Annotated in this window: 45 protein-coding genes and 1 pseudogene (2 of these 46 only partly in view); 23 read left to right on the forward strand and 23 right to left on the reverse strand. The window is 41.1% G+C overall.

Annotated features, from left to right (window positions below; translation table 11 throughout):
- From B9Y81_RS13930 to B9Y81_RS13940, 3 genes are all read left to right on the forward strand, one after another.
- Window positions 1-103, forward strand: the end of a protein-coding gene (locus B9Y81_RS13930; protein ID WP_085537511.1) for a helix-turn-helix domain-containing protein. 1829 nt of this gene lie to the left of the window's left edge; only the last 103 of its 1932 coding nucleotides appear in the window; its start codon lies beyond the left edge, outside the window; it ends in the stop codon at window positions 101-103.
- Window positions 104-251: 148 nt separating this feature from the next.
- Window positions 252-1859: a PL29 family lyase N-terminal domain-containing protein gene (locus B9Y81_RS13935; RefSeq protein WP_085537512.1), complete on the forward strand. Its 1608-nt coding sequence runs from the start codon at window positions 252-254 to the stop codon at window positions 1857-1859.
- Between the two features lie 70 nt (window positions 1860-1929).
- The gene (locus B9Y81_RS13940) at window positions 1930-2994 is read left to right on the forward strand and encodes a hypothetical protein (protein ID WP_139822931.1); all 1065 of its coding nucleotides are present in this window, start codon (window positions 1930-1932) and stop codon (window positions 2992-2994) included.
- A gap of 119 nt (window positions 2995-3113) precedes the next feature.
- Here the strand turns inward: B9Y81_RS13940 and B9Y81_RS13945 are convergent, their stop codons facing one another.
- The 6 genes from B9Y81_RS13945 to B9Y81_RS13970 form a co-directional block, all read right to left on the reverse strand.
- A complete protein-coding gene (locus tag B9Y81_RS13945) occupies window positions 3114-5930 on the reverse strand; it encodes a M16 family metallopeptidase (RefSeq protein ID WP_085537514.1) in 2817 nt (938 codons plus the stop codon).
- A gap of 91 nt (window positions 5931-6021) precedes the next feature.
- Entirely contained in the window at window positions 6022-7215 is a 1194-nt protein-coding gene (locus B9Y81_RS13950) for an esterase (protein ID WP_085537515.1), read from the reverse strand.
- Between the two features lie 184 nt (window positions 7216-7399).
- Window positions 7400-8659 (reverse strand): aminotransferase class I/II-fold pyridoxal phosphate-dependent enzyme, encoded by a 1260-nt coding sequence (locus B9Y81_RS13955; protein ID WP_085537516.1) that lies wholly within the window; start codon window positions 8657-8659, stop codon window positions 7400-7402.
- 144 nt (window positions 8660-8803) lie between these two features.
- Window positions 8804-10597, reverse strand: a complete 1794-nt coding sequence (rpsA, locus tag B9Y81_RS13960; protein WP_085537517.1) for a 30S ribosomal protein S1 — start codon at window positions 10595-10597, stop codon at window positions 8804-8806.
- Between the two features lie 130 nt (window positions 10598-10727).
- On the reverse strand, window positions 10728-11060 hold the full coding sequence (locus tag B9Y81_RS13965) for a hypothetical protein (RefSeq protein ID WP_085537518.1): 333 nt from the start codon (window positions 11058-11060) through the stop codon (window positions 10728-10730).
- The gene (locus B9Y81_RS13970; RefSeq protein WP_085537519.1) at window positions 11060-11620 is read right to left on the reverse strand and encodes an RNA polymerase sigma factor; all 561 of its coding nucleotides are present in this window, start codon (window positions 11618-11620) and stop codon (window positions 11060-11062) included. The genes B9Y81_RS13965 and B9Y81_RS13970 overlap by 1 nt, the downstream gene beginning before the upstream one ends.
- A 684-nt stretch (window positions 11621-12304) precedes the next feature.
- Between B9Y81_RS13970 and B9Y81_RS13975 the strand changes: the two genes are divergently transcribed.
- Both B9Y81_RS13975 and cls read left to right on the forward strand, forming a co-directional pair.
- Window positions 12305-15103, forward strand: a complete 2799-nt coding sequence (locus tag B9Y81_RS13975) for a TonB-dependent receptor (protein WP_085537520.1) — start codon at window positions 12305-12307, stop codon at window positions 15101-15103.
- A gap of 75 nt (window positions 15104-15178) precedes the next feature.
- The gene (gene cls / locus B9Y81_RS13980) at window positions 15179-16615 is read left to right on the forward strand and encodes a cardiolipin synthase (protein ID WP_085537795.1); all 1437 of its coding nucleotides are present in this window, start codon (window positions 15179-15181) and stop codon (window positions 16613-16615) included.
- Here the strand turns inward: cls and B9Y81_RS13985 are convergent.
- From B9Y81_RS13985 to B9Y81_RS13995, 3 genes are read right to left on the reverse strand one after another with little or no spacing between them, the layout of a single operon-like run.
- Window positions 16587-17147, reverse strand: coding sequence for an RsmD family RNA methyltransferase (locus B9Y81_RS13985; protein WP_085537521.1), 561 nt, complete (start codon window positions 17145-17147; stop codon window positions 16587-16589). The two genes, cls and B9Y81_RS13985, sit on opposite strands and share 29 nt — an antisense overlap.
- A complete protein-coding gene (locus tag B9Y81_RS13990; protein WP_085537522.1) occupies window positions 17138-17959 on the reverse strand; it encodes a DUF3822 family protein in 822 nt (273 codons plus the stop codon). The genes B9Y81_RS13985 and B9Y81_RS13990 overlap by 10 nt, the downstream gene beginning before the upstream one ends.
- Window positions 17960-17977: 18 nt before the next feature.
- Window positions 17978-18604, reverse strand: a complete 627-nt coding sequence (locus B9Y81_RS13995) for a hypothetical protein (RefSeq protein ID WP_085537523.1) — start codon at window positions 18602-18604, stop codon at window positions 17978-17980.
- Between the two features lie 92 nt (window positions 18605-18696).
- Here B9Y81_RS13995 and B9Y81_RS14000 point away from each other — a divergent pair, with 92 nt between their 5' ends.
- Together B9Y81_RS14000 and rnr are read left to right on the forward strand one after the other, a co-directional pair.
- Window positions 18697-20124 carry an ATP-dependent DNA helicase gene (locus B9Y81_RS14000; protein ID WP_085537524.1) on the forward strand — a complete coding sequence of 476 codons (1428 nt, stop codon included), beginning with the start codon at window positions 18697-18699 and terminating at the stop codon, window positions 20122-20124.
- 81 nt (window positions 20125-20205) lie between these two features.
- Window positions 20206-22392: a ribonuclease R gene (gene rnr, locus B9Y81_RS14005; protein WP_085537525.1), complete on the forward strand. Its 2187-nt coding sequence runs from the start codon at window positions 20206-20208 to the stop codon at window positions 22390-22392.
- 530 nt (window positions 22393-22922) lie between these two features.
- On the opposite strand, the gene dusB is transcribed toward rnr, so the two are convergent.
- The 3 genes from dusB to B9Y81_RS14020 all read right to left on the reverse strand — a co-directional run bounded on the left by dusB (window position 22923) and on the right by B9Y81_RS14020 (window position 25725).
- Entirely contained in the window at window positions 22923-23912 is a 990-nt protein-coding gene (gene dusB / locus B9Y81_RS14010) for a tRNA dihydrouridine synthase DusB (RefSeq protein ID WP_085537526.1), read from the reverse strand.
- A 78-nt stretch (window positions 23913-23990) separates the two neighbouring features.
- A complete protein-coding gene (locus B9Y81_RS14015; protein ID WP_085537527.1) occupies window positions 23991-25061 on the reverse strand; it encodes an inorganic phosphate transporter in 1071 nt (356 codons plus the stop codon).
- A gap of 13 nt (window positions 25062-25074) precedes the next feature.
- Window positions 25075-25725, reverse strand: a complete 651-nt coding sequence (locus tag B9Y81_RS14020; protein ID WP_085537528.1) for a DUF47 domain-containing protein — start codon at window positions 25723-25725, stop codon at window positions 25075-25077.
- Between the two features lie 205 nt (window positions 25726-25930).
- Between B9Y81_RS14020 and B9Y81_RS14025 the strand changes: the two genes are divergently transcribed.
- Window positions 25931-27142: an MFS transporter gene (locus tag B9Y81_RS14025; protein WP_085537529.1), complete on the forward strand. Its 1212-nt coding sequence runs from the start codon at window positions 25931-25933 to the stop codon at window positions 27140-27142.
- An 85-nt stretch (window positions 27143-27227) separates the two neighbouring features.
- On the opposite strand, the gene B9Y81_RS14030 is transcribed toward B9Y81_RS14025, so the two are convergent.
- Complete coding sequence (locus B9Y81_RS14030) at window positions 27228-28127, reverse strand: PfkB family carbohydrate kinase (protein WP_085537530.1); 900 nt, start codon at window positions 28125-28127, stop codon at window positions 27228-27230.
- A 129-nt stretch (window positions 28128-28256) separates the two neighbouring features.
- On the opposite strand from B9Y81_RS14030, the gene B9Y81_RS14035 reads away from it, so the two are divergent.
- The 5 genes from B9Y81_RS14035 to B9Y81_RS14055 all read left to right on the forward strand — a co-directional run bounded on the left by B9Y81_RS14035 (window position 28257) and on the right by B9Y81_RS14055 (window position 33632).
- A complete protein-coding gene (locus B9Y81_RS14035; RefSeq protein ID WP_085537531.1) occupies window positions 28257-29669 on the forward strand; it encodes an amino acid permease in 1413 nt (470 codons plus the stop codon).
- Window positions 29670-29691: 22 nt separating this feature from the next.
- Window positions 29692-30732, forward strand: coding sequence for an iron ABC transporter permease (locus B9Y81_RS14040; protein ID WP_085537532.1), 1041 nt, complete (start codon window positions 29692-29694; stop codon window positions 30730-30732).
- Window positions 30732-31748: an ABC transporter ATP-binding protein gene (locus B9Y81_RS14045; protein WP_085537533.1), complete on the forward strand. Its 1017-nt coding sequence runs from the start codon at window positions 30732-30734 to the stop codon at window positions 31746-31748. The genes B9Y81_RS14040 and B9Y81_RS14045 overlap by 1 nt, the downstream gene beginning before the upstream one ends.
- A 1-nt stretch (window position 31749) precedes the next feature.
- Window positions 31750-33084 carry an MATE family efflux transporter gene (locus tag B9Y81_RS14050; protein ID WP_085537534.1) on the forward strand — a complete coding sequence of 445 codons (1335 nt, stop codon included), beginning with the start codon at window positions 31750-31752 and terminating at the stop codon, window positions 33082-33084.
- A 131-nt stretch (window positions 33085-33215) separates the two neighbouring features.
- Window positions 33216-33632 (forward strand): DUF6249 domain-containing protein, encoded by a 417-nt coding sequence (locus B9Y81_RS14055; RefSeq protein WP_085537535.1) that lies wholly within the window; start codon window positions 33216-33218, stop codon window positions 33630-33632.
- An 81-nt stretch (window positions 33633-33713) separates the two neighbouring features.
- On the opposite strand, the gene B9Y81_RS14060 is transcribed toward B9Y81_RS14055, so the two are convergent.
- The 5 genes from B9Y81_RS14060 to aroQ are packed head-to-tail and all read right to left on the reverse strand — an operon-like array spanning window position 33714 to window position 37855.
- Entirely contained in the window at window positions 33714-34937 is a 1224-nt protein-coding gene (locus B9Y81_RS14060) for an FtsX-like permease family protein (RefSeq protein WP_085537536.1), read from the reverse strand.
- A gap of 13 nt (window positions 34938-34950) precedes the next feature.
- The gene (gene rbfA, locus B9Y81_RS14065) at window positions 34951-35283 is read right to left on the reverse strand and encodes a 30S ribosome-binding factor RbfA (protein ID WP_085537537.1); all 333 of its coding nucleotides are present in this window, start codon (window positions 35281-35283) and stop codon (window positions 34951-34953) included.
- Window positions 35284-35291: 8 nt separating this feature from the next.
- On the reverse strand, window positions 35292-35927 hold the full coding sequence (locus tag B9Y81_RS14070) for an O-methyltransferase (protein WP_085537538.1): 636 nt from the start codon (window positions 35925-35927) through the stop codon (window positions 35292-35294).
- On the reverse strand, window positions 35927-37387 hold the full coding sequence (pyk, locus tag B9Y81_RS14075; RefSeq protein ID WP_085537539.1) for a pyruvate kinase: 1461 nt from the start codon (window positions 37385-37387) through the stop codon (window positions 35927-35929). The genes B9Y81_RS14070 and pyk overlap by 1 nt, the downstream gene beginning before the upstream one ends.
- Before the next feature lie 51 nt (window positions 37388-37438).
- On the reverse strand, window positions 37439-37855 hold the full coding sequence (gene aroQ, locus B9Y81_RS14080; RefSeq protein WP_085537796.1) for a type II 3-dehydroquinate dehydratase: 417 nt from the start codon (window positions 37853-37855) through the stop codon (window positions 37439-37441).
- A gap of 114 nt (window positions 37856-37969) precedes the next feature.
- Here aroQ and xerD point away from each other — a divergent pair, with 114 nt between their 5' ends.
- On the forward strand, window positions 37970-38869 hold the full coding sequence (gene xerD / locus B9Y81_RS14085) for a site-specific tyrosine recombinase XerD (RefSeq protein WP_085537540.1): 900 nt from the start codon (window positions 37970-37972) through the stop codon (window positions 38867-38869).
- A 1041-nt stretch (window positions 38870-39910) separates the two neighbouring features.
- On the opposite strand, the gene B9Y81_RS14090 is transcribed toward xerD, so the two are convergent.
- The 3 genes and pseudogenes from B9Y81_RS14090 to B9Y81_RS14100 form a co-directional block, all read right to left on the reverse strand.
- Entirely contained in the window at window positions 39911-41425 is a 1515-nt protein-coding gene (locus tag B9Y81_RS14090) for a MutS-related protein (RefSeq protein ID WP_085537541.1), read from the reverse strand.
- 396 nt (window positions 41426-41821) lie between these two features.
- Window positions 41822-42358 carry a DUF3267 domain-containing protein gene (locus B9Y81_RS14095; RefSeq protein ID WP_085537542.1) on the reverse strand — a complete coding sequence of 179 codons (537 nt, stop codon included), beginning with the start codon at window positions 42356-42358 and terminating at the stop codon, window positions 41822-41824.
- A 100-nt stretch (window positions 42359-42458) separates the two neighbouring features.
- Window positions 42459-42983: pseudogene (locus tag B9Y81_RS14100) on the reverse strand (cysteine peptidase family C39 domain-containing protein); the annotation flags it as partial.
- A gap of 1020 nt (window positions 42984-44003) precedes the next feature.
- Here B9Y81_RS14100 and B9Y81_RS14105 point away from each other — a divergent pair.
- The 8 genes from B9Y81_RS14105 (at window position 44004) to B9Y81_RS14140 (ending at window position 54357) form a co-directional block, all read left to right on the forward strand.
- Entirely contained in the window at window positions 44004-44282 is a 279-nt protein-coding gene (locus B9Y81_RS14105; protein ID WP_085537544.1) for a winged helix-turn-helix domain-containing protein, read from the forward strand.
- A 325-nt stretch (window positions 44283-44607) separates the two neighbouring features.
- Entirely contained in the window at window positions 44608-46197 is a 1590-nt protein-coding gene (gene pckA / locus B9Y81_RS14110; RefSeq protein ID WP_085537545.1) for a phosphoenolpyruvate carboxykinase (ATP), read from the forward strand.
- Between the two features lie 148 nt (window positions 46198-46345).
- Window positions 46346-47449: a TlpA disulfide reductase family protein gene (locus B9Y81_RS14115; protein ID WP_085537546.1), complete on the forward strand. Its 1104-nt coding sequence runs from the start codon at window positions 46346-46348 to the stop codon at window positions 47447-47449.
- Between the two features lie 28 nt (window positions 47450-47477).
- Window positions 47478-49016: a YifB family Mg chelatase-like AAA ATPase gene (locus tag B9Y81_RS14120; RefSeq protein ID WP_085537547.1), complete on the forward strand. Its 1539-nt coding sequence runs from the start codon at window positions 47478-47480 to the stop codon at window positions 49014-49016.
- Between the two features lie 71 nt (window positions 49017-49087).
- Entirely contained in the window at window positions 49088-51127 is a 2040-nt protein-coding gene (gene metG / locus B9Y81_RS14125; protein WP_085537548.1) for a methionine--tRNA ligase, read from the forward strand.
- A 19-nt stretch (window positions 51128-51146) separates the two neighbouring features.
- Window positions 51147-52289 (forward strand): DegT/DnrJ/EryC1/StrS family aminotransferase, encoded by a 1143-nt coding sequence (locus B9Y81_RS14130; RefSeq protein ID WP_085537549.1) that lies wholly within the window; start codon window positions 51147-51149, stop codon window positions 52287-52289.
- 14 nt (window positions 52290-52303) lie between these two features.
- Window positions 52304-53326 (forward strand): Gfo/Idh/MocA family protein, encoded by a 1023-nt coding sequence (locus B9Y81_RS14135; RefSeq protein ID WP_085537550.1) that lies wholly within the window; start codon window positions 52304-52306, stop codon window positions 53324-53326.
- Between the two features lie 362 nt (window positions 53327-53688).
- Window positions 53689-54357: a hydrolase gene (locus B9Y81_RS14140; RefSeq protein WP_085537551.1), complete on the forward strand. Its 669-nt coding sequence runs from the start codon at window positions 53689-53691 to the stop codon at window positions 54355-54357.
- 46 nt (window positions 54358-54403) lie between these two features.
- Here B9Y81_RS14140 and rbr read toward each other — a convergent pair whose 3' ends face one another.
- Window positions 54404-54985, reverse strand: a complete 582-nt coding sequence (gene rbr, locus B9Y81_RS14145; RefSeq protein WP_085537552.1) for a rubrerythrin — start codon at window positions 54983-54985, stop codon at window positions 54404-54406.
- Window positions 54986-55131: 146 nt separating this feature from the next.
- Window positions 55132-55776, reverse strand: coding sequence for a SagB/ThcOx family dehydrogenase (locus B9Y81_RS14150; protein WP_085537553.1), 645 nt, complete (start codon window positions 55774-55776; stop codon window positions 55132-55134).
- A 177-nt stretch (window positions 55777-55953) separates the two neighbouring features.
- Here B9Y81_RS14150 and B9Y81_RS14155 point away from each other — a divergent pair, with 177 nt between their 5' ends.
- Window positions 55954-57671, forward strand: the 5' portion of a protein-coding gene (locus tag B9Y81_RS14155) for an outer membrane beta-barrel family protein (RefSeq protein WP_085537554.1). 763 nt of this gene lie beyond the right edge of the window; the window shows 1718 of its 2481 coding nt (coding positions 1-1718); its start codon is at window positions 55954-55956; the stop codon falls past the right edge of the window.

The following is a 57671-nucleotide window of genomic DNA, read 5'->3' on the forward strand; positions in this document are numbered from 1 at the left end:
TTTCAAACAATTTACCGGACTTTCTCCCATCGAATTCCAAAAAAAGAAAGATAAATCGCTCAGTGCTGATTTTTTAACAAAAAGGGAAGGTGTTGACAATTAGTAAAATACCCTCTCTTGATATACAATAATGATACAATTTGCAAAATGGGACTACTTTTCGAGTCCCATTTTTTATTTTAGCTCTCGTCTTTTAAGCGTAATAAATGATTAAACCACGAATCATATAATAACATTAATAAACTTTTTAGATGAAAACAGTAAATTCTATTTTAGGGATAATACTATCTCTTACCTTTCTCCTTTCGGGTTGCATGAAGGATGATATTGATGAATTGCGTCGTCAGCAAGCTGAAAGCGATGAGCGTTTAACGGCATTGGAAGATTGGCAGAAAAGCACGAACAGTCAGATTGCTTCACTTCAGGGACTTGTCAATGCACTTGAAAATAACGACTATGTTACCGGTGTGTCGCCAGTGAAAGAAGACGGAGTAGAGATAGCTTACACCATCTCCTTTTCCAAAAGTTCGCCTATTACCATATACCATGGGAAAAAAGGAGAAAAGGGGGATGCCGGTAAGGATGCTCAGGCTCCCTCGATTGGGATTGCAAAACATACTGATAGTAAATATTATTGGACATTAGACGGGCAATGGCTTTTGGACGAAAGTGGTAAAAAAATTCCCGTTACCGGAGATAAAGGGGATAAAGGTGATCAGGGCAACCAGGGTGCAACAGGCAGTACAGGTGCTCAAGGACAAAACGGTGTTCCTCCAAAAGTCGCTATCGGAAGTGATAACTATTGGTATATCTCGACCAACGGAACAGCAACCGGAATTCCTCCTGCAATCGGTTGGACAAGTACAGGGGTAAAAGCTACCGGAGCTAAAGGAGACATAGGTCCCGTTGGACCAACCGGTCCACAGGGTGACCAAGGTGACGCTATTTTTGCAGCCGATGGCATTGATCTCACGAATGAAGATTATGTGATCTTTACATTAGCTGACGGTGTGACTACTATCAAACTGCCCAAATACAAATCAATAGGTATCAGCTTTGACCAGCCGGGAATCTTTGCGGCAGGTACAACACAAACAATTAACTACACAAGTACAGGTACAACTGAACCAACAAATATCCGGATAGTAGATGTTCCGGTAGGTTGGAAAGTAACGGTCAATTCAACTCAAAAAACATTCACAGTTGTTGCCCCAACTACTATTGCCGCTGATAATTTCGAAGGGGAACCAACTGTATTGATTGGTATTGATAATGAAGTCGTAGCGATGTATGGATTGAAAATTAGAGCTGAAGGTTTCTACCGAGTTGGAGACTATTACCCAGATCCCATGGCGATATATGAAAATGGAGTGCTCAAAAGTGGCACGGTTGCTGTTGGTGTAGTGTTCTTGTTGGATAATCACAGTGCTGGAGACTATCCATATAGCAAAGTTAGCCGACATGGAAAAATGGTAGGATTGTATGAACGGGTAGTCGGTACTTTGGATGAAACTTGGGCTACAGATTACGGGATTACCTATAATGCAGCTGCAGGGTGGTATATGCCAGCATATGGCGCTAACGATTACGATGCTCTCTATTGTGCTTACAATGGAATGACTTATGAGACATGGAACATAGGGAAACCAAATGATATAAGTAAAAACTATACAGAACGCACTTGGTTCAGGACGAAAATAACTGATGCTGGAGGTGATAATATAACAGATTCCTGGTATTGGGTATCATCTAGGGATGCTATAGGCAATGCTTATCGTCTTCATTTTAATTCAGGAAATGTAGAAATATCAGGATTTAACCTATCAAGTAATAAAACGCGTGCTATAAAAACATTTTAGTTAATAAATAATGGGCGGATTCCGAAAAGCCGGAAAGAGAGTAGGAAAATACAATACTAATTATATCACTATGAAAATTCAAATTAACATGTTCGAAAAAAGGAAGGAAAAAGGAATGTTGAAATTGATTCTGAAGCAAAGTTTGATATGCATGTGTTTTATCATGTTCGCTCCTCAGTTATTTTATGGACAACAAATGGCAAACAGTTTCGAAAAACAGTCAAAAAAACTCGAAAATAATGGAATGAATGCGACTACATTTGACTTTGGCGTAGGCGAATGGAAATACGTGATTGTTCGGATGCATGGCACATATCAAACCATGTTTGCTAAACCATCCCAGAATTTTGCTGTTTCTGTTTTGAGAAACGGATCCGGGAACGAAATTTTTAGAGGGGATCTATATGGAGATAGAGAAGAAACATATAAATTCAAAGAAGATAAAGAATTCGAACTTAAAGTGAGTGCAAAACTTATCAGTGTAAACGGGGCATCAGGAGCTTCTGCGGGAAATGTTGAAGTGCTGGCTTTCAGAGAAGAACCCGGTGTTTTTTATGTAACAGAGGTAGTCTATCACATAGAAGATGCCTCTATGGCGGTTGAAACGAAAGAGTTTGGTGTAAAAGGGCAAGAAACAATTGAAATAAACGACACCAACGAAGAATCTGTTGGCACTTACAAAGTGACCTACACGGAAACAAAATCTCTTACATGGGAACAAGAGTCCACACATTCCGAAAGTGTTGATGTTTCTATCGGATATAAAGCCGGTACTGGGGGTGGTTTTGAAGCTATGGTATCTCTTGCCGCAAGTTTTAAGTCTGCATATAAAACAGGCTCTGCAAAGCAAAATTCGGAATCAATAGAACGCTCGGTTACCTATAAAGTACCCGCTCATACGCACAAGAGGATATTTGTAATGCAGACAACAAATATTTACAAAATGCCTTATACAATGAAAGGCTATACAACTGACAAGGATGGAGTCAGAACATATTCAGAGAGGAAGGATAAATGTAAATACGTGGAAGTACAGTCTACCCAAATACTACAGTCTACCTTGAAAAAGGCGGGCACATTGGGAGCTGACGCAAATCCAGAAGTAATTGCCGAGTGGGGAGCCATCTTAAAATAGTAGAACCTCAATCCTGTATGAACGATTTCCATTAATTGCGAAATTGATTTTTGAGACAAAGGCTGTATTCCCATTGTTTGGGAACACAGCCTTTTGTTAAATTATGATCGTTTAAAAAATCAAGCTGCCGGTGTCATCACTACCTCGATCACGTTCTTTTGATCGACTAACTTTTTTAATGTTTCCTGTATTAAAGCCGGCGTTAAAGCGTTAACAGCGTTTTTGTAATCTTTCAGATTGTCGATGCCGTCTTCGTAATAGGCTTTGATTGTTCCTTTCCACCAGCTGTTTTCACGAAGGTTCTCTCCATAATTTTTCAGCATGTTTTCCTGAATTTTCTTAACCGCTTCCGGTGTCGGTCCGTTTGCTACAAGATCATTTACTTCCTGATGGATGATTCCCATTAATCGTTGTTGTTTTTCCGGATCTGTGTCAAACTGCATCAGAAGTGATGCTTGTTCAATAGGTGTGTTGCTGATTGAACCGCGAACACCTACACCGTACGAGCCTCCTTCTTTTTCACGGATACTTTCCATATAACGGTCGAAAAGAAGGTTTTCAATTGCTCTGATCGTTACGCTGTTTTGCAAAGTATACGGTAGGTCTCCTTTATAATAAATAAAGTTTGAGGCCTTTTTGACTTCCATTTCTTTTGCGAAATAGTTTTTTACGTCTCCTTTGGGTGAACGAACTTTATGGTCGGTGTACTCCTCTTTGATCTGTTCTGAAGGCAATCCTCCTAAATAAGTGCTGATTGCCTGACGTGTTTCGGGGTTTTTCGGGTCGATGTTACCAACAAAAACGAAGGTAAAGTCGGCTGGAATGGCGAAGCGTTCTTTGAAAATAGCCAAAGCCTTATCCTGATCTATCTTTGACACGGTTTCAAGTTTTAAAGACACCGCGCGAGGATGATGCCCGCTTAATACCTGATTAACCGAATCGGAAAATGCCTGACGAGGGTCTTTTGCCGCGTTAGCTAAGCTGGTGTTCAGCATATTAATAAATGCTTGATGACTATTGTCGTCTTTGCGTGCGGCCGTAAAATTAAGATAAACCAATTGCAGCATGGTTTCGAAGTCGGATACAGACGAACTGCCGTTGAAGCCTTCTTCAAAATCACTGATGTATGGGTTAACCGATGCGATCTTTCCGGTCAATGCCTTTTGCAGGTTTATCTGGCTAAAGTCGCCTAAGCCGTTATTTCCTACTATATGAGCGGCAAACGTAGCAGATAGCAAATCGTCGGTATTATTAACTTTTGATATCCCTCCTTTACTGAATGCGGAAAGCTGGATTTCGTCTTTTTTGAATTCGGTGTGTTTAAGAACTACCTTAACACCATTGCTCAAAGTCCATTCTGTTGCACCTAAAGCTGTGTTTTCTGATTCTTTTACTATGCTGCCGGCAGCAGGAATAGCGTTGATGATCGGTTTGCTCAAGTCTTCCTCTGCTTTTGCTGTAAGTTCAGCCTTGTCGGCTTTGTCGAACGCGGCGAGAATTTGTGCGTTGTCCGGTAATTTTACAGCCTCTTTTTCAGGAGCGGTAATGCTGATGATCAGGTTTTTGTCGGTAACATATTGTTGAGCTAATTGATTGATCATGGCCACATTCATTTGTGGCAGCATCATTTGCAAGGTTTGATATTCCCATTCGATTCCCGGAATCGGTTCGTTTTCGAGGAAATGATTTACATATTCACGAACGTAGGTCGAACTTTTCTGATTTTCCCTGTCGTTGTAGTTCTTTTCCATACCTTTCAGCAAGTCGGTTTTAGCCCGTTCAAACTCGGAGTTTGTGAAGCCGAAGCGTTTGATTTTTTCGGCCTCCAGTGCCAATGCGTCAAAACCTTCCTGTTCTTGTGATTCTTTTGGGATACCGATCAGGATAAACGCGTCTTTAGGTCTGACGAGGTTGCCGTAGTAAGCAAAGCCGGCTACAAACGGGGCGTCTGCCTCTTGCGTTATTTCCGAAAACCGGTTGTTGATCATTGTAGAAATTAAGCTGTTGCTGATATGAAAAGCATATCCGGAGATAGACTCCTTAATTTCAGTCGGCATGGGGTTTTTCTTGTAATCAAACTGTATCGTTGTGTAGCGCGCTTCGGGGTCTGTTATAACCGCTATAATCGGTTCGTCGTTGTCGGCAAGTTCATGTACCGGACGTTCGCCGTAGTTAGGCATGCGCGGAATGTCGCTGAACATTGTTTTGATCTTAGCTTCGATCTTGTCCGCATCGATGTCTCCGACAACGATAATCGCCTGCAGGTCGGGGCGATACCATTTGTGATAAAAATCACGGATAGCCTGGTGTTCGAAATTCCGGATCACGGCCGTATCTCCGATTACATCGCGTTTGGCGTATTGTGATCCCGGATATTTAAGGGCGTTGCTTTTCTTCCACATACGTCTTTCCGGACCCTGTCCCGTACGCCATTCTTCCGTAATTACACCACGTTCACTATCGATCTCTTCTCCTTCAAGCAGAATGAAGTTCGACCAGTCGTGAAGCACAAGCAAGGCGCTGTCGATAATGCCTTCACGTGTGGTAGGAACAGAGGAAAGGTTGTAAACCGTTTCATCTAATGATGTATAGGCATTTATCTCATAGCCGAAACGAACACCGACAGATTCCATATAATTTATGATTCCTTTGCCGGGGAAGTTCTTCGTTCCGTTGAAAGCCATGTGTTCCAGAAAATGAGCTAATCCATTCTGGTCGTCATTTTCCAGACTTGCACCTACGTTTTGTGCGATATAAAATTCCGCGCGTTCTTTCGGTTCCTGGTTAGCGCGGATATAATACGTTAAGCCATTTTCCAACTTTCCGTATCTCAATGCAGGATCCTTAGGTAATGGGGGGGCTTGTTGTGCCTGCAATCCGGTAAAGCCGACCGCAAGAGTTAGTAATAAAAGTAAAAGTTTCCCTCTTTTCATCATGTTAAATTTATTTTGAATAAAAACAGCTGTAAATATACCTTATAAAACAATTTCCGAGGATTGTAAGTTCTGAATTTTAGCTAACAAACAGTTATTTAAATAACATAGGCGCGAATTCAGACAGGTAAATGCGCCAGTTTTTCCAGATATGTCCTTCGTCCGACTCCCGATATACGTATTTACAGCCCATATCGTCTAATTTTTTCCGGAAATCCACATTATTTTTGTATAGAAAATCAGTTTTTCCAATCGCGATCCAGTAAAGTTTTGGATTTTTGGCGAACTGAACCTTCAGCTTGTCGTCCATATTCCGGTAAATCGGAGATTGAACATCTTCACGCGGGAGTATAGCCGCTGAAAAAAGTCCGACGTAATCAAAAACATCCGGATACTCTTTCGAAATGTGTAAAGAATGAAATCCGCCCATAGATAATCCGGCAATTGCCCGTGCCGATTTCTGTTTCTCTACCCTGAATGTACTTTCGATAAATTGAATAACATCCGGAAAGCTACCCTCCATTTCTCCGTCCATTGTTTTGGGTAATTGCATGGTTGGTTTTACCAAGCCTAAGCTCGATTCTCCGGGTGCGGCTTCCTGGTGTACATTCCCATTTGTCATAACCACCAGCATCGGTTTGGCTTTTCCCTGTGCGATCAGATTATCTAAGATCTGCACTGTGCGTCCAAGTGTAACCCAGGCTTCTTCGTCACCTCCCATACCGTGTAAAAGATAAAGTACCGGATAGGATTGTGTGCTTTTCTCATACCCTGCAGGGGTGTAAACCGTCAGCCTGCGCGTCATATTAAGCGTAGGACTCTCGTACCAGTAACGTGCCACGGTTCCGTGAGGAACGTTTTTTACACTGTATAGGTCTCCGGCTCCGCCCTTGATAATAAATATATTGGTAACCGAAGCCACGTCGCGGTTCAGATAAACGTTATTCGGATCAGTAACTTTCAATCCGTCCATTATAAAGGAATAGCTGTAGAGTTCTGAAGGCAACGGTTGTAGTGTAGTATATTCCCACACATTGTCCTTGTTTTTTTGAAGATCGGCTGATCCCGGCACGTCTGTTTCTCCAAAAGGCGTTTGTGCCTTTACTGTGGGCAGAAAGTCTCCGGTAACTTGTACCTTTTTCGCATCCGGAGCCTGAAAGCGAAAAGTGACCGTATTATCGGGATTGATCTCCGGAGAGATAATGCTTTGACCTCCCCACAAGGCTTGCTGGGCAGAGGCGGAAACACTCAGCAGAAATGTAACCGCAAAGAGTAAAAAGTTTTTCATAATGATTGTAATAATGGTTTCTAATCTAATGTAGCAAAGTAAAGAAAATGTTTGCTTTCTTTTTCTGTTTATCCTTATTATTTAAACAGGCTCTAAACTAAAACATTTCGCCCCTACGAAATATAAAAATGATTTATACTTGTAGGGGCGAAATGCTTATGTCCATATTTCTGTTTGGTATGGACTATTTATTCGCGTCGAATGCCTCTTTTAAAATAGTAACGCAGGTATCCATTTGTTCTTTTGTATGATTAGAAGACATGGATAGTCTTAAACGGGTGCGTTTGTTCGATACGGCAGGGTAGGTTACTACACCTGTATATAGTCCTTTCGCATGAATATGCTTACTTATTTCACGCAGTTTCTTATCCGGTCCAACAATGACAGGGATAACCTGAGATTCTGTTTCTCCGGTATCTAAACCAACATCTTTCAGGGCTTTTAGCATATAATGCGTGTTTTCCCAAAGTTTCTCGCGATAAGATTTGTCCTGTTCAAAAAGGTCCAGCACTTTCAGTATACCGGCTGCTGTATGCGGAGCCATGGCGCAAGAGAATACATAAGCGCGTGCGAACATCCTGATGTAAGTCATCAGCTTCATATCTCCGGTAACAAAACCGCCGATTGCTCCGAAAGACTTGCTGAATGTGCCGATGGTCAGGTCGATCTGATCTTCCAGTCCGAAATGTTCAGCTACGCCTCGTCCTCTTTCTCCGAAAATAAGGGTAGCGTGAGCTTCATCCAACAGAATGCGGGCTCCGTATTTTTTGCAAACAGCTACAATTTCAGGGAGCTTTACCAAGTCGCCGTCCATACTGTAGATGCCTTCAATACATACAACTGCTTTGCGCGGGTTCTTCAGATTTTTCAAAACGATCTCAAGATGCTCCACGTTGTTGTGGCTGAACACTTTAATTTCAGCTCCGGATAAACGGGCGCCATCGTAGATCGAGGCGTGAGACAGAATATCCATAACAGCGATATCTCCCGGTTTCAGCAGGCAGGATAAAACGCCCAGATTGGCTCCGTAGCCTGTAGGGAAAATAACCGCGGCTTCTTTCCCTTTAAACTTAGCGATTGCTTCTTCCAATTGTTTGGACAGATCATAATAACCACTTAATAAAGGTGCGGAAACCGCCCCTGTTCCGTATTTACCAATAGTGTCTTGTACGGCTTTGATTACATCCGGATGGCATGAATATCCTAAATAGTTATATGAGCAAAAGTTGAGGAAATCACGATCTCTGTCTAAATAACGATCATATACCTGAAACTCGGAACGGGGAGCCGTACTGATCGGGTTGCCGTAAAGCATGAATTTTTTAGCGATAGCATCCTGCATAAAATTCCAGAATGGTTCTTTTACATCGAAAAGCGCATCACCGTCATAAGCGGCGAAATCAGCTAAGGAGTAGTCGTCACTGTTTACTTTATTTATATCCATATCTTTGATGTTAAATCTGTTTCCTTATAAGACTTGAAAGTGGTTTGGCTCGCAAGATACGAAGTTTATCTGAATAAATAATTTACAGACAAAAAAATAGGGTCTCCTTATGGGATACCCTATTTTATATGGAGGATCAATAGATTACTTGTTTCCTTCCAGCTTTTCTTTCAATGCCGCAAGTTCTTCGATGTCTCCTAATGTAGTCTTTTCCATTGAACCGGAAACTACAGCAGGTTCATCACTTTTAGCACGTTTAGAAGAAGCTTTCTTTTCTCCGGCAACTTCTTTTCTGGCAGCTTTTTGTTCGTCTTCGAAAATACGGCTGTGAGAAAGGATGATGCGTTTTGCTTCTTTGTTGAATTCGATCACTTTGAATTCAAGTTTTTCTTCAACAACAGCTTGAGAACCATCTTCTTTTACCAAGTGTTTTGGAGTTGCGAAACCTTCAACGCCATAAGGCAATGAGATAACAGCACCCTTGTCAAGCACTTCGATGATTGTTCCTTCGTGTACAGAACCAACTGTGAAGATTGTTTCGAATACATCCCAAGGATTTTCTTCCAATTGTTTGTGGCCTAAGCTCAAACGACGGTTTTCTTTGTCGATTTCCAATACCTGAACTTCGATTTCAGCACCGATCTGCGTAAATTCGCTTGGGTGTTTGATTTTCTTTGTCCAAGAAAGGTCAGAGATGTGGATTAAACCGTCAACTCCTTCTTCGATTTCTACGAATACACCGAAGTTAGTGAAGTTACGAACCTTAGCAGTGTGTTTTGATCCAACCGGATAACGTGTTTCGATATCTTCCCATGGGTCAGCTTTTAATTGCTTGATACCAAGAGACATCTTGCGTTCGTCGCGGTCAAGAGTTAATACAACAGCTTCGATTTCGTCGCCAACTTTCATAAAGTCTTGTGCGCTGCGTAAGTGCTGAGTCCAAGACATTTCTGAAACGTGGATCAAACCTTCAACGCCGGCTGCGATTTCAATAAACGCGCCATAGTCTGCCATAACAACTACTTTACCTTTCACTTTGTCGCCAACTTTTAAGTCCGGATTCAAAGCATCCCATGGATGAGGAGTAAGTTGTTTCAAGCCAAGAGCGATACGTTTCTTTTCATCGTCGAAGTCAAGGATAACAACATTGATTTTTTCGTCAAGCTGTACGATTTCTTCCGGATGAGAAACACGGCCCCAAGAAAGGTCGGTGATGTGGATTAATCCGTCTACGCCACCCAGGTCGATGAACACACCGTAAGAAGTGATATTCTTAACTGTACCTTCAAGTACCTGTCCTTTTTCAAGCTTAGAGATAATGTCTTTTTTCTGTTGTTCAAGTTCAGCTTCAATAAGCGCTTTGTGTGAAACAACAACGTTTTTGAATTCCTGGTTGATCTTAACGATCTTGAATTCCATTGTTTTACCAACGAATACATCGTAGTCGCGGATAGGCTTAACGTCGATCTGAGAACCTGGAAGGAACGCTTCGATTCCAAACACGTCAACGATCATACCGCCCTTAGTACGACATTTGATAAATCCTTTGATAATTTCGTCTTTTTCAAGTGCTTCGTTAACACGATCCCAAGAGCGTGTAGCACGTGCTTTCTTGTGAGATAGAATTAATTGTCCTTTTTTGTCTTCTTGGCTTTCGATGTATACTTCTACTTCGTCGCCAACTTTTAATTCCGGGTTGTAACGGAATTCTGACATAGGCACAACGCCGTCAGATTTGAAACCGATATTCACCACTACTTCACGTTTGTTAAGTGCGGTCACAGTTCCTATAACCACTTCCTTATCCTTTACAGTGTTCAGGGTTTGGTCATACGTTTTAATAAGTTCTTCTTGACTTACGTCTCCGTAAGTTTCTCCTTTTTCGTAGGAATCCCAATTGAAATCATCAATTGGAGCGATGTTTTTTAAATTTTCCATCCTTTAAATTGTTAATACTATAGTTTAATTTTACTAATAAGTTAGACATTATATTGTGTAATCTCTAAAAGTCGTGCAAAGGTATTGGTTTTTTTCTGACAACCAACTATTTGCTCTTAAAATATTCTACTTAACTGTGTTGTTTTGAGCGTTTTTCGTAGAAATGTTTACGGCATTTATAATCAATGGCCAGCAAGAGGAATACAAGGCAGCCTATATAGATGAAGAAGGGCACTCCGGATAGATCGGGGATATTGAATTCCAAATCCGGCATCTTCAGGTAGAGTAAGGCCAGCGTGCCCAGCGCAAGCATCACTGTAGCGATGGCAATAGTGATGAACAATCCGAAGCGTTCTTCTCTCTTTTTCATCCGGACTGCTTCTCGCATAACCGTTTTCATGACGTCGGCCCTGAAGTTGTCCGGCAGTTTTTTTTCCGGCAGACGTGTGAATAGCTCTTTCATTACTCGTTTTTTTTCATTTCTGTTAATATAATGTATAGCTTTTTCCGGATGCGATGAAGTTTTGTTTTTACATTCACCGCTGTTAATCCGGAAATTTCCCTGATCTCGTCTATCGTTTTATCTTCCATGTAAAACAACAGAATCAGGGCTCTCTCTTCCGGCGAAAGCAGTTCTAATGCAGCTTCCAGCTGTTTTATTTGTTCTTCGTTTTGCGCTGAGCCGTAGACGATTTCCAGGTCTTCACCGGTTGTGTTATCTAATTGTCCGTCTTCAATCGCCAGAAATTCCTGTTTCTTTTTCCTCGTTGCGGAAATGGCTGTGTTGTAGGCAATTCTATAAAGCCAGGTGGAAAAACTACTGTCGCCCTTGAATCCGGACAAATTTTTAAATGCCTTTAAAAATACATCCTGTGCTAATTCTTCCGCATCTTCCCGGTTCGATACGATCCGGGCGATTAAGGAATAAACAGGACGGCTGTATCTGTCCAGAAGGCAGGCAAAACTCGCTGTGTCTCCTGATTGTATCCTTTTAATATAATATATGTCGGTATACAATTCCATGTGTTATATGTATGGACGCAGAAGACAGGGGAAAGTTACACCCGAAAATCGATTTTTGATAGTTATTGCCATCGGCGAAATTGTTAATGTATAATAAAAAACGAAAATTCATGAAGCGTTGGCATGACTGAATAATGTATAATAATGTTAATACAAGGAGAAGAATAGTGAATAAGCTGTAAATTAAAACAGAATAATTTTCATTTAGTGTGTAAAACTCCGATTATTTTATCCGGCAAGCCTGCGTTGTTTTAAAATTACATAGGTATATTCTTTTTTTTATATCCTTTATTTTTGAAAAACTAACCTTTATCTTCGGAATAACATAGTAATGTTGTTTTTTCGAAAAGGGAGTGGGGCGGAAAAGTGTGCTTGCGGTTCGTTTTCAGGAGGGCAGGCAAAATAGGGAGCCAACCCTTCGCCGGCGTGTTAAAAGGGGGTGATACCGGATTTAAAAGGCTTGGTTTTTCTGTTAACTACAATAAATAATATTTAGCTTAAAAAATGTATATCCGTAAAATTCGGATAATGGTGTGCAGCATAGTCTAACGTCCTTTTTTGTCCGGAAACACGGTTTAATCCTGATGCTGGTTAATAAATGTGAATATGTTTTATATAGATTAAACGTATCGGGCAATCTTGCGTCTATTAGTTCAGTATAAAAAATATTACTAAAGACTGATTATGAAATTAAATCGTTCCCTTTTGCTTGTGTGGTTGTTGATCACTCCGATTTTAGTGTTTGCTCAACAGGGTAGCCGGGTGGATATTACCGGGCAGATTGTTGAAGAAGGAAATGAAACGCCTATTGAACAGGCTACTATCAGATTACTTAATGTGAAAGACAGCACCTTGATTGGTGGGGTAGTGAGTGCGAAAAACGGCTCGTTCAGATTAAAGAATATCCGGCCCGGAAATTATTTATTGCATGTATCCTTTGTGGGATTCGATCATTTTTATCAACCGCTCGGTATTACAGGAAAAACGAATCCGGTGAATGTGGGTAAATTAGAACTAAGCGATGGCGCGATAGCGTTAGGTGAGGCTGTTGTGGTAGGTAAGGCACCGGAAGTAGTTGTGAAGAATGATACGGTAGAGTATAATGCCGATTCGTATAAGGTTACCGAGGGCTCTATGCTGGAAGATCTTTTGAAGAAAATGCCGGGTGTAGAGGTCAGCGCGGATGGAAAGGTAACGGTGAATGGAAAGGAAATCAAGAAAATAATGGTCGACGGGAAAGAGTTTTTTACCAACGACCCGAAGGTGGCTTCCAAAAATCTTCCGGCCGAAATGGTGGAGAAAATTCAGGTGTACGACCGTAAGAGCGACATGACAATGATGACCGGCTTTGATGATGGCGATGAAGAAGCAACAATCAACCTGACGGTGAAACCGGGAATGAAGCAGGGTTGGTTTGGAAATGCTTTTGCCGGTTACGGCAGCAAAGATCGCTATGAAGGAAACGCGATGGTGAACCGTTTTGTGAACAACGACCAGATGACCTTTATGGGTGGTTTGAACAATACGAATAACATGGGATTTTCTGACTTGGCCTCTACCATGTTCTCGGGTGGCGGACGCGGTTTCAGGGGTAGGGGAGGCGCCGGCAACGGAATTACTTCGTCCGGAAATGCCGGCCTGAACTTCAGCAAGGAATTTAATCCGGCATTGACCTGGTCCGGTAATGCGCGCTATTCGCATTCGGACAACGATGCTAAAAGTGCGATTCGTAAAGAAAGTTTTCTAACCGGGGATAGCTCTTTGTTGGAATATTCAAATAATAAAAGTAATCCGATAAGTGATAATGTGGGTGCTGAATTTCGTTTGGAATGGAAGCCTGATACATTAACTAATATAATTTTCCGTCCGGAAATTGGTTATAGCCGGACTTCCACCACGGGAGACGAGCTGACGGATGTGTTGAATCAGGATATGGATACGATTCGCCGGGTCAACTCAAAAAATAACTCCGAGGGTGAAGGGTATGATTTAAGTGCCCGGTTAGAATATAGCCGCAAGTTAAATTCAAAGGGCAGGGTGTTTAGTGCTTCCTTATCGGGAGGATTGAGCGACTCGTATACGGACGAGGATTATTATTACAAAGAAGAAGTGTATAATGCGAACGATAGTATTCTTGATCAGCGTATCAGGTATGATAATTCCGGTTTCAATTACAGGGCGTTCGCTTCTTGGGTTGAGCCTTTAGGGCGCAACAACTTCCTGCAGTTTACGTATAGCTTTAGTCAGCGCAGACAGGAATCTTTGAAAAACTCGTATAACCGGGAGTTTGAATCCGGAGATTATAATCAGTTGGATACGGCATACAGCAAGAATTTCCGGAATGATTTTATCTCACAACGGGTCGGAGTGAGTTTTAAAGCGCAACGGGCAAAATATAATTATACCCTTGGGTTCAATGTGGACCCATCGTATAGCAAGAGCGAAAACTTTGTGGGCTCAACAGTGCTCTCCAGTTTTTCCCGCAATGTGCTTAATTTCTCTCCTACGGCACAGTTCAACTATATGTTCAGCAAGCAAACGAATCTGCGTGTTTGGTATAACGGACGAACAAGTCAGCCCAGTATGACGCAGTTGCAGCCGGTACCTGATATTTCCAATCCGCTGAATACCATTGTTGGTAATCCGGATCTGAAGCCTACCTATACAAATAACCTGTCTGTACGGTTTCATCGATTTATGCCCGAAAAGCAGACTGCTTTTGTAGTTATGGCGAATGCGAACTATGTGATTAATGATATTATTTCTGCCATTAACTACAGTAAAACGGATAGAGGAAAAAGAGAAACTACGTATGAAAATATAAACGGCAACTACAATGGGAATGTGCGCATGATGATGAATACTCCGCTAAAGAACAAAAAGTTTTCTGTAAACTCGATGACTTTTGCTTCTTTCAGTAACAGGTACGGTTTAACAGATGCCGTGAAGAATAAGAACAGGCAACTTCGACTTTCTGAAAATGCCGGTATTGATTATCGTTCGGATTTGTTTGATTTGGGTGTAAACGGAAGTATCGTTTTCAATAAAACACAAAACTCCATTCAGAAACAAAACAACCTGGAAACATTCAATTACGTGGCCGGCGCGCGTACAGCGATTTATTTCCCCTATAACTTCAAGCTGGAAAGTGATATTAACTACTCTACGAACTCCGGTTATGAAAGCGGTTTCCAACAGGAAGAGTTGATGTGGAATGCCGCGCTGTCAAAGAGTTTTCTGAAAGGAAATCAGGCAACGCTACGACTAAAGGTTTATGATATCCTGCAGCAACGTAGCAATATCTCCTACAATGCGACGGCGGATGCAACAACTTATTCGGAATATAATACGCTGCAAAGTTATTTCATGGTGCATTTAATTTATAAATTCAGTGTGTTTAAAGGAGGAGCATCTGCTTCCGACGCGAGAGGTCCAGGTGGACGAAGAGGCTTTGGAGGTCAACACCCGGGTGGTCGCTTCTGATGTATAACGGGTTCGTTTGTTTATCCAAATACATTTTCTATCTTTATTAGCCTTTTATGCGTACGCTTGATGGAAATGTTTTTGTTCATACCAATGCAAACGGTCTTAGGAACCATCCTTTTTGTTCTGTATGCCGTAACAATCTTGGGATTAGTGCTGGTGATCATTACCGAGAACCGCAATCCCTTGAAGGCTATACCGTGGGTAATCGTATTGTTATTCATTCCCGCCATCGGGCTGATCTTCTATTTTTTCTTCGGACAGGATAATCGCAAACAACGGATCATATCCCGGCGTACGTATAAACGTATAAAGATGCGACCGCTTCAGGGTGGCTATAAAAAGGAGATTTGTAAGGCTCCTGAAAAATACAGCCCTTTGATAACACTCCTTGAGTCGAGCAATCAAGCGCCTCTTCTACCCGGTACAGAAATCAAGATATACACTGCGGGAGAAGAGAAATTTAGTGATCTGTTGGCCGATATTCTTAGCGCAAAGCATCACATACATATACAATATTATATATTTTGCGATGATGAGATAGGAACAAAAATAAAAAACGCCTTAATAGCCAAAGCCAAAGAGGGAGTTAAAGTACGTGTGCTTTATGACGATGTGGGATCATGGGAAGTAAAAAACGCATTTTATCAAGAAATGCAAAACGAAGGAGTCGAGGTTTATTCTTTCCTGAAGGTGGTGTTTCCGGTTTTGACAAGCAAAGTGAATTACCGTAATCACCGTAAGATTGTTGTGGTAGATGGAGCAATCGGCTATATGGGAGGAATGAATATTGCGGATCGTTATATAGCCGGAACAGAATGGGGCGAGTGGAGAGATACGCATTTTAGGTTTAAAGGAAAGGGAGTGCATGGGTTACAGTCGGTATTCCTGGTCGATTGGTATGTTGTGACCAAACACTTGATCGACACGCCGGTTTATTATCCCAAGCCTCAGTTATTCAATAATAACCTGATGCAGGTCGTAACAAGTGGCCCGGTGGGGATATGGCGAACGTTGTTGCAGGCCACAATCTACGCTGTTTCCAATGCGAAAAAATACATTTACATCCAAACGCCTTACTTTCTGCCAACCGAAGGACTGAACCAAGCACTTCAAACAGCCGGTCTTGCCGGAGTAGATGTCCGTTTGATGCTTCCAAATAAATCAGACACACACCTTGTGAATATGGCCAGTCACTCATTTATTGATGAGATGGAAAAGTCGGGCGTAAAGGTCTACCTCTACAAGCCGGGATTTCTGCATGCGAAACTAATCGTAATCGACGATGACCTGACGGTTATCGGATCTGCCAATATGGATTTTCGAAGTTTTGAGCACAATTTTGAGGTGAACGCATTTGTTTACGATCAGGAATTTGCGCTGAAGATGAAAGACGTGTTTTTTGAAGATATGAAAGAGAGCGATCTGTTAATCCCTTCCGTATGGCTTAAAAGACCACTTAAGCAACGGCTTACAGAATCTTTTATGCGTTTGTTTTCTCCTCTGTTTTAAGAAAAAGAGAGAAGTTAACCGATCCGTAAACCCGTTTTTGGTAAAAATAAGGCAAAGAAGAAAAGTCAAACTCCTTCGGGTGCTCCATTATAAAGATTCCTTCCGGGCGCAAAAGGTTACGTTCGATAATCAGCTCAGGTATTTGTTTGAGTTCGGCTAATGCATAAGGAGGATCAGCGAATATCAGGTCGAATGATTCGGGTTTGGCGGTATTCAGAAAGCGGAAAGCATCTCCGTAAATCAGATTCAAGGCATCTGTTTTGAGTTCTTTTGCTACTTTGGCAATAAAAGAAGCGTGCGCATTGTTTTTTTCAACAGCCGTAACCTTTTCGCATCCCCTTGAAATTAGTTCAAATGCAATGCTGCCTGTTCCCGAGAAGAGATCCAAGGCGTCGTTAACATCCTCTAAATCGATAAAGTTGGTCAACACATTGAATAAATTTTCTTTGGCAAAATCAGTTGTGGGGCGTGCCCCGAATGAAGAAGGAACCGAAAAACGACGGCGCCCATATTTTCCACTTATTATTCGCATACAGATAAGATTATATCAAATGGAGCTTGCATGAGTTCCGGATTGCGCAGATATACATCTGTCGGAAGCTCCATTTCAGAAACGTAATGAATGTAATTTTTAAGATTGGTAATTAAGGCTTTCTTTTGCTCCAAATCACCAAAAATGAACAGACGATCTTTTAGCTGATCCATATCCGTTTGTTTCCACGTATAAGATATGAAATAAAGAGCGTCGTCCGGGGTTGAATATTCAAAAGAATTGAGGAATTTCAGTTCGCCACGCTTAAAGCAAGCGATGTCGATTGTTTTTTTGTTTAGAATCACATGCATTTGCCCTGAGAATGAAAGCTCGCTTTGTTGTTTCCATGTGTAACAAGGAAGAGCCATGTGATGGATAAATTCCGGATTTACAAATGAACGGGAAAGAAATTCATACACTTCCTTTTCAAGGCCGAAGAGGATATGCCCTTGCCCGGAGAATAAAGGATTTGATATGCTTATTTCGGCCGGATTGAGAAAGGCGTACCGCATTAACTTATCCTTTTTTTCGTCGTTGTAATAGCTTTCAGGTACGTAGAGATAATCGGGTGCGAAGCAATAGATATTGATTTTCTTGTACGTCCAGGCGAGACATTCTTCCTCAAAAAAAGTCTCCTTAAGAAAAGTTGTGTAATCTCCCGAGCGATCGAAAGCGATATGGCGATAAAAGAAACTATTTCTCTTATCGGGTATAGTTCCAGAAAAAGAAAATCCATCCGGACTGATCCGGATGGATAAAATATATCTTTCTGAACTATTTATAGTTAACGTATCAGGGATACTGACCGCCATATAGGATAGTTTTATAGATTATTCCCAGTTTCCTGCGTTGTTGTTGATCTCTGTTAATGAACCAACACGTAAGCCAGGGTATTTTTCGTATACTTCAGCCTGATGTTTGAGGTTGTAAAGTAGCTGAGCGTCAAGATCTCCTAAGTAGTCATCATATAAAACGCCACATTCGAATACTTTTACCGTATAACCTGTTCCCGAAAGAAGTGTTGCCGTGTCCATTTTGAAAGTTGTCTGTGTTCCAGGTACGAAACGCATTGAAGCTACATCATAATTGCTGCTGAAAATAGTGTCTTTAGCTGTTATCCATGAAGTGTCACGTCTGATAAGACCTTGTTTAACAGCTTCTTTTTCAGTCATACCTTTTTCTAACTGTTCGTCTGTCAAAACACCTTCTTTAATGATAAACGGAAGTTTGTCTTCGTTTAGGAAACGAGCCAACTCATCAAACGATCCGGCATGTGTACCGTATCTGTTTTTATATTCGATTTGAGCTTTACGAATTTCAATCAGGCGTGTGGTAATCGCAGTTTTACGCGCTTCACCTAAGTCTTCAAATCGGACTTGAGTCATTACGCTTTCGTAACACATATAAGTCAACAGAGCAATTGCTGCGACTAATACAATTTGTAGTACAATTTTCATGGTTATATTTTATTTTAATTTATTTCATCCGGCAAATTTAAAAAAGAATCTTTAATCCACTATCTTTATCACTAAAATTATTGTGTACAAAAATGATAAATAGTTATTTGCGCAGCCAAGTTATACAAAATTTCTTACATACCCCTACTGAAAATCAATTTTTTGCTCTAAACAAGCTTTGTGACTTTTTATTAGCTCGTGAAAGTGACACCGTTTTTTTACTTACAGGATATGCCGGAACAGGAAAAACAACCTTGGTTTCTGCTTTGGTTAAGACAATGAAAGCGCTTAATCAGCCGAGAGTGCTGTTGGCTCCTACGGGAAGGGCTGCTAAAGTTTTTTCGTCTTACGCGGACGAACCGGCAAATACGATTCATAAGAAAATTTATCGTCAGAAATCTTTTGCGAATGAAGCAGGTGGTTTTGATTCTGCGTTTAATACGCATAAAGACACGCTTTTTGTGGTTGACGAGGCTTCTATGATTGCAAACGACGGTTTTGAGTTTTCTGTTTTTGGTACCGGACATTTATTGGACGACTTGATTCATTTCGTTTATTCCGGCGAGAACTGCCGTTTACTGTTGCTTGGTGATGTGGCTCAGCTTCCGCCAATAACTCAGACTGAAAGTCCGGCTTTGAACGGAGATGTTTTAAGAGGATACGGACTAACGGTTTTTGACGCGTCATTGACTCAGGTGGTCAGGCAGGATACCGAATCCGGGATATTATTCAACGCGACGGCTATTCGCGACCATCTTAGTAAAAACGAAGTAGATCGGTTTCCCTTGCTTTTCACGAAAGGATACGATGATCTGCGATTAGTTTCCGGAGATGAACTGATTGAAACCATTTCTTCTTCCTACAGTTTGGATGGCGTAGAAGAAACGATGATCATTACCCGCTCGAACAAACGCGCCAACATCTACAATAACGGGATTCGTAATCGTATTCTGTATCGCGAAGAAGAACTCTCTTCCGGCGACCGTCTGATGGTGGTGCGGAATAATTATTTCTGGAGATCAAAAGAAAAACCGGGCGAAAAAGCCGTTAGTTTTATTGCTAATGGAGAAATTATTCAAGTGTTGCGTGTGAGGCGCACTTCCGAACTCTATGGTTTTCGTTTTGCCGATGTATTGGTGCGTTTTCAGGACGACGACACCGAGGCAGAAGTGAAAATACTGCTCGATACGTTGCAAACCGAAGCACCTGCTTTGCCGAAAGAATTGAGCGACCGTTTGTTTTATGCTGTATTGGAAGATTATGCCGACATAACCACGAAGTCGGGCAAAATGAAAAAACTTAAAGAAGACGTTTGGTACAACGCGCTACAGATAAAGTATGCCTATGCGATGACCTGCCACAAGGCGCAGGGCGGACAATGGATGAACGTTTTTCTGGATATCGGATATATAACCGAAGAAATGCTGGGTGAAGATTTCTACCGTTGGCTGTATACGGCTCTGACACGGGCAACTCACCGGCTTTATTTCGTAAACCTACCCCGCGAATTCTTGGACTGAGATAGCGTTTATATTCATATACTTATGTTATCTTTGTAAAGAGGCATACGTATTATTCAGCTAAAATTATAAGATAAAGATATGACAAAGAATAGAAATAAATCAGGAAAGAAGAAAGATCAAGGAAAGGATGTGAAAAGCACGAAACCAAAAGCAGCACGTATGCGTAAAGAAGCCATGCTGAAAGCGATACTGTCCCTTTTTCATTCCTCTCCGAAAGAACCTTTTAATTACAAGCAGGTAAGCAAAATTATTGGTGTGGAGAATGCTGTTCAAAAGCTGCAGGTATCCGATATACTGTTCGATCTTTGTGCGGACGATGTAATCACGGAAATTGATCGTGGAAGATACAGACTGAATAGTCTGGGAACAGTAGCCATAGGCACATTTATGCGTCGGAGCAATGGGAAAAACTCTTTTATTCCCGAAGACGGAGGAAGCCCTGTGTTTGTGGCCGAACGCAATTCGCTTCATGCCATGGCCGGCGATAAGGTAAAAGTGCAATTACTTGCCAAACGCAGAGGTGCAGAGCCGGAAGCCGAAGTGCTTGAAGTGCTTGAGCGAAAAGAAAAAGTGTATGTCGGCAAACTACAGGTGGCCCGGGGCTTTGCCTTTCTGGTAACCGAAGATAAGACATTGGCTAACGATATATTTATCCCTAAAGAAAAACTGAACGGAGGTAAAAACGGAGATAAAGCGATTGTGCGTATTGTAGAATGGCCCGATGAAGCGAAAAATCCATTAGGAGAGGTAGTCGATATCCTCGGAACAGCCGGGCAGAACAATGCCGAGATGCATGCAATTCTGGCAGAATTCGGTTTGCCTTATAAATATCCGGCATCAGTAGAAAAAGCCGCGGATAAAATACCCGAAGTGATTCCGCCTGAAGAGATCGCTAAACGGGAAGATTTCCGTGATGTGCTTACCTTTACCATCGACCCGAAAGACGCGAAAGATTTTGACGACGCGCTCTCATACCGTCTCTTGGAAAACGGAAATATAGAAGTAGGTGTTCATATTGCCGATGTTACGCATTACGTAACCCCCGGTAGTATTATTGATCGTGAAGCCGAAAGTCGCGCCACTTCCGTTTATCTGGTAGACAGAACTATACCTATGCTTCCCGAACGGCTGTGCAATCAAATCTGTTCGCTTCGCCCCGATGAAGAAAAACTATGTTTTTCGACTATTCTTGAATTAGATAAAGAAGCGGAAGTAGTACATTCACGTATATGCCGGACAGTGATCAAGAGCGATCGTCGCTATACCTATGAAGATGCTCAGCAAGTGATTGAAACCGGTGAAGGAGAAAACAAAGAAGCGATTCTGGCTTTAGATGCTTTGGCAAAGAAAATACGCGCCCGTCGTTTTAAACAGGGGGCGATTAATTTTGAACGCTATGAGGTTAAGTTTGAAATAGACGAAACCGGTAAACCGCTGAGCGTTTATTTTAAAGAATCCAAAGAAGCCAATAAACTGATTGAAGAATTTATGCTTTTAGCCAACCGCACCGTAGCCGAATTTGTTGGCAAAGTAAAAAAAGGACAGGCTAAGAAAACATTTGTGTACCGGATCCATGAATTGCCGGATCCTGAAAAAATGGAAAACTTCGCTTCGTTTATACGGCGCTTTGGCTATCGGTTGAAGACTGATGGAACGAAAAGTGAGGTTTCAAAAGGAATCAACAGCCTGTTGGACACTGTTCAGGGCAAACCGGAAGAAAACCTGATTGAAACAGTTGCTATCCGTGCGATGCAGAAGGCCAAATATTCTACCGATAATGTAGGTCATTATGGCTTGGCGTTCGACTTCTATACTCATTTCACTTCTCCCATCCGTCGTTATCCGGATATGATGGTGCACCGTCTGTTGGAACGCTATTTGGTTGGCGGACGAAGCGTGATAAAAAGTAAATATGAAGATGTATGCGAGCATTGTTCTACGATGGAGCAAACAGCAGCCAATGCGGAACGCGCCTCTATCAAATATAAACAAGTAGAGTTTATGAGTGATAAGCTCGGACGTATTTATGACGGTGTAATATCCGGAGTAACCGAATGGGGCATTTATGTAGAATTGAATGAAAACAAATGCGAAGGTTTAGTACCCATTCGTGATTTGGACGACGACTACTATGAATTTGATGAAAAAAACTATTGCCTTATCGGTCGTCGTAAAAAACGCCAATATCGTTTAGGAGATGCGATCACCATCAAAGTGGCACAAGCAAATCTGGAACGAAAACAGCTCGATTTTATGATGGTTTAACCCCTGAAAAAGAGCTTTTGGAGAGTGTTTTGTATCTTGCTGTAAATCAGCATACTTGACAACCCTAAAAACATAAAGGTTATTTTTTCAAACATAAAGGTTATTTTTTGAAAAATAAAGGATATATTTTTTTTGATATAGTAATGTGAAAAATCACCTCCATTCACCTCCTCATAAGCCGATTGTATATTAACAATCAGCACAACAATCCCCTGTCATGCTGAGCTTGTCGAAGCATCTCATCCTGTCTGACTATTATCCAACGAAGTTTTATGCGGAGATTCTGGACAAAAAGGCTACCCCAATTTTGGAGTAGCCTTATCTGTCAGCCGGAGTCTTCTATCCAACTGTTTTTGATTTTCCGGAATGGATCTCACGATTTGTTCCGAAGAATGAGTTGTTAACCTTATATCTAAAATACTATGAAAAAAACTCGAAACAAAGGTAAATTAAATTTGTGTAACAAGTACGCTATATTGCGTATTCTTCTTTAAAAAGATTTTAGATAAAGGATTTATAGTTAGATCGTTCTAAACTTCTAATTGATATTTTTCGGGAATTTCGTCAATTATACTAAACAGTTCTTCTACTGTAGCTGCCCGCAACATCGCAACCCGTGTGGCTTTAAAATCGGCTAATCCCTTGAATAAGGGGGTTGCCGCTAAATGGCGACGGATATGTAGAATGCCACGACGTTCGTCTAATCGCGCAATGCTTTGATTGACTTGCTCTTTGAGTATGCTTAAATACCATTGGAAGGATTCGGGCGGAAGCTCTTCGCCGGTTTTTAAAAAATGCTTTACTTCGCGGAAAATCCAAGGTCTTCCTATACTGCCTCGTCCTATCATAACGCCATCAACGCCGTAAGTGTCGAAGCGTTCCTTGCAACCGGCTGCCGAAGTAACATCTCCGTTTCCGATAATGGGAATGTGCATGCGGGGATTTTCTTTTACTTTACCGATCAAAGTCCAGTCGGCTTCACCGGTGTACATCTGGCTGCGTGTGCGTCCGTGGATAGAAAGCGCGGCTATGCCGCAATCTTGCAACTGCTCGGCAAGTTCTACGATGATCTGATTGTCTACATCCCAGCCCAGCCGGGTTTTGACCGTTACGGGGATGTTGATAGCTTTCACCACTTCGCGTGTGATATCAAGCATAAGAGGAACATTGCGGAGCATGCCGGAGCCGGCACCTTTTCCGGCGACTTTCTTTACCGGACAGCCAAAATTTATATCTAAAATATCGGGTTTTGCTTCTTCGCAAATCCGTGCCGCTTCTACCATAGAGTCTACTTCGCGACCGTATATTTGTATGGCAACGGGGCGTTCTTCTTCCGAAACGATGAGTTTTTCCTTTGTTTTGCTTACATGGCGTATCAGTGCGTCGGATGACACAAATTCCGTATATACCATATCGGCTCCGAATCGTTTGCACATCAAACGGAAAGCGATGTCGGTTACATCTTCCATCGGTGCTAAAAACACGGGGCGTTCGCCTAAATCTATATTACCTATTTTCATAACCTGCTTTTTCTTTTGAGCAGCAAAGATACGGATTTTGTCTGAACTCCTTACTGCTCAAAGGATACGGCGGGGCTATTAAAGGCCTATCAAAGAAATGATGTAGTAGGTTACAGCGGCAAGTACCGCGCTGACAGGAATTGTTAGAATCCAGGCCCAAAGCAGATTGATCGTAACTCCCCAGCGTACGGCAGAAAGTCGCTTAACGGCTCCTACACCCATAATACTACCCGTAATTACGTGCGTAGTACTTACCGGTATCGCGAATATTTCAGCGATAAACAGGGTGATGGCACTGGCCGTTTGTGAAGTAAACCCTTCAGTCGGTGTTATTTTAGTGATCTTATTGCCCATTGTTTTCATGATCTTCCATCCGCCGCCCATTGTTCCGAGGGCAATAGCGGAGAAACAAGCCAAGGCAATCCAGATGTGTTCATTCATGGCGGCAGTAGCAATGTCGCCGTCATGTGCCGCGATGGAAGCTTCGGAAACTTCCATCCATGCCGGAAGATCTAAAATCTGATTGGAGGCTAGCGCTACGGCTATTACTCCCATCACTTTTTGCGAGTCGTTCAGTCCGTGACCAACACTCAGCAGGGCAGATGAAACAAGTTGTAATCCCTTAAACCACCGTTCGGCTTTGCTGGGCTTGGCCCCTTTCGCTAAGTGGTAGGTGATAATGGTGATGATGTTTCCCGCCACCATTCCGATGAGTGGAGCCAGAATTATAAAAGATGCGATTTTCAGTACTGTAGAAGCATGTACCGCATCAAATCCACCGCCTGCTATTGCTGCTCCGGCTAATCCCCCGATCAGGGTGTGAGATGATGAAGAGGGAATACCTAATCGCCATGTGAGCAGGTTCCATATAATTGCTGCGATCAGTGCGGCAATAAGAATAGTAGAAGGATTACCTACCTGATCCAGAATTACAGTTTTAGAAACTGTGCTGGCAATCCCGAATCCTTGAATAATATATTTCGCAATGAAAAAGGCGACAAAATTAAAGGCTGCTGCCCAAAGTACCGCCTGGAAAGGGCTCAATACGCGTGTGGAAACAACGGTTGCTATTGAGTTTGCCGCGTCATGAAATCCGTTGATAAAGTCAAAAATGATCGCCAGAACGATAATCGTGATCAGTAGTGTCATAGTTTTCTTTTTATCAGGCGTATTTTACAAGGATAGACTTTAATACTTTACCAATGTTATTGATCTTATTTGCCGACTTCTCTAACTCCTGGATTATTTCTTTCAGTTTGATCAGTTCAACCGTATTGGTTTCGTGTTTAAACAAGGCGATGATGCCGTCTTCATAAACAATGTCGGCCTTCTCTTCTAATCTTTTGATTTCACGGCAATGTTCACGAAACTGCTTGTCTGTTTTTTTCATGATTGAAAGTTCTCCTACCGCAGATTGAACTTCAACAGTAGCTTGGCGTACAATATCCGATAATGCGGCTGTACATTCCGGCAGATGATGCGGGTCGTACAGTAAAACCTTATGCGCGGCCCGGTTGATCGCATCAATCGAATCGTCGATTTCTTCGGTCAGTTCGTAAATGTCTTCACGGTCGAACGGGGTGATGAACGTTTCATTAAGGGCTTTAAATACGCGCCCTGTTACTTTATCACCTTTTACTTCTTCTGCTTTAATCAGACCGCAAAGTTCCACACGGTCTACGTTTCCTTTTTGATCAAAAAGCTGTGTTAATAATTCTGCAGAATGAACCAACACGTTGCTTGCTTCAGACAACATGGGTAAGAACTTAATGTCCTTCGGAGCAAAGAAGCTCAATAAACTGTTTGTTTTCATTATAGATTGTTTTGTTTATTCACATACAAAAAGAATGACCAAAAGGTCGGCAAACTACTCTTTTTTCAGGTGGAAGTTCGATAAAATTCTCCCATTTTGTCAGTAAATCGGTTCAAAAATAGAATATTAATTCAAATAATCGGTTATACACGCAATTCTTTTTGTCAGAGCGTGCTACCTTTGTAGGTCATAAACAATAACGACAATGGAAAATAATCAACACATGAACAAGGTACAAGCCAGATATGCTGTCCTTACTTTTTTTCTGGCACAGGGTCTGTGCTTTTCTTCCTGGGCAAGCCGTATTCCGGATATTAAAGAAGTTTTTGCCGCCGATTATCTTTTTTATTGGGGGCTTATTTTATTCCTCATTCCTGTAGGAAAATTTCTTGCCATACCTTTGGCCGGTTATCTGGTGACGAAGCTTAGCAGCAGCGTGATGGTGAAATTCAGTATTGCCGGCTATGCGCTGTCTTTATTGGCTATCGGCTGGGTGCCTTCAATCTATCTGCTGGGTGTGTTCTTGTTTAGTTTTGGAATATTCTGGAACCTGTGTGATATTTCGTTGAATACGCAGGGCATTGCTATAGAACGGGCTTATGGGCGCACCATTATCGCCTCTTTTCACGGGGGATGGAGTCTGGCTGCTTGCCTGGGCGCGCTGATTGGATTCGGAATGATTGTTTGGGAAGTTTCGCCGGCTTACCATTTCACGTTGATTGCTTTGTTGATCGGTGTTATCTTACTGATCAGCGGACGCTATTTGAGTAACGATCGCCCGGAAGAGACTGTCGCGGAAACCGATGGTAAACCGGAAAAACCCTGGTTCCTGAAAAAGCCTGAACCTCTTTTATTGCAGTTGGGACTGGTCGGTTTGTTTGCCTTAGTAATTGAAGGAGCCATGTTCGACTGGAGTGGCGTTTATTTCGAGTCTGTACTGCAAGTGCCTAAATCTATGCAAATCGGATTTCTGGTCTTTATGGTTATGATGACAGTAGGACGATTCCTTACAAACTATGCTTACGGTTTGATGGGCAAACGAAAAGTGTTGCAGCTTGCGGGAACGTTTATCTTCCTGGGTTTCTTTACGACCGCTTTTATTGCCGGATTTTTTGAAGGAATGACAGCTAAGGTAGTGGTGAATTCCTTGGGATTTATGTTGGTAGGATTGGGTATATCCTGTATTGTACCCACCAATTATAGTTTTGTTGGAGCCAAATCCAAAACCCCTGTAGGCATTGCGTTGACGATACTCTCCAGTATCAGTTTTATCGGTTCGCTAATAGCTCCTTTGTTGATCGGTGGTATATCACAATTGTTCAATATGCAATATGCTTATATGGTAGTAGGGTTGATGGGACTTTGCATCGTATTGATGGTTACATTCAGTGATGCGTATAAATCGGATGAGGTGTAAGCCGGATCCAGAACAGGAAAAAGGGTGTATCAAAAGTAATATAAACCTATTGATACACCCCCATATAAAGAAACCGGAACTGTCTTTAGATTTCCGGTAAACGCTGTTCTCTTTTTGTCATACAATCCAGAACTTCTTCTTTGGTTCCTTTGAACGGACCCGAAGCTTCGATTTTTAAAGTAGACATCGCAGCTGCGAAACAGCCGGATTCTTGTATACTTTTACCTTTCGCGCGGCAGTATAGATAGCCTGTCATGTAGGTATCACCACAACCTGTGGCATCCACAACCTCGGTTGGGCGATAAGCCGGTATGAGGGTAAATGTATTTCCGTCATAAATTACGGATCCCATACTTCCGAGTGTGATCAATACTTCTCTTACTCCCCAGTCGTAGAGTTGCAGAGCCGCTTGCTTCACGTCGGAATGACCGGTTAGCACTTCCATTTCGTGTTCGTTGGCCTTCAGGTAAAAAATGTGCTTAAGAGCCTCCTCCTTCTCGGGCCAGTCTACTGCATAGACTTTTTTGTCTCTAACTTCACGCAGGTAACCTTGCGAATCTACGGATACTTGTCCTTTTTCCGCCAGAAAACGGATCACTTCTGTCGAGAAATCGTCTGCCAATAAGGAGCCAAGATGAAAGATGTTGGCTTGAACGTGTTGCAGGAATTCTACCGAAAACGGATCAGCCTTTGCTAACACGCGTTGCTTGCGGTTGTCCTGATTTTCGCCGTAAATGTTTTCAAAATAGACAGAGTTTTCACTCGGCATTACGTCTACATTAACATGCAGATTGCGTAATTCGTCAACAACAGCCATTTCCGATTCGGCAAGCGCGGTAACTAAAGTGAAGTCGATATCCGGAAATCTCCTGATGGCGTGTGAAAAATAAAAAGATGTACCTCCCGGCATGTGTACGGTGTTGCGTGGAGTAACTATTTTATCCAGCGTAATATGGCCTACACAGCAAAGTTCATGTTTTTCCATTCCTTATTTTTTTATTCAAAGTATGCGAAAGTAGTAAAAAAGGGTGAACGAGTTCCATTCCAACAGAAACTAATCTCAATAAAACGTTGTATCTTTGTCGACTTACCGTTTACTATATAGAATTAAAGTTTGAAAGAGAAGGAATTAAAGAGAGGTTTATCAAACCGGCATATTCAATTGATCGCTCTGGGAGGAGCTATCGGAACCGGCTTGTTTTTGGGAATTGGTCCAGCTGCGGTAATAGCGGGTCCGGCGGTTATACTTGGTTATGCTTTAGCCGGGGTAATCGCTTTTTTAATTATGCGTCAATTGGGTGAGATGGTAGTAGAAGAACCGGTATCAGGAAGCTTCAGCCATTTTGCGTATAAATATTGGGGTTCGTTTCCCGGTTTTGCATCGGGCTGGAACTATTGGATTTTATACATCTTGGTTAGCATGGCGGAACTGACAGCGATCGGAACGTATGTGCAATTTTGGTGGCCGCACATTCCGTTGTGGGTGTCCAGTTTGTTCTTTTTTGTGGTTATTAATCTGCTCAACCTGTCTAATGTAAGGATATTCGGAGAAGCCGAATTCTGGTTTTCAATTATTAAGGTGGTTGCGATTATTGCCATGATTTTGTTTGGTGCTTATCTGTTGATTAGCGGAACGGCAGGTGAAGGCGTGAGTGTGTCAAACTTATGGAATGATGACGGCTTTTTCCCTAAAGGAGTCTTTGCCCCGGACGGTGCCGGAGGTTTTGATGGTTTATTGGCCGCATTGGCTATTATCATGTTCTCTTTTGGCGGCTTAGAACTGATCGGTATCACGGCGGCCGAAGCCGAGAATCCTGAGAAGACAATTCCCAAAGCGACCAATCAGGTGATCTATCGTATTCTTATATTCTATGTTGGCGCGTTGGTTATCCTATTTTCCTTATCTCCCTGGCGTTCGATTACGGAGGGAAGCAGCCCGTTTGTAGCGGTATTCAGTACATTAAAAGGGTTTGAATTTACCGTGTTAGGGCATACTTTTTTTGCCACGGATATTATTGCCCATGTGTTGAATATTGTGGTGCTGACAGCTGCTCTTTCAGTCTATAATAGTAGTGTGTACAGCAATAGTCGTATGCTCTATGGACTTGCTATGCAGCGCAATGCTCCCCGCTTCTTACGAAAGCTAAACCGGCATCATGTGCCTGTTGCAGCAATAGGAGCATCTGCGGTATTCGCGGCAATCTGTGTGATTATTAATAAAGTAATCCCCGAAAAGGCGTTTGAGTACCTGATGTCACTTGTTGTTTCTGCCCTGATCATAAATTGGATCATGATTACTCTGACCCATTTATTCTTTCGTAGGGTAAAGAAAAAAGCCGGTGAGAAGAAAACAATGTTTCCGGCTTTGTGGTATCCGGTTGGCAATTATATTTGTCTGGTTTTCCTTGTCGGTATTTTGGCAATCATGTGGGTTACGGGTATGGATCTTTCCGTAAAACTCATTCCTTTCTGGTTATTGCTGCTATATATTAGTTATAAGTTGATTCTGCGTAAGAGAAACATTTGATTTATCACTACCTTTGCAAGCAATGGTATTTACCCGGAATAAAAGCTACGTATATGTATTGCTAACCGCGCTACTTGTTGTGCTGTTCGTAATTAGTCTGGTGTATGGCTCAGTTTCGATACCCTTGGGTGAAGTGTGGAATATACTGACCGGACAAGATGCCGAACGCGCGGCCTGGGGGCATATTTTGTTACAATCACGCCTTCCTCAATCGTGCACAGCTATTCTTGCCGGAGCTGCGTTGGCCGGGAGCGGACTCCTGCTGCAAACGCTCTTTAAGAATCCTTTGGCGGGGCCTTCCATATTAGGTATTACAGACGGAGCTAACTTAGGTGTAGCAGCAGTTATGCTTTATTTTGGCGGATCTTTCGGACAAATGACCGGTTTGGCGATAAACGCTTACCTGACGATTGTTCTTGCTGCATTTGTTGGTGCCAGTGCCGTGCTGGGAGTAATCATCTTTTTTTCCACGAAAGTCAAGAGCAATGTGATCTTACTTATTATCGGTATTATGGTCGGCTATTTGGTATCCTCGGTGATCTCCATACTGAACTATTACGCTTCGGCAGACAAGGTGCATGCTTTCGTAATGTGGGGGTTAGGAAACTTTTCGGGAGTTTCCCGTGAACAATTACCTTACTTTGCACTCTTCTCACTTAGCGGATTGTTTATTGCCCTTTTATTGATAAAGCCATTGAATGCCCTTTTGCTGGGTGAAATGTATGCAGCGAATTTAGGTGTCAAAATTAAGCGTACCCGCTTTCTTATATTGTTTTGTACAGGTCTGCTTGCAGCTTCTGTAACTGCTTTTTGTGGGCCGATATCGTTTATAGGTTTAGCGGTTCCTCATATCGCCCGACTGATGTTGGGTTCTTCTAATCATAATTCTCTTTTGCCTGTTACGTTGATTGCCGGATCATGTGTCGCTTTATTATGTACCATATTGATGGTTGTTCCGGGAAGTAACACAATCCTTCCTCTCAATGCGGTAACTCCATTGCTCGGAGCTCCGGTTATCATTTATGTATTGTTAAACCGGAAATCTATACAATACTTTAACTGATGTTCGAGACAAGACAAGCCGTAATAGAAACGAAGGAATTGGGTATAGGCTATACCCTGAAAGGAGGAAAGCAAAAACTTGTACATGGAGGATTAAATCTTCGTCTATATGCAGGTGAAGTAACTTGTCTGCTTGGTCTGAACGGGGCAGGGAAATCTACTTTATTACGTACACTTTGTGGCTTCCAAAAGGCTCTTGCCGGAGAGATTTATTTACAGGGAAAACGGCTTGATCTATTTTCATCTTTAGATTTTTCGTTGGCGGTTGGAGTTGTTTTAACAGAAAAAACAAATGCCGGAGGAATTACAGCTTATGAATTAGTCTCCTTTGGAAGACATCCATACACAGGCTTCTTCGGCCGTTTGCGGGAAGAAGACCACCGCGTGATACAAGAAGCACTGGAGTCTGCCGGTATTGCACATAAAGCACATAACCGGGTAGCCGAACTCAGTGATGGTGAAAAACAAAAGGTAATGATCGCTAAAGCACTGGCGCAGCAATGTCCTATCATTCTATTAGATGAGCCTACCGCTTTCCTCGATGTGACAAGCCGGATAGAGACGATGGTCTTGCTTCGTAAATTGGCGGTTGAGCAAAATAAAGCAATACTTCTATCCACACATGATATGGATATGGCTATACAGATGGGAGATTGTTTCTGGTTATTAGATAAAGAACGATCTGTAAAATGCGGTATTCCGGAAGATCTGATATTAAACGGTACTTTCGGTTCTTTCTTTGAAAAAGACGGAATTCTGTTTGATCCGACAACCGGAAAATTAAATGTGGAAGTACCGACCGACTGTATTGGTGTAGAAGGCGATTTCATCACTTCGTACTGGGTTGGAAATGCTTTGCTCAGAAACGGTTATCGTCCGGCTGATGTGCATAAAGACCGTATACATGTAGTCTGTAACTCTCCTGCCGATCTACGAATAAATTACCCGTCAGGACAAGAGGAAACAGCAAAAACTGTATTTGAAGTAATACAGTTAATCAAAACAAAGGATAAATAAAATGAACGAAATTACTTATAAATTACAAAATCAAAAAATTGCGCCTTTACTCATGAGCTATGCCATTCCGGCAGTGATCGGGACGATGGTAAATGCGCTTTACCATATTATAAACCGTATTTTTATCGGACAGGCGGTAGGAGCGTTGGCTATTTCCGGATTAACACTTACTTTTCCGATTCTGATGTTTCTACAAGCATTCGGTATGCTTATCGGAGCAGGTTCTGCTACACGTGTTTCCATTTTTCTGGGAAGAAAAGAAAATAGCAGGGCAGAAAATGTACTTGGGAATGCTTTTACCCTTACGTTTATTCTGTCATTCCTTACCATCATTCCGAGTATGCTTTTTATGGAAGAGTTGCTTGTGCTGTTCGGAGGAAGCGAACAAACAATTCCCTATGCTAAAGATTATTTGTATATCTCCATACCCGGTAATCTTTTGGCGGCATTGAGCTTTGGATTTAACGCGATAATGCGTGCATCGGGCTATCCCCGTAAGGCGATGACTTATATGGTACTGGGCGGTGTGTTGAATGTTGTGTTAGACTGGCTTTTCATCTTTGTGTTTGATTGGGGCGTTAAGGGAGCTGCCTGGGCAACTATTTTTTCAATGAGTGTTACTTCAATTCTTGTGCTGAGGCATTTTTATGGGAATGAGAGTATTATCCGGTTTAAGAAAATATATTACAAGCCTAACCGTCAGATTATGTTAAGCATCTTTACTATCGGCATGTCTCCTTTTGCGATGCAGTTGGCGGGTAGTTTGGTGAATGTGATCATGAATCAATCGTTGAAAGAACACGGTGGAGACTTGGCCATCGGCGCAAACGGGATAATCAGCAGTATCGGGTTGTTACTGGTGATGCTGATTATGGGTATTACACAAGGTATGCAGCCGATAGTCGGCTTTAATTATGGAGCCGGCAATCAGGCAAGAGTAAAAGAAACATTCCGCTTTGTAATTATCGCCGCTACAATAATAACCTCTATAGGGGCATCTTGTAGTCTCTTATTCCCCGAATGGATTGCGCGTGCGTTTACTATTGATGCCGAGCTGATTAATATCTCCGCTAATGGATTGCGAATAAGTTTGTCGGTATTCTTTGTTGTGGGTTCGCAGATTGTGATCAGCCAATTTTTCCAGAGCATTGGTGTTGCTTGGAAAGCAATGTTCCTCAGCCTTAGCCGGCAATGCCTTTATCTCATTCCGGCGATATTAATTCTTCCGAAGTTCTATGGTTTGAACGGGGTTTGGATGGCTTCTCCGTTTTCGGATGTCTTAGCGGCTGTGTCCGCCTGGTTGTTTCTTTGGCATCATCTGAAGACACAACGGTAACCAAGAAAATCTGTCCTCTCAAGAAGAATAAATTGCATAATCATGTGATTTAATTCCGCCTGACTGTAACCTAAGCTATTTTACAGCGTCCAATAAGCAAACAGACAATTAAACAATTAAAATTTACAGCTATGATGGATTTTATTAGTGTTCCGCTTACTTGCGCAATTGTATTTGCGGCTATTTATGGAGTTTTTGAACTATTTGTTCGCAGAAAAGAACGGCTTGCGATTATTGAAAAACTAAGTGAAAAGATCGATACCAGTGCGATAGAAGGGAAAATTCGTTTCCCGGGTTTTGTAAATAATATTTCATTTAGCGCGTTAAAGGCCGGAGCCTTATTGGCCGGAGTAGGTCTTGGACTATTGGTTGGTTTCTTTATCAACTTAGGGATGTTGCAAAGTGACGCTTATGTAAATGAACATTGGTTTCGCCATGATATGGCGGGCGTTGCTTACGGAGCTTCTGTGCTGTTGTTTGGTGGTATTGGATTGATTATTGCTTTTGTGCTTGAAATGAAAATCACCAAAAAACAAGCAAAAGAATAGTTTTTTATTTTCAGTTTTGCAGACCCTTTCTGCTTGTTTTCGGAGATTGCATAAGATTCGGAACAAGAAGAAAGGGTTTGTTTATTCTATCCACCTTTTGCCTAAATGATTGACCGAATACCATGCCGCAAGAAAACCGATCGAGAGCACAGTCACAAAAACGATCACAACATCCCGGAATAACACTAAAACAGGATAAGCGTCAATGATAAACGCTCCTGAGCCTCCTCCAAACGTGATAAATCCAAACTTCTGCTGTAAAAGACAAAGCGTAACGCCGATCAGCAAACCAACCACGCCACCTACACCGGAGATCATCCAACCCTCAAACAGAAAGATTCGCCGAATCAGCTTGGTGTCTGCTCCCAGATTACGTAATGTGCGAACATCGTTCTTCTTTTCGATCATTAGCATCGATAAAGAGCCAACCACATTAAACAAGGCGATGATCAGAATAAAACATAAAATAAGGAAAATCATCCACTTTTCGATAGACATCATTTTGAATGAAGCCGCCTGCTGTTCCTCCCTGTCCTGAACCAGAAAACCATCACCCATAATACGACTGATCTCGGCTTTTGCATGACCAAAATCAACGCGATCATTCAATTTAATTTCCAGAGCCGAAACTTCATCATCGTAATGAAACAGCGAACGGGCAAGATCAAGTGAAATGATCATGTAATTGTCGTCGTAAACTTGTTGATTGATGCTGAATATCGCGCCGGTATAAGCATAGCCGATATTGAAAGAAGAGGCAGGGTTTGACATGTTGACCTTTTCGTCTCGTTTGGGAACGTAGATTTCCAAAGGGGCAACAAAGCCGGGCTTAAGACCAAGGAAGTAAGCAAGTCCAATTCCGGGTGTAGCGTAATCCACAACATCCTCCTTTAGCTTGAACACCCCGTCGATCAGTGTTTTTTCAATATTGATCTGTTTCGTGTAGTTCTGGTCCACACCTTTTAGCACCCCTACCATTTGTCGCTCGCCATACCTGATCAGCGCGTTCTCCTGTAACACATGGCTAACTACTGATACCTCCGGGAGGGCATTCAGTCGATCTATCGTTTGAGAAGAAGGAATAAATACTTTTCCGGTTTTTGGGATGATTTTCAGTTGAGGATCAAAATCGCTGAAAAGAGAAGCGATCAGGCTGCTGAATCCATTCATAACCGATAAAACACAAACAAGTGCTATCGTAACAACCATCACACCACAGACCGATACCATTGAGATGATATTAATGGCGTTGTGTGATTTTTTTGAGATTAAATAACGCCGTGCGATATGAAAAGGAAGATTCAAGGGCTTAAATCTGTTATTTAAGGAGATTGTCTATTTTCTCGATATAATCAAGCGAATCGTCGATGAAAAACGATAATTCGGGAATTTTACGTAGCTGCATACGAACACGTTGGCCTAAATCGTAGCGTACAGCTTTCGTGTTCGCGCGTATTGCCTCCAGCAGTTCCGGGCCTTTTGCCGAAGGGAAGATACTGAGGTAAGCGCGGGCAATACTAAGATCAGGACTTACACGTACCGCGCTGACAGATATCAGCGTTCCCGGCATGCCTTGCGTTTGTTTTTGGAATATATCGCCTAATTCTTTCTGTATCAGTCTTTCTATTTTACTTAATCTTGTACTTTCCATACTCTTTTTTATTTTATTCGGATCATTGTCAGCCCGTCACGAAGCGGAAGGATCACCTTTTCCACTCTCGGGTCGTTTTTGATCTTGTCGTTAAACTCCAGAATGCCGATTGTTTGTTTGTCGGATACAGCCGGCTTTTCCAAAACCTTACCGTCCCATAATGTATTGTCTGCTAATATAAGTCCGCCTTTACGAACTTTGGGAAACACAAGATCGTAATAATCCGAATATAAACGCTTGTCGGCGTCAATAAAAATCAGATCGAATGTTTCATCCAGCGTTGGGATTATTTCCATCGCGTCACCAAAGTGCACTTTTACTTTTTCCTTATCAGGAGAACGAGACAGATACTTCTGTATGAAGTCCTCCATCTCGTCGTTAATTTCTATCGTGTGAATCAATCCGTTGTCCGGCAAACCCTCGGCCATGCACAAGGTGGCATAGCCGGTGTAAGTGCCTATTTCAAGGATGCGCCGGGGAGCTAACATGCGGCAGAACATTTTTAATATCCTTCCCTGAAGATGTCCGGAAAGCATCCTTGGGCGTAAAAGATTTACGTTGGCGTCACGACAAAGCGTTGAAAGCAATTCGCCTTCCTCATCGATGTGTGCTAGAATATAATCTTCTACCGCCTCCTGATTCATTATTTTTTCTTTTCAGTAAACGTAGGGAGCGAGTATTTATCTCTTGCGTTCAATACTTTACCTACATTGTTGATTTCAAGGAATGAGGTTCCGCCTCCTTCGCCGAAGCTACCACTCAGGTAAGCAAACATATCATTGCAAGTAAGACGCCCGCTCTTTTTCAGTTCGTTAAGCGCGTCGAAAAAATAAGCGCGACGACTGTCGTTCCAGGGTTGGTAGGCAGCCCATACGCCGTAAGACAGGGCAAGCATACGCATTACTCGTTCATTATAACAAATCGCGAAAACAGTAGCCGTGCCACGGAAAGCCGCCAGATAACGCGCCGTTCTGCCGGAGTAACTATCTGTAACGATTGCTTTCACATGCAGTTTAGAAGATGCCTTTACCGCTTGTTTTGCTAAATAAGAAGTTACGTCGAGGTCGTTTCCTTCAATAGGAACACGTATATCGTTTGCCGAAAGCTTTGATTTTTCTGCTTCACGCGCTACTTTCGTCATGGTTTGTACAGCTTCGAGCGGATATTTTCCATAAGCAGTTTCTCCACTAAGCATTAACGCGTCTGTACGATAATAAATAGCGTTGGCAATATCGGTCACTTCCGCACGGGTAGGGCGGGGGTTATTAATCATCGAGTGAAGCATCTGAGTCGCAACGATCACCGGCTTTTTAACCTCTACGCATTTACGTATGATCATACGTTGAATACTCGGTATTTTTTCGGCAGGAACTTCAATTCCCAGATCCCCTCTGGCAATCATGATACCATAAGTAACCTCCAGAATTTCGTCGATGTTATCAACACCTTCCTGGTTTTCGATCTTGGCAATAATTTTGATCGGGCTGTTGTGTTCGTCCAGAATACGTTGGATATCCAAAACATCCTGCTTGTTACGAACAAAAGAATGCGCGATAAAGTCAAGATCATTCTCAATACAGAAAAGGATATTCTTGCGGTCTTTTTCCGTCAGCGAAGGCAGATTAATACGCACACCGGGAACATTTACACTCTTCCGGCTGCCTAATACAGCATCATTCTCAACCTCACAAATCAGGTAATCCGCGTGTTTTTCCATCACCTTCAGGTCCAGATCTCCGTCATCAATCAGCATTTCACTGCCAACCGTCATATCGTTAACGAAATTAGGATAAGATACACTGATACATTCGTGTGTTGTTTCCCTGTTCGGATCTCCTACAACTTTAACTAATTCTTTTGTTTTGAACTCGATTGGTCCTTTAGAAACAGTTGTGCGCACTTCGGGACCTTTTGTGTCCATTAAAATCGCGATGCGGTTAGACACTGCGCGCGTATTGTTCGTTACACGGTTAAATCCTTCTTCATTCATGTGCGCGGAATTCAAACGCACAACATTCATTCCCGCTTTATACAATGAATCAATAAAATCCACTTCACAACGCTGGTCCGAAATAGTAGCAACAATCTTCGTATGCTTTAACATATACCTAATAATAAATTAATCTAAAACTTTTATATAACACCGCATTATCAGTTACTGAAACGCCTCAAGGGCAAGGCGGTAAGAATTCATTCCAAAGCCAAGGATCACTCCTTTGCAGGCGGCCGAGATGAGAGAGACATGACGAAACGCTTCACGTGTGTGCACATTTGAGATGTGAACCTCAACCACCGGCGTTTCTATAGCCTTAATCGCGTCATGCAGGGCTACAGACGTATGCGTGTATGCTCCGGCATTCAATACAATCCCGTCGAAATCAAACCCGACTTCGTGAATTTTGTTTATCAATTCACCTTCGATATTACTCTGGTAATAAAAAATTTCACAATGAGGATACAATCCGCGTAGTTTATCCAGATAAGCCTCAAACGAAGTATTCCCGTAAACTGTTGGTTCTCTTTTTCCCAGCAGATTGAGGTTGGGGCCGTTAATAATCTGAATCTTCTTCATCTTAAAAAGAAATGTAAGTTTATTACCTTTGCTTTGTGCTAATTTGTAAAAAGCAAAAATACGGCACAAAGGTAATGATTTTATTTGATTGATTAAAAAAATGTGCGAGAAACAATGACACGACATATAGATATTATCAATAAGTATAAGGCCTATCTCCAATTGGAAAAGTCTTTGTCCGGCAATTCTGTTGATGCTTATCTGACGGATCTGGATAAACTTCTGTTGTATGTTGGTGATGAAAACAAAGACTATAAGGCGATTGCCTATGAAGATTTGCAGCATTTTGTGGCCGGACTTCGTGATCTGGGTATACATCCCCGTTCGCAGGCGCGGATTATTTCGGGGATTAAATCGTTTTACCGTTATCTTCTGTTGGATGGTTATATTACGTTAGATCCGACCGAGCTGCTTGAAGCTCCTAAGATTGGAATGAAAATTCCTGAGGTGCTCACTGTTGCCGAAATAAACGATATGTTAGATACAATCGATCTTTCCAAAGCGGAGGGACAACGAAACCGCGCCATGCTGGAGGTGTTGTATAGTTGCGGATTACGAGTTTCGGAGCTGACCTCACTCCGCTATTCCGATGTTTATTTTGATGAAGAATTTATTCGGGTAGAGGGGAAAGGCAGCAAACAGCGTCTTGTCCCGATATCGCAAACAGCCATTCGGGAAATAAGGAATTACCTGTACGACCGCAACTTAGTAACCGTGAAGAAGGGGTTTGAAGATACCCTGTTTTTGAGTAGAAGAGGTACTGCTTTGTCTCGCATCATGGTGTTTCACGTAATCAAGCAGCAGGCAGAGTTGGCCGGGATAAAGAAAAACGTAAGTCCGCATACCTTCCGGCATTCATTCGCTACCCACCTGCTCGAAGGAGGCGCAAACCTGCGTGCCATTCAAGAGATGCTTGGCCATGAAAGTATCGTTACCACAGAAATTTACACCCATATCGATCGTGAAGCTCTCCGCCGCGAAATATTAGAGCATCATCCCCGGAGTAAGAGATGAAGCGGTGTTTTGTAAAATGGCTTTCTTCGCATAAAGCCGTATTAACAAAAAATAAGACTATTTTATTTTGAACGATTTCGCCGTGTCTTTTTTTGAAAATGATGTTTGTGTCCATTTTTCGAGCGAGTGTCTTAGAGCTGATTTTAGCGAGGTCTTTTGTGAGAGTTGTTTTCCGTGAGATTTGATATTACTATATCTTTTTGGCAATAAAGGATGTTTTTTTCAAAATATCCTTTATTTCTAAAAAGATAACCTATCTATTTTCGGTGAAATCGGTGTTTTTGTTGAAAGACATAAAGAGAATTAGTCATAAATAAAGGTATATCTCCACATATTTCCGGTGTTTATGTTGTGTTTTAAACGACCAATAATAATTTCTTCATCGTACATTTATATATATTTAACGATAATTCCGTTAAATTTCATACATGCTGTCGGCTCTTTTCAATTGTCTTGCTATCATCCCGCCCTTCCCCCTTTGTCATTCCGAACCCTCCACTCCGGTCGGAATGACAAGCGCTTCACCACGCAACAGAACCACCATATTATCATACCATTAACCATTGTCATCCTGAGCTTGTCGAAGGATCTCATACCGTCTGACTATTATTAAACTAAGCTCCATGCAGAGATTCCTCCACTTCGGTCGGAATGACAAAGAGGTGGTTGGGTTAAAAAAGAGAGACGGTCTGAGTTCGTAGTTGCGAAAAATTTTTCGCCCTATACCAACTATAGCAACAACCTTTACACAACAAAACAATCCGATAAGAATTAACAGTCAATACATTACGCATTGTCATCCTGAGCTTGTCGAAGGATCTCATACCACCTGATGTAACCTGCTTATCCCCTGTTTAGCGTAGCTTTATGCAGAGATCTCTCCACTTCGGTCGAGATGACAAGGAGAGAGGGTCGGAATGACAAGGAGGGGCGAGATGACAAGGGGGGGCGGAATGACAAGAAGGGAGGGTCAGGATGATAGCAAGACAATTGAAACAGATTGCTTCCTAAAATCTTATTTATAACGATTCTATCGATTACTTAAGAGTTCGTTGTTAAGTTCAGCGCATTTTGAACAATAGTCTCCGGATAATCATATAGTCTGAGAATTCGGATGGCATTTCTTAGCATGTTGGGTTTGGTTGATATTTTATAATTGAAAGACAATTTGTTGTCCTGAATGTTTTCAGTAAAATATAAAGGAATGTAGTTGGAAGATAAAAGCGGAACAAGTTCGGTGTCATGCGTGGCTGCTACAATGGTGTTTCCTTTGTTTTGAGCTAAATAATCCAATACAGCCTTTGCTGCTGCTATGCGCTCCACTGTATTTGTTCCTTTGAATAACTCATCAAGCAGAATGAGGTGATTGCCCTTTTCTGTTTCAGTAATAATCTCCTTCATTCGTAACACTTCACTCAGATAATAACTTTTACCCTGAAGCAAATCGTCATGTACAGACAATAATGAATGTACTTTACATTTCTTTAAAGAAAAATGTTTTGCAAAACATATATTCAAAGTCTGGGCAATTATCAAATTAACTCCAACCATTCGAGTGAATGAAGTTTTGCCGGACATATTTGAACCTAACACCAGAAACGATTTATCCTTTGCCAAGAAAGAGTTGGATACGCAATCCGAAATTAAGGGATGATACATATCTATGGCATTCATGGTGACCTCATTTTTTGTCTCCGACAAATCCGGTATACAATAATAGGGTAATTTCTTCCTTGCTTCAGCTATCGACTGTAAACTATCAGTCAATCCAATGAAAGAAAATACTTGTTTCAATTGATTTTTCCCTTTTTCTATTCGTATAAATATGTTATTAAGGCCTATCGGTTCGATAAGAAAGAAGATTCTGAAAAATTCATTTATAGCCCATGCAATAACAAGGAGGTCAGACTCCATTTTCATATCAAATCTGAAAATAGATAATCGTTTTTTTAAGCCATTGGTTTCTCTAAGAGCTTCCGGTATATCAGGTTTGATTTGTTTTATTTCGGGAATTTTGATTAATATCTCTGCTATTCGTAGCAAATTGTATAATTGAGGGATTGAGTCTGAAAAAACAAAAGAAATCATTTTAGACCGATAGTGTATGATTAGATTCAGCATAATTGCGATAGATAATGCAAATATGAATCCCCCTGAATGAGTTAAAAAAAAGAGACCTAATAATAGTGTTGGGATCAATTGTAATGCTCTGAATAAAAGTACAGTCCGTTTCTTATAAGGAATATATTTTTGATTTATCAAAGGATATATTTTGTACGCATTGTCGTTATTTAGTTTTTTCAACAAACTCTTCAGCTTCTTTTGCAAAGAAACATTCAATGAATAATTATTGATCCATCCCTCAAAATTGACAAACTTGCTTTCCTCAGGAATACATCGGATCATTTTATAAAGATACTGCTTACCTACGGCTGATCTGGTTTGATCCAACAAATGGAAAACTTCGTCCAAATGTAAATCTTCCGCAGTATAGTCATCTATACGATGAAAACAATTCTGGTTTTCTGATTGAAAATAAGCTTGGATTTGTTTCATATTTCTATTGTAGCGGAATCTTTTTTATGTATAAGAGAAGAATCCGATGCAAAATACGAAAATTTTAAAAAGTATTAGTTCCAAATTTTAAATAATACAGATAATCAATGCATAACCCACGTCACCCTGAGCCTGCCGAAGCATCTCATCATATCTGATTCCCATGCTGTACTTTCACTGTATTACACATTGTCATCTTGAGCTTGTCGAAGGATCTCATACCATCAAAGTGTGCTTTGAGTACCAAAATTGTATCCAGCTTCATAGGCACTGCCTCCGTTTATTTTCTCAATTTGCGAATCTTGTAATAAGACAAGTGTTCCTGTTATTAATTTAGCCTTTCCTATTTCTAATATGATTTATTTATCTACTCTCTCAGAGCTTTCTGATATCCGCCTATTGGATTTCTTTCGGGTCGTATATAAACCCGGCTTTGTCCGGATGATCTAAAATCAGGCAGTCTTTATTGATGCCTCGTAATAACCAGACACAATAAAAATCTCCAACTCCTCCACTAATCATCATGCAAGCAAAGAATAGCAGCGCAAATGACTGAATCATATAAGCTAAAATCAAAGGTATAAATCCAAGAATGATAGAAGGCATTAATAAAGTCACAATATAATACTTCACTTTAATATCCTCACTGCAATGGCAATAAAAGGCCACGTGCTTCCACATAGCGCCAAACTTTAGTGATCTAAATCCACTCTTTGTGAACATAGCAAAACAAACACCATGAATCAGTTCATGTACTATAATTCCAATAATCATCGCTATAATCAAAAACAGGAATGTAATTATAGTGAAATTTTCTTTGAAATTTTCACTAGTCCAAGCAGCATAAGGAAGCATACTTGTAATAAAAACTACAGGTGTAAAAAGGGCTGAGAAAAGATTTACTTTTTTCAAATCTATTATTTTTTCTTTCATATTTCTTTTATTTTATTCAAAACAAAGAAGAAGTCTTTTATAACTTCTTCTTTGTAAATATTATTACAGCATCATTAATGCTGTGGCTAAACCAGTCGTAAATGCTATACACAAGTGCACCGAAAAGAGCCTGAAACATCACGCTTTTATGTGGCTGAAGAAGCTCAATAAAGCTTTTCAGATTACTTTTCCTGAGATTTCCGGTTTGAAAATTCTCGGTAGGTCGGATCAGAATGAGTACACCTGTCCATTCTTTCTTAAACTCCTCAGGATATTTTCTGTGGATACGTCCGTCCGCCGGGTCCATGACTTCGATATATTTATCGGTTACTTTATAGATTACAACAAAATGGTGTAGTACTTCCTTTACTACTATGTGAGCTACGGCAGGTTTGGGTATATCAACCAAGCACTCAAATGGACCTTTTACCCCTTTTGCTTCCAATCCTATTTTAGAGGCAGCCTCAATCATTCCTAATATATTCGTTCCTTTTTTGTCCGTAAAGGCATACTGCCGTATCCGCGCTATAGGAAGTTTCAATCCGTAATGAGCTGCAATAGAAGCCAAACAAGCTGCTCCGCAATCAGTGATGTCATGTTGTTTTACAAGAGTTCCTTTTTTCATTTATTTATACATCTTTGTTTGATGCAAAGATTGAAAGGAAACTCTTTTTATTTGGTTATCTTAGGTTATCATTAGGTTAAGAGTTGGTTAAGAGAATTTATCAGATTATATATTGCTTTTCTATTTAAGTCTTTTTTTACAATAAACGAATTCCAACTAATCATAAAGAGTTAGTTGGAATTTGTCCTCTATTTAATTATGAGTTCGACTTAAATAACCAACTCATCTACACCTCCTCTAAAAAACGACACAGGCCAGAAAAATGTTATATCAATCAAAATGGCAAATTTTATGTAAGTTCAATAATTATACAACATGACTATTATTGATATAACTGCATATATGGAAAGAATTATTACTTCAATCATTAACGTTCGGTTCTTTTTCTTTAGCAATTGGTTTTCCTTTTAAATTGTCAATAGTATCCATAGTTATATTGTACCTTTTTGAGCTTGAGTGTTTTCCCTTCATTTCGAGGTTTAAAGACCTTTTAGTCAGTTTTTCTCACTTTCTTTATTAATCCCTTTTGGATAGTTATATAATATTGTAAAAATAGCTCCTAATGTAATTAGAAATAGTTTCTGTTCCCAAAAGCTATTTGCAAAATCTCTATTTAAAAATACAGAAAAATGGCCCCACATGTAATTAGCAAGACTGATTTTTTCGATAGTTTTCTTTTTAACAAAGGAAAAAGAGCAAATACACTATATATTAAAGGGGTGATGAAAAAATAACTAATCCATTCAGTTATATTATAAAAATCAATCGGGTAGATGCAACATAATATCATTGTTATTAACGATATTGTCAGAATCAATAAATTTTTCATCATGTTTGTTGTACTTTAATACGTTTGAATTTGCAAAGAAACGACTAAAAAAATAAAAGATATGTTATCACTTTCTTGTCAAATGCTAACGGTATGTTATCTTTTGTCGTTTGTTGACAAGTAATCTTAACCTATAAACTTCACTGTTTGAATATTCGTGTCGTTGGAATAATTTTCGTTATCGCCTCAACGTGCAGCAGAAACATCTTCTGCTTGATGGAACAGACAGTGAACGTGTAAACCTGACCAGACGAGAAGTGAATATACTTAAGATGTTGCTGGATAATAAAGGTGAGGTTGTTAAAAGAGATGAAATGTTAAATCATTTATGGGGAGATAATAGCTTTTATACGGCCCGCAGCTTGGATGTGTTTATGACAAATATTCGAAAGTACTTGAAAAAAGACAATTCGGTGGAGATACAGACAATTCGTGGAGAAGGTTTCCGGCTGATTGTCGAAGAGAAATAGGTATAGAAAAATTGCAGGGTCGTTGCTAAAGCCGTATGTGCAGGGGTTGATTGATTACTGAAAGTTTAAATAACCGTTTTGCCTGTCTGTATGTTCGTTTTTGACGAAAAAAATAACATTTTGAAAGGAACTTTCTAAACAGCGGTTAAATTTATTTTAATTGGAGAAAAATTTCTTTAATATGTGATTTGTTTCGGTATTTTGTGCTACATTTGTTCCGTGGTTAACAAGGGGCTTATTGAAAGGCTGATAACGTTGACCTTAATATTAGTTAGAGAGATAGAGAAAAGTTATATAAGTAGTAATTTATTAAATTAAAAGCGTAATGGCTAATTTAGATTTAAGCAAGTACGGAATTAAAGGAAATTTCGAAATTGTACACAATCCTTCTTACGAAGTGCTTTATCAGGATGAAATGAATCCTGCAAACGAAGGTTTCGAAAAAGCAAAGTTAACAAAAAGTGGTGCAACAGCTGTTTACACAGGTAAGTTCACCGGTCGTTCTCCAAAAGACAAATATTTTGTAAAAGACGACGTGACTAAAGATACGTTGTGGTGGGATGGCGTTATCAACCGCCCATGTACAAAAGAAGCATTTACTTATTGTAAAGGCAAAGTTGTTGAACAACTTTCTAAGTCAAAAAAATTATACGTTGTAGATACCTACTGCGGAACTAACGAAGATACTCGCATGAAAGTTCGTTTCATCGTTGAGGTTGCTTGGCAAGCTCACTTTGTAACTAACATGTTCATCCGTCCTTCACACTTCGAATTGGCAAACTACGGTGAGCCTGATTTCGTATGTTTGAATGGTTCAAAAACAACTAACGACAAATGGCAAGAGCACGGATTGAACTCTGAGAACTTCACATTGTTCGATCTGACAGAAAAAATGCAGGTTATCGGTGGTACTTGGTATGGTGGTGAAATGAAGAAAGGTATTTTCTCATTGATGAACTATTACTTGCCATTGAAAGGTATTGCTTCTATGCACTGTTCTGCTAACGTAGGTAAAGATGGTGATGTAGCTGTATTCTTCGGTCTTTCAGGAACAGGTAAAACAACTCTTTCTGCTGACCCAAAACGTTATTTGATCGGTGACGATGAGCACGGATGGGATGACCACGGAGTATTTAACTATGAAGGTGGTTGCTACGCGAAAGTTATTAACCTGAGCGAAGAAAACGAACCGGATATCTGGAGAGCTATCCGTCGTGATGCTTTATTGGAAAACGTAACTGTTGACGATCAAGGTAATATTGATTATTCTGATGGTTCTACAACAGAAAACACACGTGTTTCTTATCCGATCTATCACATCAACAAGATTGTTCTTCCTTCACGTGCAGGACACGCTGATAAGATTATCTATCTGTCTGCTGACGCATTTGGAGTATTGCCTCCGGTTTCTATCCTTGATGACAATCAGGCTCAATATCACTTCCTTTGCGGATTTACTTCTAAATTGGCAGGAACAGAACGTGGTATTACTGAACCTCAACCATCTTTCTCTCCAGCGTTTGGTGAAGCTTTCTTGACGCTGCACCCAACTATGTATGCTAAACGTTTGGTTGAAAAAATGAACCAACATAACGGTAAGGCTTACTTAGTGAACACAGGTTGGAACGGAACAGGAAAACGTATTTCTTTGAAAGATACGCGTGCAATCATCGATGCAATCATCGACGGATCAATCGAAAAAGCAGAAAAAGTACATGTTCCAATCATGAACCTGACTATTCCTGCAAAATTGAACAACGTTTCAGACATCCTTGATCCACGTAGCACATATGCTAATGTTGCTGACTGGGAAGTTAAAGCGAAGAAATTGGCCGGTATGTATATCGAAAACTTCAAACAATACTGCGATAATGATGCTGCTAAAGCTCTTATCCCTGCAGGTCCTCAATTGTAATTTCGATTATAATATAAGATTGAATAGTGTCGGATTTATCCGGCACTATTTTTTTTGTCTTTACACGAGTATTTTTTGCAACAGTGATCATTTGTTAATTATTATTTATATCTTTAACCCCAAATAGATAAATGATAGAATAAAAGGGGTGTTTAAGAACTATTTCCTTGTTTTGATTTTCCTTGCCTTTCTTTGCTCCTGTGGGAGTAATGCAATTTACAAGGTGGAGGGTAAGCTGACGAACCTGACAGACTCGTTAGTCTATATCGTATATGAGGGTAGTGGAGACAGGGTGATGGATTCTGTGGTGTGTTTGTCTCCCGGTAAATTTAAATTCGAACTTGACCAGGAAGGGTTTAATTCCGCGACACTTTTTTTTGAACACCGCACAAAGCCTGTAACGGTTTATCTGGAACCCCAACAGAAAATTTCCATAACCGGAGATATCGTTTATCCGCAACTTCTCCATATAAAAGGAGGGAGAATTAATGATAAACTGGCGGGATTTTATAAGAGTATCTCTTCTCTGATAAAGGAACAGGCTGATTTAAGAATCGCTTTAGCCGAAACGAATGATGCAACTTCCGGAAATACTGATCTTTCGTCAAAGCTCACGAATGTAGGGCATCAGATCGAAGAGTCTGCCTTAGCTTATATATGTGACAATCCGAAAGAAGGTGCTGCAGTAGTATTGATTGAATCTTATTTTGTGGTTCCGGATGATACACGGAAATTGGATGAATTGTTAGCCGTGCTTGATCCGCAATTGAAAAACTTTTATTTGGTAAAGGAATTGTCTGAGTATAGTGTCCGTGCCAAACGTACTGCTTTAGGAGCTGAAGCTCCGGAATTCGCAGTTAAAAACATTTATGGAAAGTCCTTTACGCTCGATTCCTTAGGCGCAGACTATAAGTTGCTTGCTTTTATTGCTCCCTGGTGTGAAATGTGTCAGACGGATATTCTGCATTTGGACAAAGTCGTAACTAAATATAAAGAGGAAGAATTGGACGTTTTGTTAGTTAGTCTGGATGCTGATTCGCATGAAGTGCGAGATCTTCTGAAAAAAGATTCGATCCAATGGAATGTAGTTACCGATTCCGCCAATCAGGCCGCGATATTGTTTGATCTATATAATGTGAGCGCGTTGCCTCGTTGTTTTCTGATAGACGAAAATGATAAAATAATACTTAAAACAGATAATGGTGCCGAAATAATGCAGACCCTCGACAATTTGTTGTATAAAGAAGATTAATGTCTTAACGAAAAACCTTTCCTTAATTATGCTTGTAAAATCTTATGCTGCTGCTGTGCAGGGCATCTCCGCTACTATTGTGACAATCGAAGTGAGTTGTACAAAAGGGATCCAATTCTTTTTGGTAGGACTGCCCGATGTGGCTGTCCGAGAAAGTCATGAACGAATTATTTCCGCGTTTCAGGTTAGCGGTTATAAATTCCCCCGTAGCCGGATTGTGGTGAATATGGCTCCTGCCGATATACGCAAAGAGGGTTCGGCCTATGATCTTCCATTGGCATTGGGGATACTTGCTGCCGCCGAAGAGATCGATGCTGAAAGACTAGAAAACTATATGATGATGGGAGAACTTTCGTTAGACGGGAGTTTGCAGCCGGTAAAAGGAGTGTTGCCTATTGCGATTAAAGCCAGAGAAGAAGGATTTAAGGGACTGATTGTTCCGAAACAGAACGCAAGAGAAGCCGCGGTGGTAGATAATCTGGAAGTATACGGGGTGGAGACGATCAAAGAAGTGATTGAATTTATCAATAAGAAACGAACGCTTGAACCTACAATCGTAAACACGCGGGAAGAATTTTATAAGCAACAGTTGAATTATGACCTTGACTTTTCGGATGTGAAAGGACAGGAAAATGTAAAGCGTGCTTTGGAAGTTGCCGCTGCAGGTGGACATAATCTGTTGATGATAGGAGCTCCCGGTAGCGGAAAATCAATGCTTGCCAAACGTTTACCCTCTATTCTGCCTCCTTTCACGCTTCAGGAATCATTGGAGACAACCAAGATCCATTCCGTTGCCGGAAAAATGGACCGGGGGATGGCCTTGATGGCTCAGCGTCCGTTTCGTTCTCCGCATCATACGATCTCAAATGTCGCCATGGTAGGAGGTGGGACGTTTCCTCAACCTGGTGAAATAAGCCTTTCTCATAATGGTGTTTTATTTTTGGATGAACTACCGGAATTTAATCGAAACGTGTTGGAAGTAATGAGGCAGCCGTTGGAAGATCGGTGCATAACTATCTCAAGGGCTCGTTTTGCCGTAGATTATCCGGCAGGATTTATGCTGATTGCGTCAATGAACCCTTGTCCTTGTGGTTTCTATAATCACCCGGATCGCCCATGTTTATGTTCTCCCGGAGCCGTACAAAAATATATGAACCGAATTTCAGGCCCTTTGCTTGATCGGATCGATATACAGATTGAGATTGTTCCTGTGCCTTTTGAGAAAATATCGGAGCAGCGACCATCTGAATCAAGCACTTCGGTTCGTGAACGAGTGGTAAATGCTCGTCTGATTCAGGAAAAACGATTTGAATCTATCGGAGGGGTGTATTGCAATGCTCAAATGAATACCAAATTGCTTCAACAATATGCCAGTCCGGATGAAGCCGGTTTAGGATTACTGAAGAACGCGATGAATAGACTGAATCTTTCTGCTCGTGCTTACGACCGTATACTGAAGGTTTCGCGTACGATCGCTGATCTGGAAGGTGCGGACAAAATAGAAGCCCGGCATCTGGCCGAAGCCATTAATTACAGGAGCCTCGACAGGGAAGGTTGGGGTATGTAGAAAGTCAGTGTTGTAGAACCGGTATTGGCAAAAAAAACGTACCTTTGTGCCCCAAATAGATAACACAAAGTATGGAGAAGCAATTCAAAAGAACGTTGATAACAACTGCATTACCTTATGCAAACGGTCCCGTTCATATCGGACACTTAGCCGGTGTTTATGTACCTGCGGATATTTATGCGCGTTACCTCAGATTGAAGGGTGAAGAGGTCTTGATGATAGGAGGATCGGATGAGCATGGGGTGCCCATTACCATTCGCGCAAAGAAAGAAGGCGTATCACCTCAGGATGTGGTAGATCGTTTTCATGGTATTATCAAGCAATCTTTTGAAGATTTCGGTATCACCTTTGATATCTATTCGCGTACCACCTCGCAAACCCACAAACAAGTAGCTTCTGATTTCTTTCGTAAACTTTATGATAAAGGTGAGTTCCTTGAGAAAACAAGTGAACAATATTATGATGAGGAAGCTAAACAGTTCCTGGCAGACCGTTATATAACAGGAACATGTCCTCATTGTAAGAACGAGCATGCCTATGGAGATCAATGTGAAGCCTGTGGAACATCACTTAATCCGACTGATCTGATCGCTCCGAAATCAACAATTAGCGGGAGTGTACCTGTGATGAAAGAAACCAAACACTGGTATCTTCCTTTGGATAAACACGAACCGTTTTTGCGTAAATGGATTTTAGAAGATCATAAGGAATGGAAATCAAATGTGTATGGACAATGCAAGAGCTGGTTGGATATGGGCTTGCAACCTCGTGCGGTAAGCCGTGACTTAGATTGGGGTATTCCTGTTCCTGTTGAAGGTGCCGAAGGTAAGGTGCTTTATGTTTGGTTTGACGCGCCTATCGGTTATATTTCAAACACAAAAGAATTGCTTCCTGATAGCTGGGAAACCTGGTGGAAGGACCCCGAAACAAAAATACTTCATTTTATTGGCAAGGATAATATCGTATTCCATTGTATTGTTTTTCCTGCGATGCTTAAGGCGGAAGGCTCTTTCTGTCTTCCGGAAAACGTACCAGCCAATGAATTCCTGAACCTGGAAGGAGACAAGATCTCCACCTCACGTAACTGGGCTGTATGGTTACACGAGTATCTGATTGATATGCCGGGCAAACAAGACGTGCTTCGTTATGTGCTGACAGCAAATGCTCCCGAGACAAAGGATAATGATTTTACTTGGAAAGACTTTCAGGCTCGTAATAATAATGAGTTAGTGGCAATTCTGGGTAATTTTATTAACAGAGCATTGGTGCTGACGGAAAAATATTTCGAAGGCAAGGTGCCCGTTGCCGGAGAATTAACCGATTACGATCTGGCAACCTTAAAAGACTTTGCAAACGTAAAAGCGGATGTGGAGCGTTTGTTAGATACCTTTCATTTCCGTGACGCGCAAAAAGAGGCTATGAATCTGGCTCGTATAGGAAATAAATACCTGGCGGATACCGAACCCTGGAAATTAGCGAAGACGGATATGGAACGTGTAGGTACAATTCTTAATATTTCATTGCAGATCGCGGCGAACTTAGCTATTGCTTTTGAACCTTTCTTACCATTTAGCATGGATAAACTGAATAAAATGCTGAATGTGGAACCATTAGGTTGGGATCGTCTTGGTGCTACTGATTTATTATCAGCCGGACATCAACTTGGGAAATCTGCGCTTTTGTTCGAGAAAATTGAAGACAGTGTGATTGAAGCTCAGGTACAGCGGTTGTTTGATACTAAAAAAGCGAATGAAGAAGCAGACTACAAGGCGAATCCTATTCGGACAAATATCGAATTTGATGATTTTACAAAGTTAGATATACGTGTTGGAACCGTGTTGGAATGCACGAAAGTGCCAAAAGCAGATAAATTATTACAATTTAAAATTGACGACGGACTCGAAACAAGAACAATCGTTTCCGGTATCGCTAAGTTTTATAATCCGGAAGAGCTTGTAGGAAAACAGGTTTGCTTTGTCGCCAATCTCGCTCCGAGAAAACTTAAAGGCATTGTTTCGGAAGGAATGATACTTTCTGCTGAAAATAACGATGGCACATTAGCCGTTATTTCACCGAACAAGAACGTAAAGCCCGGTAGTGAAGTGAAATAAATCACTTGCGTTTAATTGAATGTCTGATAAAAATATACAAATGGTAGATTTGCAAAGACAGTATCAATGTCTGAAAAAAGAAATTGATGCTGCTATGCAATCTGTTGTTGAAAGCGGCGCTTATATAAATGGTCCTCATGTAAGAGAATTCGCAAACCAGTTGGGCGATTACCTTAATGTGCCTCATGTAATCCCTTGTGCAAACGGAACCGATGCGTTGCAGATCGCACTGATGGCTTTAGACTTAAAGCCGGGAGACGAGGTGATTGTTCCTGCCTTTACTTATGCTGCTGCGGCCGAAGCAGTGGCTTTACTCGGACTTATTCCCGTACCCGTAGACGTAGCTCCACGAACCTTTAATATGGATGCTACAAAGATTGAAAAAGCGATATCCCGACAAACAAAAGCAATTATTGCCGTTCATCTGTTCGGGCAGGCATGCGATATGGAGAGTATCCAAGTAATTGCTAAGAAATATAAACTTTTTCTGATAGAAGATAACGCACAATCAATCGGGGCTGAATTCATTTTCAAAGATGGTAGTTGTAAAAAAGCCGGAACTATCGGTGATATTGGCACAACTTCTTTCTTTCCTACTAAACCGTTAGCTTGTTTTGGTGATGGGGGTGCATTGATGACAGCTAATCCTGATCTGGCCTTACGTTGTCGTACGATAGCATCACATGGACAAGAACAAAAGTATCACCATAAAATAATTGGTTGTAATTCCCGTTTAGACACTATACAAGCTGCTGTACTTGGGGTGAAACTTCGGTATATGGATGCATTTGCGGCCTCTCGTGCCGAGAAAGCTAAATTGTACGACGCTCATTTTGGTTTTGTAAGCAATATGGCAATTCCGTTAAAGTCGGAATTTTCCACGCATGTGTATCATCAGTATACTTTGCTGATACAAAACGGCAAACGAGATGCGTTGCAAGCCTGGTTAAAAGAGAAAGGAGTGCCTTCGATAGTCTATTATCCGGTGCCATTGCACCAGCAAGAAGCTTTTAAATGGTGCATCCGATTATCTGTAGAACTGACCGAAGCGGAGAAACTTTGTAAATCGGTATTGTCTTTGCCAATGCATTCGGAGCTGACTGAAGATGAGCAGTTGTATATTATTGAAACAGTTAAGTCTGGTATGACGGCTATTCGTTGAAATAGAAAATTAACATGGGAGAAAATAAGAAAATACGTTTTGCCGTAGTAGGTTGCGGTCATATAGGAAAACGTCATGCGGAGATGATTACTCGTGACGGAAGTGCGGAGTTAGTTGCTCTTTGTGATATTCGCTCCCGCGATGAATTAGCTATCGATGCTTACCCTGTTCCATTCTACACGAATTTCTCCACACTTCTTGCTTCAGGACTTACCATTGATGTTGTATGTATCTGTACGCCTAACGGATTGCATGCTTTAATGGCTGTTGACGCAATCCAAAACGGACTTCATGTGGTGCTGGAAAAGCCAATGGCTCTAAGGCAGACTGATGCCGAAAAAATTGTTTATACCGCACTCAAATATAGTAAACAGGTGTTTTGTGTTATGCAAAACCGGTACTCGCCTCCTTCTGTCTGGATTAAAGATATGGTGGAAAGCGGCAAGTTGGGCAAGCTGTTTATGGTGCAGCTTAATTGTTATTGGAACCGGGATGAGCGGTATTATAAAGTAGGAGGATGGCATGGTAACGCCGAGTTAGACGGCGGCACGCTGTTTACTCAGTTTTCCCATTTTATTGATATTCTGTATTGGTTGTTTGGTGATATTTGTAATATTCATGCCCGTTTTTCGGACTTTAATCACAAAGCGCTTACCGATTTTGAAGATTCCGGCTTAGTTACTTTCGACTTTGTGAATGGCGGAATGGGAAGTTTGAACTATTCAACTTCCGTGTGGGATAAGAACATGGAAAGCAGCATGTTGATCGTTGCCGAGAATGGCAGTATAAAGATCGGAGGTCAATATATGAATGAGGTAGAATATTGCCACATAAAAGATTATGTTATGCCGGAACTGGCTCCGACGAATCCCGGCAATGATTACGGCCCTTATAAAGGTTCTGCTCAGAACCATAATTTTGTAATTCGCAATGTTGTGAACGTTTTGTCCGGCAAATCTCATGAAACAATCACTACCAATGTGTTGGAGGGGATGAAGGTGGTAGACATTATACAACGCATCTACGCGATGAAATAAATACAAATTCACGGATAAACATTTTTCTGCAAACTAATTAGCGTTTATTATATGTTAGAAAACACTAATTAGCATTTTAACTATTGACAAAATCAAAAACTACCGTAACTTTGTGCTGTGGTTTTTTCATAATAGTATTAGATTTAAGGTTAACAAAGTTGATTAGGGGTTGTCGTGAGACAGCCTTTAATTGTTTATAGGCCTTTCGTAAATTTACTCTTCCCCTTTTTTCCGGTACCACAAAGTATAATTAATCTTTTTTGTCACATAATATTCTCATAAACAACTTATGGGGATAAACTTCTCTTGCTATTTTTACGTTTTATATATAAAGCGAGTTTTAATAATTACATCGTGTGTTTATGAAAAAAATAAATGTTCCGGTAATCGAATCGGTTCTGCGTAAGAAGCCGATCAAAATGCCTGAAGAGATATATAATGCAAGTGGTATTAATATTTTTGGCAAACGATTAAAATCGCTGGTCTTTTCTACAGACTTGGCTATTATTAAGAATAACAATGCTGATGGAGTGATCGCGGTTTATCCTTTTACACCTCAAATTGCCATTAATCAGGCTATAATAGAAGTTTCGCCTACTCCCGTGTTTTGTGGGGTTGGTGGCGGAATTACAAGCGGGCAACGTTCAATTGATATTGCGATAAACGCGGAACTGAACGGAGCTTATGGCGTGGTAATGAATGCCCCTACGCCTAATGAGCTGATCACGGAGATGAAAAAGAGATTGGATATTCCAATTGTTATAACCGTTGTCTCTGAAAAGGAAGATTTTGAAACACGAATTAAGGCGGGAGTAACTATCTTTAATGTTTCGGGTGGGATAAATACGGCGAATATTGTTCGTAACATCAGAAAAAAATACCCGGATTTCCCGATTATAGCAACCGGCGGTCCTACGCCTGAAAGTATTCTTCGAACAATTGAGGCCGGAGCAAATATGATTACATATACTCCACCTACGACCGGGGAACTGTTTTCCGCGATAATGGAAGATTATAGAGAACGGTTGTAGAGAAAAAAATAGAGACGTACGATATGGTACGTCTCTATTGCATTTTTTAATAGTTTTCCTTCATGGGTTCGAAGTATGACTGTGGATGTTCGCAAGCCGGACACATCTTTAGCGCTTTCTTGCCTTCATATAAGTAACCACAGTTGCGACATTGCCAAACAATTGCTTCATCACGTTCGAATGCTTTTCCTTCAGTGATGTTCGCGAGCAGCTTACGATAACGTCTCTCGTGTTCAGCTTCAACAGTAGCGATCATTTTAAAAGCTACAGCTATTTTTTTGAAGCCTTCTTCTTCAGCTATTTTCGCGAATTCAGGGTATAATTCTGCCCATTCTTCGTTTTCACCTGCAGCAGCAGCGGCAAGATTATCCATGGTAGTGCCGATTACTCCGGCAGGATAAGAAGCCGTGATTTCTACCATTCCACCTTCCAGAAATTTAAAGAATCTTTTTGCGTGTTCTTTTTCCTGTTCGGCAGTTTCCATAAAAACACCGGCAATTTGTTCGTAGCCTTCTTTTTTAGCTACACTTGCGAAGAACGTATAACGTGTTCTTGCCTGAGACTCTCCGGCAAATGCTTTCAGCAAATTTTGCTCGGTGCGAGTTCCTTTGATACTTTTTTCTTCCATAACACTAATTATATATAAGATGTAAATGTTTTTCAATATAAGTAAAGTACGATTCACATCGCACTGTAACAAAAATACTCAATTCTTAGCATATAAATAAATGATTACGTGTAAAAGTGATAAGAAAGGAGATTTTGCAAAAGCAATTATTTCTTAGGATACCCAACCGGATTGTTTAGCATCGGAACTTGCGAGTCGCTTAATCCCAATGTTTTCTTAAGACCGTCAACATCCATAGACATACGGGGAACAGTGGCGAAACCCTTGCCTGAACAGAATAAATTAATATTCTGAGAAACGATACCTGCGTCTAAAGCGCCCATTTGAAAAGCCTTATCGGATGCGTTAGGGCCGAATTTGGAGAGGTCGGATACTAAAACTAAACCAACAGGAGGGGTGGATGAAGTCTGGCTACTGCGCGAACTGCTGATCAACGCGCGATGATCTCCCGTTGTTATCCCTTTTAAAACATGTGCCGAGGCGTCGTAGCGGTAAGCACCGTCTTTTGTTAGTACATAAATATCCACATCCTGTTTATTCATGGCCGAAGGAGCCGTGCGCTTTCCGTCAGGGCGATTTACTCCATTGGCAGCCCAGAGCAAGTCTGAAATGTCTTGCAGTGTTAATTCTTTTGAGTCGAACTCCCGGTCGGAGTGGCGATCGGATAATGTTTGCATAATACTTTTTCCGCCTGTTTTGTTGGGTGCGCTGAGTGAAATGTCTTTTGGTTTTTGCGCAAAAGCGGCAGATGCGATTACGGCCAATGTCAGAAGTGATAATAGTTTACTCATGGTGATTGAATATTAAATGTTCAATTATACAAATATAATGGAGGAACGGCAACTTGCAACATCATAATACAATTTTTAGAGAACTTTAATTTACGAAATGGTCGTAGATGTTGTCTTTCTGCTATATTTGCGAAGTTGTTACTAAATTACTACTAATAAACAAGTTATTCTTGATCAATGAAAAAAATCCTAATCCTGATCAGTCTGTTCCTGTTTGTCGTACTAAGTATGTACGGACAGTCAGACAAACCTAGTACTTTTTTAATAAAAGGACAGGTGGTTGATTCGCTGACAAGCGAAACCGTACCGTATGCTACACTAAGCATAGCTTTGGTTGCCAATCCATCTAAGCCGGTGAAGCTTTTAGCTTGTGATATGGATGGTAAATTTGAAACACCATTAAATCAAACAGGCAATTATGTTATAACCTTGCAGTCTATCGGAAAAGCTCCGGGGGTGAAAAATTTTACATTGCAAGAGGGTAAAAAAACGCTGGATCTCGGAAAGATTCTTATGCAAGAAGACACCCAGCAGATTGCAAATGTAACGGTAACAGCCCAGAAGCCGCTGGTAAAAGTGGAAATCGACAAACTTACTTATAGCCTGGAAGACGACCCGGAGGCAATTACCAGTAATACACTGGATATGCTGAAAAAAGTGCCGATGGTAACGGTAGACGGAGAAGATAAAATACAATTAAAAGGATCGGGAAATTATAAAATATACCTCAACGGCAAACCGTCTACCTTGTTGTCCGGTGATAATGCTGCCGACGCATTGAAAAGTATGCCGGCCAATACGGTAAAGAACATCGAAGTTATTACAGAACCGGGAGCGAAGTATGATGCTGAGGGCATAGGGGGAATTATTAATATCATTACCAGCCGGAACACGTTAGACGGATACACCGGAACGGTACGTGCGGATGCCAGCGCGTTGGGGCGTTTCGGAGGAGGAGCAAACGCGTCTATTAAATATGGAAAATTCGGATTAACCGGCAATTTCAACTATCGCTACAACAATAACCCATGGACAGACTCCGAATCTTATCAGGAGAAGAAGGGAGATAATAAAGAATTTATAACTCAAAAGGGACAAAACAAGTATAAGGGGCCTTTTCAATTCGGAGCTCTTGAAGCAAGCTATGAGATTGATACCCTGAACTTGCTGACTTTAGGGGTGAACCTGTTTAACGGTAATATGAAAAACCGGACAAGGCACAGCGTTCAATCAATGAATCCGGACGACCTGGAAAAAGACTATACCTATCGTCGTTTTTCTGACGGAAAAGGAAACTTCGGATCGACTGATGTTAATCTGGATTATCAACATTCTACAAAAAAGAAAGATGAACTGCTAACTGTTTCGTATAAGTACAGTCATTCTCCGGACGGATCAAAATCATCCACTTATTTAGAAGATGTTAAGAATTATCCATTAGCCTGGATGTTTCCGCGAATGGAAGATAACGACGCCTATACCGACGAACACACCGGGCAGGTAGACTATACCACCCCTTTGTTTAAAGATCATACACTGGAGGTTGGAGTTAAATATATATTACGCCAGAATGTAAGCGATGCCGATGTGCGAATACTGAATGAAGCAACCAATGTTTGGGAACCGAGTCCGCAATCAATCAACCTGGATCATATTCAGCATATTTATTCCGGTTACGCGGGCTATGCCATTAAGTACAAGAAATTCGGTCTTAAAGCAGGTGTGAGAGCTGAAGGCACGAATGTGGATGTTGAATTTAAAAAATCACCTGAACAGAATTTTAAAACCGATTATTTTGACGTTGTGCCCAATGCTACGATTTCGTACATGATCAATATGGCTCAACAGGTACGTTTAGGTTATAATATGCGTATCCAGCGTCCGAGTATCTGGTT

Source organism: Massilibacteroides vaginae, from assembly GCF_900178525.1.
GTDB classification, from domain to species: Bacteria; Bacteroidota; Bacteroidia; order Bacteroidales; family Tannerellaceae; genus Massilibacteroides; species Massilibacteroides vaginae.

Excerpts from the sequence above, each read along its gene's own strand:
- B9Y81_RS13935 (WP_085537512.1), top strand. The coding sequence starts at position 252 with ATGAAAACAGTAAATTCTATTTTAGGGATAATACTATCTCTTACCTTT.
- B9Y81_RS13940 (WP_139822931.1), top strand. The coding sequence starts at position 1,930 with ATGAAAATTCAAATTAACATGTTCGAAAAAAGGAAGGAAAAAGGAATG.
- B9Y81_RS13945 (WP_085537514.1), bottom strand. The coding sequence starts at position 5,930 with ATGATGAAAAGAGGGAAACTTTTACTTTTATTACTAACTCTTGCGGTC.
- B9Y81_RS13950 (WP_085537515.1), bottom strand. The coding sequence starts at position 7,215 with ATGAAAAACTTTTTACTCTTTGCGGTTACATTTCTGCTGAGTGTTTCC.
- B9Y81_RS13955 (WP_085537516.1), bottom strand. The coding sequence starts at position 8,659 with ATGGATATAAATAAAGTAAACAGTGACGACTACTCCTTAGCTGATTTC.
- rpsA (WP_085537517.1), bottom strand. The coding sequence starts at position 10,597 with ATGGAAAATTTAAAAAACATCGCTCCAATTGATGATTTCAATTGGGAT.
- B9Y81_RS13965 (WP_085537518.1), bottom strand. The coding sequence starts at position 11,060 with ATGAAAGAGCTATTCACACGTCTGCCGGAAAAAAAACTGCCGGACAAC.
- B9Y81_RS13970 (WP_085537519.1), bottom strand. The coding sequence starts at position 11,620 with ATGGAATTGTATACCGACATATATTATATTAAAAGGATACAATCAGGA.
- B9Y81_RS13975 (WP_085537520.1), top strand. The coding sequence starts at position 12,305 with ATGAAATTAAATCGTTCCCTTTTGCTTGTGTGGTTGTTGATCACTCCG.
- cls (WP_085537795.1), top strand. The coding sequence starts at position 15,179 with ATGTTTTTGTTCATACCAATGCAAACGGTCTTAGGAACCATCCTTTTT.
- B9Y81_RS13985 (WP_085537521.1), bottom strand. The coding sequence starts at position 17,147 with ATGCGAATAATAAGTGGAAAATATGGGCGCCGTCGTTTTTCGGTTCCT.
- B9Y81_RS13990 (WP_085537522.1), bottom strand. The coding sequence starts at position 17,959 with ATGGCGGTCAGTATCCCTGATACGTTAACTATAAATAGTTCAGAAAGA.
- B9Y81_RS13995 (WP_085537523.1), bottom strand. The coding sequence starts at position 18,604 with ATGAAAATTGTACTACAAATTGTATTAGTCGCAGCAATTGCTCTGTTG.
- B9Y81_RS14000 (WP_085537524.1), top strand. The coding sequence starts at position 18,697 with ATGATAAATAGTTATTTGCGCAGCCAAGTTATACAAAATTTCTTACAT.
- rnr (WP_085537525.1), top strand. The coding sequence starts at position 20,206 with ATGACAAAGAATAGAAATAAATCAGGAAAGAAGAAAGATCAAGGAAAG.
- dusB (WP_085537526.1), bottom strand. The coding sequence starts at position 23,912 with ATGAAAATAGGTAATATAGATTTAGGCGAACGCCCCGTGTTTTTAGCA.
- B9Y81_RS14015 (WP_085537527.1), bottom strand. The coding sequence starts at position 25,061 with ATGACACTACTGATCACGATTATCGTTCTGGCGATCATTTTTGACTTT.
- B9Y81_RS14020 (WP_085537528.1), bottom strand. The coding sequence starts at position 25,725 with ATGAAAACAAACAGTTTATTGAGCTTCTTTGCTCCGAAGGACATTAAG.
- B9Y81_RS14025 (WP_085537529.1), top strand. The coding sequence starts at position 25,931 with ATGGAAAATAATCAACACATGAACAAGGTACAAGCCAGATATGCTGTC.
- B9Y81_RS14030 (WP_085537530.1), bottom strand. The coding sequence starts at position 28,127 with ATGGAAAAACATGAACTTTGCTGTGTAGGCCATATTACGCTGGATAAA.
- B9Y81_RS14040 (WP_085537532.1), top strand. The coding sequence starts at position 29,692 with ATGGTATTTACCCGGAATAAAAGCTACGTATATGTATTGCTAACCGCG.
- B9Y81_RS14045 (WP_085537533.1), top strand. The coding sequence starts at position 30,732 with ATGTTCGAGACAAGACAAGCCGTAATAGAAACGAAGGAATTGGGTATA.
- B9Y81_RS14050 (WP_085537534.1), top strand. The coding sequence starts at position 31,750 with ATGAACGAAATTACTTATAAATTACAAAATCAAAAAATTGCGCCTTTA.
- B9Y81_RS14055 (WP_085537535.1), top strand. The coding sequence starts at position 33,216 with ATGATGGATTTTATTAGTGTTCCGCTTACTTGCGCAATTGTATTTGCG.
- rbfA (WP_085537537.1), bottom strand. The coding sequence starts at position 35,283 with ATGGAAAGTACAAGATTAAGTAAAATAGAAAGACTGATACAGAAAGAA.
- B9Y81_RS14070 (WP_085537538.1), bottom strand. The coding sequence starts at position 35,927 with ATGAATCAGGAGGCGGTAGAAGATTATATTCTAGCACACATCGATGAG.
- pyk (WP_085537539.1), bottom strand. The coding sequence starts at position 37,387 with ATGTTAAAGCATACGAAGATTGTTGCTACTATTTCGGACCAGCGTTGT.
- aroQ (WP_085537796.1), bottom strand. The coding sequence starts at position 37,855 with ATGAAGAAGATTCAGATTATTAACGGCCCCAACCTCAATCTGCTGGGA.
- xerD (WP_085537540.1), top strand. The coding sequence starts at position 37,970 with ATGACACGACATATAGATATTATCAATAAGTATAAGGCCTATCTCCAA.
- B9Y81_RS14090 (WP_085537541.1), bottom strand. The coding sequence starts at position 41,425 with ATGAAACAAATCCAAGCTTATTTTCAATCAGAAAACCAGAATTGTTTT.
- B9Y81_RS14095 (WP_085537542.1), bottom strand. The coding sequence starts at position 42,358 with ATGAAAGAAAAAATAATAGATTTGAAAAAAGTAAATCTTTTCTCAGCC.
- pckA (WP_085537545.1), top strand. The coding sequence starts at position 44,608 with ATGGCTAATTTAGATTTAAGCAAGTACGGAATTAAAGGAAATTTCGAA.
- B9Y81_RS14120 (WP_085537547.1), top strand. The coding sequence starts at position 47,478 with ATGCTTGTAAAATCTTATGCTGCTGCTGTGCAGGGCATCTCCGCTACT.
- metG (WP_085537548.1), top strand. The coding sequence starts at position 49,088 with ATGGAGAAGCAATTCAAAAGAACGTTGATAACAACTGCATTACCTTAT.
- B9Y81_RS14130 (WP_085537549.1), top strand. The coding sequence starts at position 51,147 with ATGTCTGATAAAAATATACAAATGGTAGATTTGCAAAGACAGTATCAA.
- B9Y81_RS14135 (WP_085537550.1), top strand. The coding sequence starts at position 52,304 with ATGGGAGAAAATAAGAAAATACGTTTTGCCGTAGTAGGTTGCGGTCAT.
- B9Y81_RS14140 (WP_085537551.1), top strand. The coding sequence starts at position 53,689 with ATGAAAAAAATAAATGTTCCGGTAATCGAATCGGTTCTGCGTAAGAAG.
- rbr (WP_085537552.1), bottom strand. The coding sequence starts at position 54,985 with ATGGAAGAAAAAAGTATCAAAGGAACTCGCACCGAGCAAAATTTGCTG.
- B9Y81_RS14150 (WP_085537553.1), bottom strand. The coding sequence starts at position 55,776 with ATGAGTAAACTATTATCACTTCTGACATTGGCCGTAATCGCATCTGCC.